The 57671-nt window shown below is 59.5% G+C and carries 41 protein-coding genes (1 of these 41 running past the window's edge); 14 read left to right on the top strand and 27 right to left on the bottom strand.

The features are described from left to right. The 6 genes from GC148_RS04905 to GC148_RS04880 form a co-directional block, all read right to left on the bottom strand. A protein-coding gene (locus tag GC148_RS04905; protein WP_291069209.1) for an arylsulfatase crosses the window boundary here: on the bottom strand, positions 1 to 1140 show its 5' portion. It extends 630 nt beyond the left edge of the window; the window shows 1140 of its 1770 coding nt (coding positions 1–1140); its start codon is at positions 1138 to 1140; the stop codon falls past the left edge of the window. A gap of 157 nt (positions 1141 to 1297) precedes the next feature. Further along, positions 1298 to 2662 (bottom strand): HAMP domain-containing sensor histidine kinase, encoded by a 1365-nt coding sequence (locus tag GC148_RS04900; RefSeq protein ID WP_291069207.1) that lies wholly within the window; start codon positions 2660 to 2662, stop codon positions 1298 to 1300. Positions 2663 to 2666: 4 nt separating this feature from the next. Beyond that, positions 2667 to 3308 (bottom strand): response regulator transcription factor, encoded by a 642-nt coding sequence (locus GC148_RS04895; protein ID WP_291069355.1) that lies wholly within the window; start codon positions 3306 to 3308, stop codon positions 2667 to 2669. 456 nt (positions 3309 to 3764) lie between these two features. Continuing rightward, positions 3765 to 6305, bottom strand: a complete 2541-nt coding sequence (locus GC148_RS04890) for an SPOR domain-containing protein (RefSeq protein WP_291069206.1) — start codon at positions 6303 to 6305, stop codon at positions 3765 to 3767. Between the two features lie 2147 nt (positions 6306 to 8452). Next, the gene (locus GC148_RS04885) at positions 8453 to 10237 is read right to left on the bottom strand and encodes a cytochrome c3 family protein (protein ID WP_291069204.1); all 1785 of its coding nucleotides are present in this window, start codon (positions 10235 to 10237) and stop codon (positions 8453 to 8455) included. Then, positions 10212 to 11075: a hypothetical protein gene (locus GC148_RS04880; protein ID WP_291069202.1), complete on the bottom strand. Its 864-nt coding sequence runs from the start codon at positions 11073 to 11075 to the stop codon at positions 10212 to 10214. The genes GC148_RS04885 and GC148_RS04880 overlap by 26 nt, the downstream gene beginning before the upstream one ends. A 218-nt stretch (positions 11076 to 11293) precedes the next feature. On the opposite strand from GC148_RS04880, the gene GC148_RS04875 reads away from it, so the two are divergent. The 5 genes from GC148_RS04875 to GC148_RS04855 are packed head-to-tail and all read left to right on the top strand — an operon-like array spanning position 11294 to position 16843. Further along, positions 11294 to 13282 (top strand): heme lyase CcmF/NrfE family subunit, encoded by a 1989-nt coding sequence (locus GC148_RS04875; protein WP_291069200.1) that lies wholly within the window; start codon positions 11294 to 11296, stop codon positions 13280 to 13282. After that, positions 13279 to 13851 carry a DsbE family thiol:disulfide interchange protein gene (locus GC148_RS04870; protein ID WP_291069199.1) on the top strand — a complete coding sequence of 191 codons (573 nt, stop codon included), beginning with the start codon at positions 13279 to 13281 and terminating at the stop codon, positions 13849 to 13851. The genes GC148_RS04875 and GC148_RS04870 overlap by 4 nt, the downstream gene beginning before the upstream one ends. An 11-nt stretch (positions 13852 to 13862) precedes the next feature. Further along, on the top strand, positions 13863 to 14321 hold the full coding sequence (locus tag GC148_RS04865; RefSeq protein WP_291069197.1) for a cytochrome c-type biogenesis protein: 459 nt from the start codon (positions 13863 to 13865) through the stop codon (positions 14319 to 14321). Next, a complete protein-coding gene (ccmI, locus tag GC148_RS04860) occupies positions 14318 to 15511 on the top strand; it encodes a c-type cytochrome biogenesis protein CcmI (protein WP_291069195.1) in 1194 nt (397 codons plus the stop codon). The genes GC148_RS04865 and ccmI overlap by 4 nt, the downstream gene beginning before the upstream one ends. Before the next feature lie 27 nt (positions 15512 to 15538). Beyond that, entirely contained in the window at positions 15539 to 16843 is a 1305-nt protein-coding gene (locus GC148_RS04855) for an NAD(P)-binding domain-containing protein (protein WP_291069193.1), read from the top strand. Between the two features lie 165 nt (positions 16844 to 17008). On the opposite strand, the gene bamA is transcribed toward GC148_RS04855, so the two are convergent. From bamA to GC148_RS15905, 4 genes are all read right to left on the bottom strand, one after another. After that, entirely contained in the window at positions 17009 to 19555 is a 2547-nt protein-coding gene (bamA, locus tag GC148_RS04850) for an outer membrane protein assembly factor BamA (RefSeq protein ID WP_291069191.1), read from the bottom strand. A gap of 138 nt (positions 19556 to 19693) precedes the next feature. Beyond that, positions 19694 to 21196, bottom strand: a complete 1503-nt coding sequence (locus GC148_RS04845) for a HAMP domain-containing sensor histidine kinase (protein WP_291069190.1) — start codon at positions 21194 to 21196, stop codon at positions 19694 to 19696. After that, entirely contained in the window at positions 21193 to 21936 is a 744-nt protein-coding gene (locus tag GC148_RS04840; RefSeq protein ID WP_366063150.1) for a response regulator, read from the bottom strand. Before GC148_RS04840 ends, GC148_RS04845 begins: the two co-directional genes overlap by 4 nt. Further along, positions 21881 to 22324: a DUF2141 domain-containing protein gene (locus GC148_RS15905; protein WP_366063148.1), complete on the bottom strand. Its 444-nt coding sequence runs from the start codon at positions 22322 to 22324 to the stop codon at positions 21881 to 21883. Before GC148_RS15905 ends, GC148_RS04840 begins: the two co-directional genes overlap by 56 nt. Positions 22325 to 22766: 442 nt before the next feature. Here GC148_RS15905 and GC148_RS04835 point away from each other — a divergent pair, with 442 nt between their 5' ends. Then, a complete protein-coding gene (locus GC148_RS04835) occupies positions 22767 to 26330 on the top strand; it encodes an autotransporter outer membrane beta-barrel domain-containing protein (RefSeq protein WP_291069187.1) in 3564 nt (1187 codons plus the stop codon). A 426-nt stretch (positions 26331 to 26756) separates the two neighbouring features. Beyond that, positions 26757 to 27899 carry an integrase arm-type DNA-binding domain-containing protein gene (locus GC148_RS04830; protein WP_366063145.1) on the top strand — a complete coding sequence of 381 codons (1143 nt, stop codon included), beginning with the start codon at positions 26757 to 26759 and terminating at the stop codon, positions 27897 to 27899. Between the two features lie 69 nt (positions 27900 to 27968). Here the strand turns inward: GC148_RS04830 and GC148_RS04825 are convergent, their stop codons facing one another. Continuing rightward, entirely contained in the window at positions 27969 to 29750 is a 1782-nt protein-coding gene (locus GC148_RS04825; RefSeq protein ID WP_291069184.1) for an alpha/beta fold hydrolase, read from the bottom strand. Between the two features lie 286 nt (positions 29751 to 30036). On the opposite strand from GC148_RS04825, the gene GC148_RS04820 reads away from it, so the two are divergent. Both GC148_RS04820 and GC148_RS04815 read left to right on the top strand, forming a co-directional pair. Further along, a complete protein-coding gene (locus GC148_RS04820) occupies positions 30037 to 30639 on the top strand; it encodes a GNAT family N-acetyltransferase (protein WP_291069182.1) in 603 nt (200 codons plus the stop codon). A gap of 108 nt (positions 30640 to 30747) precedes the next feature. Next, positions 30748 to 32388 carry a hypothetical protein gene (locus GC148_RS04815; protein WP_291069180.1) on the top strand — a complete coding sequence of 547 codons (1641 nt, stop codon included), beginning with the start codon at positions 30748 to 30750 and terminating at the stop codon, positions 32386 to 32388. 296 nt (positions 32389 to 32684) lie between these two features. Here GC148_RS04815 and GC148_RS04810 read toward each other — a convergent pair whose 3' ends face one another. Together GC148_RS04810 and GC148_RS04805 are read right to left on the bottom strand one after the other, a co-directional pair. After that, positions 32685 to 33131 carry a hypothetical protein gene (locus GC148_RS04810; RefSeq protein ID WP_291069179.1) on the bottom strand — a complete coding sequence of 149 codons (447 nt, stop codon included), beginning with the start codon at positions 33129 to 33131 and terminating at the stop codon, positions 32685 to 32687. 206 nt (positions 33132 to 33337) lie between these two features. Next, positions 33338 to 34108 carry a metallophosphoesterase family protein gene (locus GC148_RS04805; RefSeq protein ID WP_291069177.1) on the bottom strand — a complete coding sequence of 257 codons (771 nt, stop codon included), beginning with the start codon at positions 34106 to 34108 and terminating at the stop codon, positions 33338 to 33340. 184 nt (positions 34109 to 34292) lie between these two features. On the opposite strand from GC148_RS04805, the gene GC148_RS04800 reads away from it, so the two are divergent. Further along, a complete protein-coding gene (locus GC148_RS04800) occupies positions 34293 to 34820 on the top strand; it encodes a transcriptional activator RfaH (RefSeq protein WP_291069176.1) in 528 nt (175 codons plus the stop codon). Further along, positions 34817 to 36139, top strand: a complete 1323-nt coding sequence (locus tag GC148_RS04795; protein WP_291069174.1) for an exopolysaccharide biosynthesis polyprenyl glycosylphosphotransferase — start codon at positions 34817 to 34819, stop codon at positions 36137 to 36139. Before GC148_RS04800 ends, GC148_RS04795 begins: the two co-directional genes overlap by 4 nt. 6 nt (positions 36140 to 36145) lie before the next feature. On the opposite strand, the gene GC148_RS04790 is transcribed toward GC148_RS04795, so the two are convergent. Then, positions 36146 to 37087 (bottom strand): GDP-L-fucose synthase, encoded by a 942-nt coding sequence (locus GC148_RS04790; RefSeq protein ID WP_366063188.1) that lies wholly within the window; start codon positions 37085 to 37087, stop codon positions 36146 to 36148. 16 nt (positions 37088 to 37103) lie between these two features. Next, positions 37104 to 38177 carry a GDP-mannose 4,6-dehydratase gene (gene gmd / locus GC148_RS04785; protein WP_291069172.1) on the bottom strand — a complete coding sequence of 358 codons (1074 nt, stop codon included), beginning with the start codon at positions 38175 to 38177 and terminating at the stop codon, positions 37104 to 37106. A 170-nt stretch (positions 38178 to 38347) separates the two neighbouring features. Between gmd and GC148_RS04780 the strand changes: the two genes are divergently transcribed. Both GC148_RS04780 and GC148_RS04775 read left to right on the top strand, forming a co-directional pair. Continuing rightward, positions 38348 to 38725, top strand: a complete 378-nt coding sequence (locus GC148_RS04780) for a hypothetical protein (protein WP_291069171.1) — start codon at positions 38348 to 38350, stop codon at positions 38723 to 38725. 1 nt (position 38726) lies between these two features. Beyond that, positions 38727 to 39971 carry a glycosyltransferase family 4 protein gene (locus GC148_RS04775; protein WP_291069169.1) on the top strand — a complete coding sequence of 415 codons (1245 nt, stop codon included), beginning with the start codon at positions 38727 to 38729 and terminating at the stop codon, positions 39969 to 39971. Positions 39972 to 39985: 14 nt separating this feature from the next. On the opposite strand, the gene GC148_RS04770 is transcribed toward GC148_RS04775, so the two are convergent. The 11 genes from GC148_RS04770 to GC148_RS04725 form a co-directional block, all read right to left on the bottom strand. Beyond that, on the bottom strand, positions 39986 to 41401 hold the full coding sequence (locus GC148_RS04770; protein WP_291069168.1) for an O-antigen ligase family protein: 1416 nt from the start codon (positions 41399 to 41401) through the stop codon (positions 39986 to 39988). Next, complete coding sequence (locus GC148_RS04765; protein ID WP_291069166.1) at positions 41398 to 42552, bottom strand: hypothetical protein; 1155 nt, start codon at positions 42550 to 42552, stop codon at positions 41398 to 41400. The genes GC148_RS04770 and GC148_RS04765 overlap by 4 nt, the downstream gene beginning before the upstream one ends. Beyond that, a complete protein-coding gene (locus tag GC148_RS04760) occupies positions 42549 to 44825 on the bottom strand; it encodes a polysaccharide biosynthesis tyrosine autokinase (protein WP_291069165.1) in 2277 nt (758 codons plus the stop codon). The genes GC148_RS04765 and GC148_RS04760 overlap by 4 nt, the downstream gene beginning before the upstream one ends. Before the next feature lie 36 nt (positions 44826 to 44861). Next, a complete protein-coding gene (locus tag GC148_RS04755; protein ID WP_291069163.1) occupies positions 44862 to 45542 on the bottom strand; it encodes a polysaccharide biosynthesis/export family protein in 681 nt (226 codons plus the stop codon). Between the two features lie 645 nt (positions 45543 to 46187). Then, complete coding sequence (locus GC148_RS15900; protein WP_366063138.1) at positions 46188 to 46751, bottom strand: WcaF family extracellular polysaccharide biosynthesis acetyltransferase; 564 nt, start codon at positions 46749 to 46751, stop codon at positions 46188 to 46190. 259 nt (positions 46752 to 47010) lie between these two features. Next, entirely contained in the window at positions 47011 to 48045 is a 1035-nt protein-coding gene (locus GC148_RS04750) for a glycosyltransferase (protein ID WP_291069162.1), read from the bottom strand. A gap of 159 nt (positions 48046 to 48204) precedes the next feature. Next, positions 48205 to 49299 (bottom strand): glycosyltransferase, encoded by a 1095-nt coding sequence (locus GC148_RS04745; RefSeq protein ID WP_291069160.1) that lies wholly within the window; start codon positions 49297 to 49299, stop codon positions 48205 to 48207. Between the two features lie 151 nt (positions 49300 to 49450). After that, entirely contained in the window at positions 49451 to 50842 is a 1392-nt protein-coding gene (locus GC148_RS04740; RefSeq protein ID WP_291069158.1) for an oligosaccharide repeat unit polymerase, read from the bottom strand. Positions 50843 to 51185: 343 nt separating this feature from the next. Beyond that, a complete protein-coding gene (locus GC148_RS04735) occupies positions 51186 to 52502 on the bottom strand; it encodes a hypothetical protein (RefSeq protein WP_291069156.1) in 1317 nt (438 codons plus the stop codon). A 166-nt stretch (positions 52503 to 52668) separates the two neighbouring features. Continuing rightward, a complete protein-coding gene (locus GC148_RS04730; protein WP_291069154.1) occupies positions 52669 to 53508 on the bottom strand; it encodes an FkbM family methyltransferase in 840 nt (279 codons plus the stop codon). Between the two features lie 661 nt (positions 53509 to 54169). Continuing rightward, the gene (locus GC148_RS04725; protein WP_291069152.1) at positions 54170 to 55747 is read right to left on the bottom strand and encodes a hypothetical protein; all 1578 of its coding nucleotides are present in this window, start codon (positions 55745 to 55747) and stop codon (positions 54170 to 54172) included. 274 nt (positions 55748 to 56021) lie between these two features. Here GC148_RS04725 and GC148_RS04720 point away from each other — a divergent pair, with 274 nt between their 5' ends. Further along, positions 56022 to 56741 (top strand): DUF4393 domain-containing protein, encoded by a 720-nt coding sequence (locus GC148_RS04720; RefSeq protein ID WP_291069150.1) that lies wholly within the window; start codon positions 56022 to 56024, stop codon positions 56739 to 56741. Positions 56742 to 56759: 18 nt separating this feature from the next. Here GC148_RS04720 and GC148_RS04715 read toward each other — a convergent pair whose 3' ends face one another. Beyond that, positions 56760 to 57527 (bottom strand): hypothetical protein, encoded by a 768-nt coding sequence (locus tag GC148_RS04715; RefSeq protein WP_291069149.1) that lies wholly within the window; start codon positions 57525 to 57527, stop codon positions 56760 to 56762. Between the last annotated feature and the right edge of the window lie 144 nt (positions 57528 to 57671).

The raw sequence follows: 57671 nt of genomic DNA, 5'->3' as shown, positions 1-57671 counted from the left end.
GGCCATCGCCCATTCCGGGCCGATGAAGCCCCAGCTGCCCTTCTCGCCGATCCCTTCGGGGCCGAGATGGTAGCCGTTCATGTCCATCCAGAATTTGAGCCGCGGATCATTGTCACCGCGCGACGGCTCCGGGCCGTTGTCGGACGTTATGACGAAGACCGTGTTGTCGAACTGTCCGGTGGATTTCAGGTGTTCGACCAGACGGCCAATGTGGAAATCCATCGCTTCGATCATGCCGGAATAGACTTCCATCCGGGCGGCGTAGAGATCCTGCTCTTCCTGGCTCAACGAGGTCCAGGGGCGCAGTGGCGGGGCGATGGGCGCCAGCGCGGCATCCTGCGGAATGAAGCCGCGCGCTTTGGCGCGCTCCCAGCGCGCGCGGCGCACCTCGTCCCAGCCGGCATCGTAGATGCCGTCATAGTGCGCGGTGAATTCGGCCGGTGCCTGAACCGGAATGTGGACGGCTTGGAAGGCGACATAGGCGAAGAAAGGCGCATCGGCGGGCGCGTCGTCGAGATAGGTCATCATCTGGTCGATGATGAATTTTGACGAGTAGAATTCGTCCGGCAAGCTGGCCGGTTTGCCATCCTCATACCACGGCGCGTTGGCGTAGTAGGGCATGTAGGATTTGTCTTCCCAGTTGTCTGCGCCGGACGCGTCGAGCGCGAAGGACCGGTCGAAGCCATGGGTGTTGGGCAAATCGCCGTGGCCGCTGCCGAGGTGCCATTTGCCGGACATGAGGGTGGCGTAGCCCAGCGGCTTCAGGCGTTCGGCAAGCGTTGCGACACCGGGTTCCAGCCGCATCGTGTAGCCGGGTTTGCCCTCATGTTCCTTCGGAAGGACTTCCGGAATGGTCGCAACGCCGGTGAGATGATTGTCCATGCCGGTGAGCAGCATCGCGCGCGAGGGCGAGCAGAGCGGCGAGGTGTAGTAGTGCGTGAACAGCGCGCCACCGGCAGCGAGCGCGTCGATGTTCGGCGTGCGCGCCTCGCCGCCATAGACACCGAGATCCATGAACGCCGCATCGTCGATGAGCAGGACGACGAAGTTCGGACGCGGCGCGACAGGATCGCCTTGCGCCACCGCCGGTGCACCCAACAGAGCAAACCCACACAGCAGCGTTGCTGCAAACCGAACCATGGCGCCCTCCCCGACAAGCCTGCCGCTGCGTCTTTTCCTGACCATGGGTCAAGTTCCGCAATTCAGCTTCGTTTCATATCGAATGGGCCGGATCGCCGTCCGTATCAAGAGGCGAGCCCTACTGGCGCAGGTCGCGTGCGGCGAGGTCAGGACGAGGCTAATGCCCCTTTGGAAGTTTCACAGCGACCCGCAATCCGCCCAGGCTCGACCGGCCGAGCGTGACCGTGCCCCCATAAAGCACGGCCAGTTCATCGACGATCGCGAGCCCGAGTCCACTTCCCGGCGTTCGCTCGTCCCATCGGACCCCGATCGCCAATACTTCCGTCCACGCTTCGGCGGGCAAGCCGGGTCCGTCATCGTCGATCGCGATCTCAATATATGCGTCGTTAACCTCGCGCGCGGTAACGGTCACGCGCCCACCACCGAACTTGCAGGCATTCTCCATGACGTTTCCGATGATCTCGTACATATCCATCCGATCAGCCGCGACCGTCAGATCGACATTGCTTGCTTCCGAAGTGTCGATCAAAGCCTCAGGGTACAGCCGCGAAACCGCGTCGGCGATCTCGTCCACGATGATCGGCACGCTGGATTTCAACCCCGGCTTCTTCACGCCCGCAACGGCGCGAGCACGCGCGACGTGATGGTCGATGTGGCGCTGCATCAACCGGGTTTGTTCTAGGATGGCAGAACTGGACTCCGCCGACAGCCGCCCCTCAGTCAGTTCATGGGCTTCGTCAGCGATGATTGTCAGCGGTCCTTTCAGACCGTGCGCCAGGTTTCCGGCCTGCGTCCTCGCCCGCAACAGAAGATTGGCCATCGAATCGATCAAATCGTTGAGCTCGGTGACAACTGGCTGAACCTCGGACGGAAACCTATCCTCGAGAAACGGCTTGTTGCCCGTCTTGACGTCGCTCAGTGACGTTCGAAGCCGCTTGAGCGGCGACAAAGCGTACCAGACCAGAATGGCAGCCGACACGATCAGGCTGACCGCAAACAGGGCGAGAGCGCCCGCGGCCCGCCGGTCGAAGCCTGCAACGGCCGCATCGATGTGGCGCATATCGGTGGCGACCAGAAACTGCACCACCGGATCGTCCGGCGTGCCCGTGCCAATCGCTTTCTCCGCAAACATGATCGGCCCTGTCGGGCCCATCGCGACATGAAGCTCGACCGGCTGTTCCGGCGGATGCGGGTGAACCGGCCAATCAATCTGCTTGTCCCCCAGGGACGCGCTGCGCAACGGTTTATTCTGCCCGACCGTGGCCTGCCAGTAGAATCCGGATTTTGGCTGATCGTACCTTGGATCGCTGAAGCGGCTCGCCAGCGACAATTCGCCCGTCTCACTGATCTGCGTCAGGCGAAACAACTCTTCCACATGAACGAGAACCTCGTCCTTGTACTCAAGCCTGGTCTGCTGACGAAAGATCAGAGACATCACCAGAAAAGACGTGATACAGCCGAGCGTCACCCAGATTGCGGCCGCTACTATCAGCCGGGTCCGAAGCGAATAGGCCTTTCTCATTCGATCATCCAAACCTGTATCCCAGACCGCGGATGGTCTTTATACGGTCCTTTCCGATCTTGCGTCTCAATCTGCTGATATAAACTTCGACGGTATTCGACTCGCGCATGGCCGATGTTGCGTACAAGGCTTCGACCAGTTCCGTTTGGGAAACAATTCGGCCAGCCCGCTGCATGAGATAGCGAAGCAACCTGTATTCAAGCGAGGTGGCCTCAATTGCCACGCCGTTGAGCCGCAGCTCGGAGTTGACGACATCGAGTTCCAGGTTGCCATGCACAAGGACCGGCGCGGCGTGTCTCGTTGAGCGGCGGACGAGCGCTTCAACACGCGCGACCAGTTCCGGGGTGTGAAAGGGCTTCGAAAGATAGTCGTCTGCACCCAGTCGCAGGCCCTCCACCTTTTCCGTCCATGTGCTGCGCGCGGTGAGAATGATAATCGGCGTCACAATATTGCGACTGCGAAGCTGTTTCAAAACCTCGACGCCGGACAAACCCGGCAGCCCGAGATCGAGCACAATGGCTTCAAAATTGGAGCTGCTCGCAATCGCGAGCGCGTCGGTGCCGGTCTGAGCCGTCTCCGTGGCAAAGCCGGCCTGCATCAGGCTGCGCGAGAGCCGGCGCGTCAGCTCGACATCATCTTCAACGATCAGGACACTAATGGATCATCCCTCCCTGGTTCTTGCCGGCTTCAGCGGTTCTCCGGGATTTTTCGTGCAACAACCTGAACCGTTTGTCAGCCACAATTCTACCCGCAATCTGTATTGTCCGTATTCGATGCAAATTGAACAAAGACAAAGCTTATATGCTCCGGCACCTCAAACCGGATCATCCTCGGACGCGCGGCGCGGGCGCACCCATGCTGCCAGACAAGAGGCTCCGCACTTCCGAAGCTGGGAATCTGCGATGAGATTGATTGGCAATTGCGAATGAAGCGGGTGAGACGCACTAGGTGGGGGGAACCCACCCGCCTCATTCTCTGTTGTGGCAGGACGACGCCTGCTTGGGGCAAGTTGAAATACGAACCTGAAACCAATCTGAAATCTGACTGAATAAAATCTGGAACTCAGACACCTCTGGATATGCGAAATATTTTAAACAAGAGATCAAAAGTCCTTCCGAATGCCCAATGACAGGAAATATCCACGCTCCTGATTGGTTCCGAATGTATTCTGACCATCCGAGAAAACGCCGCCCAACTCCGCTTCGAATTGCAGCATCCGGATGGGCGTCCAGGTCGCAGCCAATGACCCGCGCCCGGACGTTCTGGACGACGTTCCGTCGGCCGACTGGCGGTCGTCGATTCGAAGACGCGGGCTGAGACGTAAGTTTTTGGTCAAAGGATACCGGCCATTGAACTGGTAGGACATCTGCGTCGCTGTATCGAGCTCCGCGTAGCGAAGTCCGAAGATGGCAATCGCGCCCGGCTTGAAAAGATCCGAACCGACGAGTTGGGCCGAGTAATAGACTTCGGTGCCGGTCGCCTGTTGGGCCTCCACGCCGCCGGAGGCCTTGGTTCCGGAGACATTGGATGCAACAACGTCAAGGTTCAGCTGCACATGCTTGGACAGCGGCCGCGCGTAGCTCACAAAGGCAGATCGTGAATAGGCGGTGCGATCTTCTGCCAACTGATAGATTTCATCTTCGGTGTAAGTTCCAAGCAGATCGTTTGGATCGCTGACAAGCTGGCCAAAGATGGCGTTCTGGGTCGTCAGGAATGGTGAGCGCCGATAGTCGAGCGCGACCGTTACGCTGGATTCATCCTTGAACTTCTGAGTCGCGTTTAGAAGGACAAGATTCATCTGGGCATAGCTGACGTCGTAATCGACGATACCATACGCGGTGCGGTCGCCCTTGAAGTAGCGGAACTCAAGGCCCGCCGCCTCGCGGTCCTGCAAATCGCCATAGGTCTGGTTCAGGTAGTAGGCGGTGGCGTCGAGGGCATCCGGTACAACGGCATAGTCGATGCTCGCGCCGGCAAAAACCCGGTCGGAATTGACCTTGATGTCACGCGAGGACTGAACCGGAAAGCCCGCAACACCGTTGATCTTCAAGCGGTCGGTCACCTGCGCGCCGGCATAGGCACCATCAAATCGACCGAACACGCCGCCCGTGTTCCGGGTCTGCCGGCCGAGGCGAAGCGACGAGTTCCATTGCCGGTCTGAAATATCCAGATACAGCGAACTGATCGAGGTTTCGTCACGCGGATCGACGGTATTCAAGTCGTCGCGGTATAGGCCCGAAAAGCGGAAGAGCGCCTCGTTTCGGTCCGTCCCCAGAGAAAGGTTCAGGTCCACGCCGTAGAGCATTTCGTTGAGGTTGACCTGGTTCGTTTCAACCGGATCCGGGTTGACCTCCGAGCCCCCAACCGTGGGCGTATCCTGATAGCGATAGCCCGACTCGTCGCGCTGATAGAGCACCGAGAGGCTGCCCGTGGCACCGGCTCGAATGTTGGACTTGCGGCCTTCGCCGTCTTCGCCCGTGTCCGCAAAACCCGATGGCGCCTCTTCTCCCGTCACAAGTACTGACAATCTCTGCCGCACGCGCTCGGCGGCTGGGTCGTTGGGATAGCGCTGCAGGAAAGTTTCATACTCGGCCTTTGCGTGGGCAAGCTGGCCAGCCTTTTCGCGGGCAAGTCCCAGCAATTCCTGAGCAGCTGGCGATGCGGCGCTCTCGGGCATGCCGAGAACGATACCTGCCAGCCTGACCGTTTCAGGAAAATCCCCCGCCGCAAATTTCGCTCGGGCTTCCTCAAGCGCCGTCTCCGCAACAGGATCTATGGGGGCGGTCGGCACGGCACCCGCTCCTCCGTCTACGGAAATACCTTTTGCGGCCGCCCATGCGCGATAGACGAAGTCGCGCTCCTTGCGGTCTATGCGGACAATCCAGGCGTCCGGGTAAGAAGGCAGAACTTGAGCCAGTACGGCTTCCGCATCGGTACGCGTTGCGAAAGTGCCCAGCCTCAGCCTCGACCAGGTCGCGCCGTTCTCCTCGGCCACATAGGCGTATCCCACATGGTTCCTGAAGTCATCGACAGGCTTGACGGCGGACGGGTCAAGTTTGTCGCCGCGCGTCGAGGCCAGGTTGATGGAATAGTTGCCATTCGGATCAACGGCATCAGGCAAGGTCTGGGTGACAGACAAGACCGCATCAGCAAGCGCCGCCGAGCCCGTGCCCGTCGCGGCGCTGCCATCCTCAAGGCAGCCCGCCGAACCAGCATTGGCCACGTGGATGATGATCCTGGAAACGTCGTTGTCTGCCTCGACGGTCCAGTTGACGTCGTGGTCGAACTGCAACGTCAGGGTCGGACCCGCTGTGTCGCCGACATCGTACGTAACCTGCTGGATTCCGGCGATCTTGCTGCCCGGAGGACGCACACTTTCAGAGGCCGTCTCCCGGCTGCCGCGCAGTCGAAGGTAGTTCAAAGGTTGCACCGCAATGCGCAGATCGCGGCCGCCGGTCTCCGGGAAATGCGACTGGTACTGAACCGGAACGTTGAACTCGACCGTGACAACCGAACAACTTCCCTGATCGCTGGCCTGAACCCGCGACAGAAATCGATCCTGCACGATCTGCGCGTCTGCGGTCTGGAGAATTCCAGCGCTTCCAAGCGCCAATGTAGACGCAACCGCCAGCCGGCTCGCCAACACGCGTGATTTCGATTCAGACATGAATGTTTCCCTCGGGGTCGGTAGGCTCAATCCCAGCTACTGCTGTTCACGCGGTGCTCGGACGACTTGTGGCAGGCACCTGAGCAGTCCCGCAGTTCGGACACGGTGTAGAAGCCCCCCCCAGCCTTTTCGTGTTTGTTCGGACGGAAGTCGTTTGCGTGGCAAGCCGCACAATCGGGCGCGTAGGCGGGACTTGGCCACGGCACCTGCTGCGCATTTGTCTTGTGGCAAGCGGCGCAATCCAGTTTCGCGCGGTGATCCCCCGGATACCCCGCACTGTTGTGTACGAACCGGATCGTCGTCCAGTTGGTCGTATTGTGGCACTCGTCACACTGGACCGTCGTCTGGAAGTGTGCGGCGGGCTTCCCGGTCGCCTGTGTACCGTTGTGGCAGGTCGAACAGGAGCCGGTAACGCTCTGATGGTCGAAGGTTGCCGGTATCCAGGCGAGCGTGGAGTGGCAATCGCTGCACTGAGAACTTGTCGTGATGTGGAATGCCGGTTTGCCAGCGGCGAGGCTCCCGTTGTGGCAGGAGCTGCAGGTGCCTGTGACCGCATTGTGATCCACCCGCACATTGGTCCAGGAGGTGATCAGGTGGCAGTCATCGCAGGTTGTCGTCGACGGGATATGGGTGGGCGGTTTACCCGTCGCGGTGGTGCCATTGTGGCAGGAGGCGCAAGAACCGGTTACGGCCGAGTGATCGAACCTGACATTCGTCCAGGAGGTCGTAACGTGGCAGCTGTCGCAGCCGGACGATGTTGCAATGTGACCCGCGGGCTTGCCCGTCGCGGCCGTTCCGTTGTGGCATGATGCGCACGAACCAGTGACCGCAGCATGATCGAACCGCACATTCGTCCAGGACGTCGTGACGTGGCAGCTGTCGCAACCCGCTGAGGTGGTAATGTGGCCGGGCGGCTTGCCGGTGGCTTTGGTTCCGTTGTGGCACGTCGCACACGAACCGGTGACGGCCGCATGGTCAAACCGAACGTTCGTCCAGGACGTCGTAACGTGGCAGCTATCGCAACCCGCCGTGGTCGCGATGTGACTGGCAGGCTTGCCTGTCGCCGACGACCCGTTGTGACACGAGGCGCACGAACCCGTGACGGACCCGTGGTCGAAGCGCGCGTTCGCCCAGCTTGTCGTGGTGTGGCAGTCCTCGCAGGTCGAGGCACTCGGAATGTGAGTCGCAGGTTTGCCGGTCGCTGCTGTTCCGTTGTGGCAAGATGCGCAAGAGCCTGACACGCTGGCATGATCGAAACGGACACTGGTCCAGGATGTGGTGACATGGCAGCTGTCGCACGCAGCCGACGTCGCGATATGCGTCGCCGGCTTGCCCGTCGCCGTGGATCCATTGTGGCAAGACGCGCAGCTTCCAGTCACGGTGGAGTGGTCAAACCGGGCAGACGACCATGTCGAAGTGACATGGCAATCTTCGCAAGCTGCCTGCGTTAGAATGTGACCGGCCGGCTTCCCGGTCGCTGATGTTCCATTGTGGCATGAGGCGCACGTGCCGCTGACAACCGAGTGGTCAAACCGGACATTCGTCCAGGAAGCCGTGTTGTGGCACTGCTCGCATTCGCCAGACGTCTGGACGTGCGTCATCGACTTTCCGGGTGCGCGCACGCCATCGTGACAGGCCGCGCACTGGTTCGGCAGCGACGCGAACTCACCGCGTGTGTGACAGGATTCGCACGTGAGGGTGCGGTGGCGCCCTTCCAACGCAAAGCCGGTCGACAAGTGATCAAATGTGGGCGCCGGATCGGCAGGGGCAGCCGCAGCGATGGGCGCGACCACAAACAGAAACGTCAAGATCGCCAAACAAGCTGATCGGAATGCGGAAACGACCCTTGTCATGCTGCGGGTTTCCGCAAAGCCTGAAGCCGGAAGCTGTCGATCATCGGACCACCGCCTCCCAGCGATGTATAAATCGGAATCTTTCCAGCACCCTTGTCAGATCACGTTTGCGTCAATTCGCAGCGAAGCCAATAACAATTCCTTGTGCTGAACAATTTTTCACATTGGCGTCAGACCGACTTCATCACCTCTCAAAAAACTAATGAATTTCAAGCAAGGCGTTGGCGCCATTGCGGGCAGTCTTTCAGATTGGAATGGTTGCCGCGGAATTTACCGGCCTATGTCGACCGCCCAGAACGCTTCCGTATTGTGGCAGCGCTCACAACTTGTTCCGAACGCGCCCCGGTGCTTGTCGTCCGAAGCATGGCAGCTGACACAACGGTCGGAAATCTTGAGGCTTTTGGCATTCTGTGAGGTGTGACACGCCGCGCAGGCGAGATCGGTATGCTTGCCGGTCAGAGCGAACGACGTTTGCCGTCCGTGGTCGAACGACCAGCGCTTCCAATCGGACGGATTGTGACATTGCGCACAGTCGGCGCCGAGCCGGCCCTTGTGGACATCCTTGTCCTCATGACAGCTAACGCAAGCGGTCGATGCGTCCAGATAAGCCTTGGTCTTGTGGCAATCCGCACACTCGGCGCCCGCATGCGCGCCCAGCAGAGGAAACGCCGTGAATTCGTGATTGAACCGAACGCCTTTGGCCCAGCTTTGGTCATTGTGGCACTGGCCGCAGCCGTCCCCGAGCTGGCCTTTGTGCGGATCTTCCTCACGATGACAGCCCGCACAGGATACGGGTGGAGACGCTTCAGCTGTCGGCTTCTTGTGGCAGGCCGCGCATTGGGTGGCCGAGTGCGCCCCGCTCAAGGCGAATCCCGCATCCATGTCGTGATCGAACGTGACACGCGTCCAGGACGTCTCCAGGTGACATGTTTCGCATTGCGGACCCAGCAGACCTTTGTGGGTGTCGTCAGACTTGTGGCAACCGATACAGGCACGCGGCGGCTTCCATTCAGCGGCCGGCTTGAGATGGCAGCTGGAACAGGCGGTCGTCTTGTGGGCGCCGGCCAAGGCGAACCCGGTCCGCGCATGGTCAAACGTCACGGCCTTCCAGCTCTTGGGTGTGTGACAGTCCGCACAGGCTGCGCCATTCTTGCCCTTGTGCACATCGTCAATCCGGTGACAGGAAATACAATCCTTCGGGGCCGGATCCGGCTTTCCCGCACCGTGGCATGCTGCACATTCGGCGCTTGCATGTTTGCCGACGAGCCTGAACCCGGTCGTGTCGTGATTGAACCGGGTCTGGGTCCAGCTGAACGCGTCGTGGCAAGACGCGCAGTCCGCACCGAACGCGCCTTTGTGGACATCATCGGACTTGTGGCAATCGATGCATTCCGTCTTCAACCCCGCCCAAACCTCGTTCTTGTGGCAGGCCGTGCAGGTCGCGGTCTTATGCTTTCCGAGCAGCGCAAAATCGGTTGTTTCGTGATCAAACCGGATCGATTTCCAGTCCGAGACGGCGTGGCAGTCGGCGCATGCCGTGCCCAGCCGTCCCAGATGCGGTTCGTCTTTCTTGTGGCAGGAAGCGCAGGTTGTCGGAGCCTTCGCAAAGGCCACGCCCGTCTTGTGGCAACCTGTACAGTCCGCCTTCTTGTGTCCGCCGACCAGCGGATAGTCCGTAAAATTGTGATCGAACGTGGCGGCCTGCAGCCCCATGATGTCGGCGCCGCGCCCGATATGCTCGGTGTGGCAGGACTTGCATTCAGCGCCTTTCACCTCCGGCCATTTTCCATGAAACCCCGCGCTTGTCTTGATGTCGGCACCGATCTCGGTGTGGCAATCCATGCAAAGGTTGGACTGGGCCTTCTTGTTGAACGACTCGTGACACAGCGAGCATTCCTTCTCCTGCTCAAGGTGAGCCGTGGACAGCTTGCCCGGGGACACCAGTCGTTCGATCGCGGATTGTGACGTCGCGGACTGAAGTCCAAACAACGCAAACACAACAGCCAGCGCCCAGAAAGCTGAACGCCGTTTAATATAGATGAACGGCGAGAACATGAACCGCGGCCGCGAACAGCATCAGATAAAACAGCGGCAGGTGCACCACATGCCACAACGAAAACAGTCGCTCGAAAACTTCCAGCTGCGCCGCCGAACGCAAGGATTCGCAATACTGCCGAACGAGTTGGATCGAACGTTTGCGCACCCGCCGCTTTTCGGCGCCATTGGACGCGACACGGCGCGAGCCCTTCTTGACGCCGGAAATCATTTGATTTTGCGCTTTTGCCACCCGTCCGGAATCACGAACAGCAAGCCAGATCGCTACAAATAGCCCACTACGCTTATGTTTCAGGGACGCCTCAAGATCTTCTGCGATTTCCGCAGCATCGGTGAAATTCGCATCAAGCATTTCGCGAAACGAAGATGCCTCGGAAAGCAGGCGGCGCGCCTCCTCTTTCTTTCCTGCAACCCCCCGATAGATGCGGATATAGAGAAACCGACCGATGACACCGCTGGCCGCCACGATCAGCATACACACCAGCGCAACCATCGCATTGATCGACCCGACCTCGAATCTCGAGTGATACAGGATGAGCACGGGCGCGATGGCGCCCATCACCATATGCAGCCGGAACCAGGCCGGAACTGATCCGAACACACGAAGAATGCCGATCCGTTTCCTCAATGGATACAGGAGCAAAACGCCAACGCAGGATAGCCCTGCGATGCCGAGCCAATATCCGGTGCCTCTCTCTGCCGTGTACGGAAGCACGTCACGAAGCTTCCAGCCAACCAGCAAAGCAGCCGTTATCATCACTCCAATGGCAAGCGAAACCCACTCGACCTTGCGCTTGCGAAGCATTTGCATCGCCGAACGGCGCGCGCTTTCATCCATGGAAAATTCGCGAGTAACCATCGAAGCTGAATTCTCTTTCAGGCTAGCTGTTGTTGCGCAAACGACTGCGCTATTGCGACTCCAGAATCTGTCTTGGCAAGCACTTGAATGCACCGCAATTACCCTGTGCTTAATGAAGCTTATTTCACTATGGCGAACTCCGAACGAGCCCCTATCGGTATCAGTCGACACACAATGACTGAAACTGGAGCGGCAGCATGATTGCTGAAATCGGACTGTACTGCCTGATACTCGCGCTGATTACATCGGTCGCTCAATCCGTTCTCCCCATGTGGGGCGCGTATGTCAGAAACGCGCGACTGATGTCGGTCGCAAGCAGCGCCGCCATTACCCAACTCGCACTGCTTCTGATTTCCTTCGGCTGTCTGATCCTTGCTTTCGTGCGGTCTGATTTCTCTGTCGAAGTCGTCGCCGCCAACTCCTACACCCTTCAACCCCTGTTCTACAAAATTTCGTCCGCATGGGGACAACACGAGGGATCGATGCTGCTGTGGGTTCTCGTTCTCGCGTTGTTCGGCGCGGCCGTCGCTGCCTTTGGCAACAACCTTCCGGATACATTCAAAGCGCGGACATTGGCGGTCCAGGGAATGATCGGTGTGGCGTTTCTGGCCTTCATCATCTTCACGTCGAACCCGTTTGCGCGACTTCCCTTTGCGCCCGAAGAAGGCAACGGATTCAACCCCTTACTACAAGACCCCGGTCTCGCCTTCCACCCGCCGATGCTGTATCTCGGTTATGTCGGCTTCTCGATCGCGTACTCGTTCTCGGTCGCAGCGCTCATCGAAGGCCGTGTTGACGCGGCGTGGGCGCGATGGGTCCGGCCTTGGGTTCTGGCGTCCTGGTGTTTTCTTACCATCGGCATTACCGCCGGCAGCCTGTGGGCCTATTACGAACTCGGCTGGGGCGGCTGGTGGTTCTGGGACCCGGTCGAAAATGCGTCCTTCATGCCCTGGCTGATCGGCACAGCCTTGCTGCACTCGGCGCTGGTTGTCGAGCGGCGGCATGCGCTGGTGAACTGGACACTTCTGCTGTCCATTCTCACATTCACGCTGAGCCTCATCGGAACTTTCCTGGTCCGCTCGGGTGTCCTGACGAGCGTGCACGCATTTGCGGTCGACCCTTCGCGCGGCGTTTTCATCCTGTTCATGATTCTCGGCGCATCAGGCGGCGCATTGGCACTCTATGCCATCCGGGCACGAACGGTCCAGAACGGCCCACCGTTTGCCGGCGTCAGCCGTGAAGGCGGCATTCTCGCCAACAATCTCTTGCTCCTGTGTGCAACCGCAATTGTCTTTCTGGGCACGTTCTATCCGCTGCTCATCGATGCATTGACGCATGACAAGATTTCAGTCGGTCCGCCGTATTTCAACATGGCGTTTGGACCTATCATGCTGTGCGTCGGAGGACTGATGGCGCTTGGACCGTTCCTGCGATGGCGCTCCGATGTTGCGAAGGTCGCCGCAAAGCCTCTGCAGATGCCAGCCATCACCGCCGCCGCCTTCGGGTTGCTGGTAACGATTGTTGGCAAGAGCGTTCCTGCCGGTTTGGGCTTCGGCTTCGCGGCTCTGATCGCCATCGGGCTCGTCGTCTGGTTCGTGAAGCGCACGCGGCTGGGCAAGGTTCCATTCAAGCAATCGGCGACAATGGCGAGGGCTTTTCCGCGCGCAACCTGGGGATTCCTCGGCGCTCATCTGGGTTTTGCAATTGCGATGGTCGGCATCACCGCCATGTCGGCCTGGGAGACCGAGAACGTCGCTGTCCTGCGGGTCGGCGAAAGCACAACCCTCGGCCGCTACGAATTCAGACTTGCTTCAACGGACATCACCCGTGGCGCCAACTATGAGGCGGAGCGTCTGACTTTCGATGTATTCGAATCCGGCAAGGCCGAGGGCCAGATCGAATCCGAGCGACGTTTCTATCCCGAGCGTCAGAGCTTCACGACGGAAGCGGGCATCCGTCCCGGCGTTCTGGCGAACCTGTATGTTGTCTACAGTGACGCCGGGCCAGCCGGCGGTTACACCGTGCGCGTCAACCGGCATCCCTTCGCCATGTGGATCTGGATCGGCGGCTTTACGATCGCCGGCGGCGGCATGATTTCCCTGACAGACCGGCGCTTCCGCGTTGCCGGCTTGCACAAGCCATCAAAGGCTGCGCCGGCCATTCCTGGAGGCACCGCAGCCGCATGAGTGATGCCCCAATCTCCACGCAAAGACAGTTGCCGCGCTGGTTTGCGTTGATCCCCGTCGGCGCGCTCGCCGTCATTATAGGCTTTTTTGCTGTCGGCCTGACCCGCGACCCTCATACGCTTCCTACAATGATGGTCGACCGGCCCATGCCGGAATTCCAACTCCAGCAGCTTACGGACGATATCCCGAATCTTACATCGGACCAGTTGAGAGGTCATGTCACGCTGGTGAACGTGTTCGGTTCCTGGTGTGTCAGCTGCGTGGCTGAGCACCCGATGCTGATGGAACTCAGTCGCCAGAACCTGGTGACTATTCACGGCGTTGACTGGCGCGACACGCCGCGCGAAGGCGCAGCCTGGCTTAACCGTTACGGGAACCCCTACGCCAGCGTTGGACTCGACGCCGATAGCCGTCTTGCAATCGATCTGGGCGTGACGGGCGCACCGGAGACCTTTCTCGTCGATAAGGCGGGACGGGTTCGCTACAAGCAGATTGGTCCGATCACCGAGGAAATCTGGGAGGAAACGCTCGCACCGCTGGCCCGGTCGCTCGAGGAGGAACCGCAATGAGGCCCGTCTTCATGCTGTTCGCGCTCCTGTTGGCTGCTCAAACCTTGACGGCATCTGCTCAGGAGCGCGCTGTGCCAGAGTACAGCGCGGAACTTGAAGCGGAAGCGCGCGAAGTTGGAAAGTCGCTTCGCTGTGTGGTTTGCCAGAACCAATCCATCGAAGACTCGGCCGCGCCGCTCGCCGCCGACATGCGACAGCTTGTTCGCGAGCGCCTCGCTGCCGGCGACACGCCCGAGCAGGTTCGTGCGTTCATGACAACGCGTTACGGCAACTTCGTGCTGATGAAGCCGCCATTTCAGCTCGATACACTGCTGCTCTGGCTCGGCCCCGGCTTGTTTCTGCTTTTGGCAGGCGCGGGCTGGTTCGTCTATCTCAGACCACGCGCCCAGACGCCGGGCCTTCCCGAAGATCTGACCGCTGACGAAAGGCTTCGTCTAAGCCGCCACCTCCCAGATGAGGCCGGATCGTGAACCCGCTCTGGATCATCCTGACTTTACTCATTCTGGTCACGGCAGGCGCCGCCGCGTGGCCATTCGTGATGCCGCCGCGGCGCCGGTCCGGTTCGGAATCAACCGTGTACCTCGCTCAACTGAAAGAGATCGACCGGGAAGAGTCTCTGGGCCTGTTGCCACCGGACGATGCCAAGCTGGCGCGGTTGGAAATCAAGCGGCGGCTTGCGGCAACCGAACAAGTTCAAGACATCAAGGAAACAAGCACTTTGCGCCGTTCAGATCAGATCACACTTGTCGCGTTTGCCGCGTCCATCGCCATCGGATCAGCGCTCATCTATTCAATCGTTGGCGACCCTGGCATTCCTTCAGCCACGCGTCGCACGATCATCTCGGCAGAGATTCCACCAGAAGGCGGTTCAGGACCGGGCGGCACGCAGAACGGAGTTGGATCGGTCGATGAAATGATCTTGCGGCTCGAGGCGCGCCTCGAAACATCACCCGACGATGTTGAAGGCTGGCGCATGCTCGGTTGGTCGCGGTTCAGAACCGGTGATGTGGAAGGCGCGCGGCAGGCCTACCAGAAAGCAATCGATCTTGCGCCCGACGATGCGCAAACGTTATCGGCACTTGGCGAGGCACAGATTCGTGTTGCAGGTGGATTCGTAAATGACACCGCCCTCGCCAACCTGAAGCGGGCGGTGGAGCTGGACCCGAATGATCCGCGCGCACGCTTCCTTCTCGGGCTGCGCAAGGAGCAGGATGGCGATGCGAAAGGCGCGCTGGACGACTGGATTGCCCTTGTGAACAGTGCGGAAGACGGCGCGGACTGGCAGAATGACGTCCGCACCCGGATTCTGGAACTATCCGCAGATTCCGGAATTGACGTAGCGGGCCGGCTGCCTGAAATCTCTACGGCCTCCACTGCCGGGCCAACACCCCAAGACGTGTCGGCCGCCAGCCAGATGTCGCCGGAAGAACGCGAGGCGATGATCGAGGCCATGGTCTCGCGCCTTGACCAAAGACTTCGAGAGGCCCCCTCGGATCGTGACGGCTGGGTGCGCCTGATCCGTGCACGGCGGGTGCTCGGTCAGGAGGCCGAGGCGAAAGATGCGCTGGCGCGCGCCAAGGCGTTCTTTTCGAATGATAGTGTCGCCATGTCGATCCTGGACGAGGCAGCAAATTCCCCTCTGGACAACACCGCCAACTGAAACGGTGCGGCATGGAAAGCTAGCCGGATGGACCTCTACTTGATGCTTCTGGTGTACCTGGCGCCGTTCGCTGTCGGCGCCGGTCTGTATGCTTATTTTCGCACAAAGGCTTCGCGGCGCGCGGCGGCAGTCTTCGCTGAAGCCAAGGAGGCCGGATTGATCGAACCGCCTTCCTTGCATCCGCACATCGAACTTGCCCTGTGTTGCGGTTCAGCGGCCTGCGTTGCAGCCTGCCCCGAAGGCGATGTGATCGGCGTGATAAATGGCAAGGCGCAGCTCATCGACCCATCCGCCTGTATCGGCCACGGCGCATGCGCGGCGGCATGCCCGACCAACGCCATCACGCTCGTGTTCGGAACCCGGACGCGCGGCATCGAGCTGCCCGTCGTATCGCCGGATTTCCAGACGAGCGTGCCAGGCTTGTTCATTGCAGGTGAACTTGGCGGCATGGGCCTCATCCGCAACGCGATATCGCAGGGCCAACAGGCTGTAGACTCTATTCACAAATTGCGCGGCAAGGCACAGGGAGACCTGCTGGATCTCATTATCGTCGGTGCCGGCCCCGCCGGACTTGCAGCAAGCCTTGCTGCAAAGTCTCTCGGCCTCAGATTCGAAACGATCGAACAGGAAAGCACCGGCGGCATGATCGCCCACTTTCCACGCGGCAAGGTTGTGATGACCAAGCCAGCCGTGCTGCCCCTCATCGGACCGATGAAATTCACCGAGATCTCGAAAGAGAGACTTCTGGAGTTCTGGCAGGGCGCCATCCAGCAGACTGGCTTGAACATCGAAAACGGCGTTCGGCTTGAAGGTGTCATACCGTTCGACGGCGGTCTGGAAGTCATCACGACGGCCGGCCGGCGCAAGGCACGCTCGGTGCTTCTTGCCATCGGACGGCGCGGAACGCCCCGCAAGCTGGACATTCCCGGCGAAGACATGCCGAAAGTCGTCTACCGCCTGGATGACCCCGCACAGTTCGACGGCAAACGGGTGCTTGTCGTTGGCGGCGGCGACAGCGCGCTCGAAGCTGCTGCAACCATCGCCGAAGAAACTTCGGCGCTTATTCATCTGTCCTATCGCGGCGAGGCTTTCCAACGCGCGAGGCGAAAAAACCGTGATCGCGTGGCAACGCTCGCGGCCAGTGGGCGGCTATCGACGCATCTGGGTTCCGAGATTACGGCGATCCTGCCCGATCGGGCCAAGCTCAAGACTACAAGCGGTCAGATCGACATCCTGAACGATGCCGTGATCATCTGCGCCGGTGGGGTCCTGCCTTCGGAACTGTTGAGGACCATGGGGGTCAACGTGGTGACAAAGTACGGCGAACCTTGATGCCTGCCTTCGACCGGTCTCACGCCCTCCCTTTCATCTTCACAACCCGTCGAACCTGAAACATCAGCAGCGTACGGACGTACACAGCGCGCCATGCAGCCTGGATAATCTAGCCGGCAGGCCTGCTTCCAGTCGCGCGCCCGAGGCCGCCCAAGCGGGGAGGAATCAGAACCTCGTCGAAGTCGAGAACCGGAAGGATTGCGTGCGGTCGTAATCTTCGCTTTTCAGGATGTGGGCAAAGTCGAACCGCAATGGGCCGAATGGCGAATCCCACATGAAGCTGATACCGGCGGACGCACGCAGTGAAGGATCCGTCTCCGTGTATTGAATGGCGTCATATCCCGTCGACGAGTCCGTGTACTCGACCGGATCCGTCACATCCTGATCGTACAGGCTGCCAAGACCGCCCGCGTCGATGAACAGCGCACTTTTGATCCCATATTCCTCGGGCAGGAAATTCGGGACCGTCAGTTCTGCGGTGGCTTGGTAATACGCGTTGCCGCCCAGCGCGCTCCCGCGCGTTAGAGAGACCTCTTCGCCCGTGTCCGGGTCGTACATCCGGACGACCTGACGGGGGCCAAGACCGGCCACATCGAAACCGCGGAAGCTGGAACCGCCTCGGAAGAACCGGTTGTTGATCCGCACGGTGTTGTCATCGCCCCACGGTTCGATGAAGCCTGCCGAAAGACGCAGCGACGCGCGTAAGGATTTGGTCAGCCCGTAATAGGTCGCGGCGCTGGCTTCGGACTTGAACGTCTGGACATCGCCGCCCAGTCCCGCCACTTCCTGGGAGAACTGGAATTCCATGCCGCGCGTCGGCTCGATCGGATCATTGCGTCCGTCCCAATTCAAGTAATATCCAACAACGGAGGAGAGCGCGTCGGCTTCGCTGCTACAGGTGGAATCGCGGAACAGGTAGCGCACATCGCAAACGTCCACGAGCAGCTGGTCGTTGCTGGTGATGTCGGAGGCCTGCGGCGCGCGGGCAACGCCGTCAGCGTCGCGTACACTCGATGCGACAAGGTTACCGTCGCGATCGATGATTATGTTGCGGTCGGCGTAGTCCACATTGTCGTATTGCAGCCGGTAACGAAGGCCCAGTTGTGTGCGGTCGGTAAGCGGAAACCCCATGCTCGCGCCTATGCCGTACGAAACCGCTTCATAGCTGGAATAGTCCGTATAGTCAGAACGGGTAAGCCAGGACTGGATGCCGGCCGACAGGGACCGGTCGAGGAATCGTGGCTCGGTGAAGTTCAGGGTCGCGGTTTGCTGCAGTGAGCTGGTCGCAAGCCTCAAGGACGCGGATCGCCCGGTGCCCAGCAGATTGGCTTGTGTCATCGACACATCGAACTGAAGGTTCTCGGACGACGAGTATCCAGCCGAAAAGGCCAGTTCGCCGGTTGATTGTTCCTCGACCTTGACATTGATGTCGGTCCGCTCGCCGTCCGCTGTCGGTGTTTCCTCGATCGTGACGTCCTTGAAGAAGCCGAGCGCCCTGATCCGGTTGCGTGACCGGTCGATCAGCACGCGGTTGAAGGCGTTGCCTTCCGAAACCCGCATCTCGCGGCGGATGACACGGTCTAGCGTCGCGGTGTTTCCGATGATGTTGATCCGGTTGATATAAACGCGCGGCCCTTCGTCGACGACGAACGTGATGTCGATCTTGCGTGTCTCGGGATCCGCAACAACAATCGGACGAATGTCGACAAAGGCATATCCGGCAACGCCTGCTGCGTAAGTCAACGCGTCGATTGTCTGCTCAATGGCCTGCCCTCGGTAGAGCTGTCCGGAATGGACGGGGGTCAGGTTGGTCAGCATCCCGGCATCGAGCTTAGAAAGCGACGTTTCGACCTTGATGTCGCCGAACGAGTACTGTTCCCCCTCCTCGATCGAAAAGGTGATGAAGAAGTCCTTCTCGTCGGGCGTCATTTCCGCAACCGCCGAGATGACCCGGAAATCATAATAGCCGTTGTCCTGGTACAGTTTGCGCAGGACTTCGCGATCATATTCAAGGCGTGAAGAATCGTAATTGTCATTTGAGCTGAAAAAGTTCCACAGCCGCGACTGCTTGGTGACGATCTCGCTGCGAAGGCGGGCGTCCGAGAAGACATTGTTTCCAAGAAAGGAGACCGAACGCACGCCGGTCGTGGGGCCCTCCTCGATCACGAAAATCACGTCCACGCGGTTTTGCGGCAGAGGCTTGTACTGAGGCGTGATCTTGGCGGAGAAGCGCCCCGCTCGCCGGTACATTTCCATCATCCGGTTCACGTCCTGCATCACGCGGGCGGACGTGAGCGAACTGCGCGGCGCGAGCTGGATTTCTTCCTTGAGCTTGTCCTCCTTGAGCGCCTTGTTGCCTTCGAAGATCACCCGGTTGACCATGGGGTTCTCGACCACGCGGACCACGACATCGTCGCCGCTGCGGTCGATGGCAATGTCCGAGAAGAGCCCGGTCGCAAACAGGGTTTTCAGCGAAAGGTCGATCTTGCCCGAGTCAAACGGATCGCCCGGGCTGAACAGCAAATAGGACTGGATCGTGCGCGCTTCGATCCTCTGGTTTCCTTCCACCAGAATGGAACGGATCGCGCCGGCCTGTTCGGCGGTTTGGGCGAAAGCTGCCGCCGGCGCCATCGTCGCACAGCCTCCCAGGACAATGGAAAGCCAGAAGCGAAACCGGCCATAGGCCGAGAACGCGGAAAAATGAGGTTTCACGGGCACCTGTTCCGGATCATCGCAGGCGAAGCCGATCCAGCGACACCTGAGGGTTATTGGTACCCCTGACTAACGCGCCGGATTTGGCCGATGTTTGCCGCAGCTGCGCTGGCCTGTGTCGCCGCGCCACAATTTGATTCAGCGCCCGTTTTCGGAGCTGAATCGCGGTAGCGTGACGGTCGCACGAAGGCCGCCGCCTTCACGGTTTTCCAGCACGATGTTGCCGCCGTGAGCCACGATGATACTGCGGGCTATGTGCAGACCGAGACCGTTGCCGCCCGTTTCATTGCTACGGGAGGATTCAAGCCGCACAAGCGGATCGAACACGCGCATAAGCTGTTCGTCCGGGATCCCCGGCCCATCATCATCAATCACGATCTGGCATACGGCCTCACCCGGAACGATCCCGATCCGTGCGCGCGCGCCGTAGCGGACCGCGTTCTCGATGATATTGCGCAGTGCCCGCATGAGGTCGTCCGGCGCGCCCTGTACGAGCCATTGGCCGCTGAACTCCTCACAGACCACAGGCAGGCTGACATCCGTCAGGTCATCACACAGACTTTCGATCAGCGCGCCCAGTTCAATCACCTCCCGGGCCTCAGCGCGAACGCCCAGCGTTCCTGCCATTAAGGCGGCAGAGGTCAGACTTTCCAGCTGGTCGAGGGCGCGGTCCATCTTTTCGCGCTCGGATTCGTCAGTGATCATCGCTGTCCGGATGCGCAACGCCGTGATCGGCGTGCGCAGGTCATGGCCGATCGCGACGAGCACATCCTTTTGGGACTGGAAGACTGCCTCCAGCCGGGTGGCCATGCTGTTGAACGCCTCCATGACGTGGCGGATATCCCGCGGGCCGGACTCCGGCAACGGCATATGGCGTTCACCCCGCCCCAGTGCGGATGCGGCAGATGCCAGCTTGTTCAAAGGCTTGTAGATCCAGCGCGCTGCGAAAGCCGCCGCGATCGCCACGGCAAACAGGGAAAGCGACAGAATGAGAATGAACGGTTGAATGGGCGGACCTCGTCCCACGTCGCCGGAAAACAACACGTTCGCCCACTGGGCATCGCCGAACTGGATCGCGAGAATGGCGCTGCTCTGCGAGAAGGGCCCGTTTCGCCGGTCGCCATTCATTTCCATCGGAAGCCGGCGCGGTCCGGGTCTTTCAGCGCCGGCCGCTGGCGGCATCGGGCGCGCTCGCCTCGGTTCGACATCCGGAAACTCTCCAGGCGGTCTGCCGCCGAATCCTTCCATGTCCGGTCTTTCGCGGCGTTCGATGAATTCCGGCGCCCCGAGACGGAAATCCGAAAATCCACCATCAGGACGGCCGCTCGCTTCCCACCGGTGACGAACGACGGCGCCCAGTTCATTGTCAGCAGTGACGTCCGAGATCTTCGCCAACCGCACGAACATTACGCCGTCCATATCGACCACAGCGTCTGAAAACTGCTCCAGGCTCTCCGACTTTCCGGCAAGCGTCAGAACGCGCATCGCGACATCGACCTGCGCCGAGCGCTGCATCGCGGCAAACATGTTTTCGGCGATGAGCTTGAAGCTGATAATGGCCAGGACGTGCGCAAGGATCAGCGCAGTAACCAACAACAGGATTGACCGCGTCAGAAGCGTGTCCGGAAAGAAGCGCTTCATATCCGGCGGACGCTCGTGTCGAACATGTAACCGCCGCCCCAGACCGTCTTGATGATCTCAGGTTCCCGAGGATCGCGCTCGAGCTTCCTGCGAAACCGGCTGATCTGGCTGTCGACACTGCGGTCGAAGACTTCGGAATCAGTCGCGCGCGAAAGATCCAGTATCCGCTCCCGCGACAGGACGATCCGGGGATTCTTCATGAACACCATGAGCAAGGAGAACTCTGATGCGCTGAGCTGGACAACCACACCATCGTCGCGGCGCAAACGCCGCTTCGGCACCTCGAGCACCCACCGGTCGAACTCGAAGAATTGCTGCACTTCATCGCCGGCCGAAACGGTCGAGCTATGGCCCAAGCGTCTCAGGATGGCCCGGATGCGCGCAAGCAGCTCCCGCGGATGGAACGGCTTGGCCAGATAGTCATCAGCGCCGATCTCCAGCCCGATGATCCGGTCTATATCGTCAGACCGTGCACTGACCAGAATCAGCGGAATGGTCTTCAGTTCGGCAATGCTGCGGCAAAGACTCAATCCGTCCTCGCCCGGCATCATGACGTCGAGGATCACCAGGTCGGGTGCGCACTCATGTAATTTGCGCCGGGCAACCGCAGCGTTCTCCGCGACATCGACTTCGAATTCCTGAGACGCGAGAAACCGCTTGAGACTGTCGCGGATGTTCCAGTCGTCATCCACCACGAGCAGTTTGGGCCGGTCGGACGGGTCTTGGGGCGTCTGGGACATCTTTTCGGGACTCAGCGTATCCGAATTCATGGCGATTTTTTCTCCTATAGCGGTGGGCACCCGGTTCTGCACCAAACATCTTCAGATCGACGATCGTGCTCTGTCTGAGAACGAAAACATGATCACGGAAGACTGGTTTCGGGCCGCTCGGTACCGAATTCACAAAAAATACGGGCTGCTTCGGCCGGCCGAGCAAATTGCGCTTCAGCCTGCCGGACCCGGCCTGATCTGCAAACGCTGTCACGGCGTAGCGACCCGGCCGAAGTCCCATGAAGACGACTGACTTCTGGCCTTCATCGGGGTCGATGTATGCCGTTCTGCGTGCACGCCGGCTACTCCATGGAAAGCCGTCCTCGTCGTCCCAGATCATCACCGTGACCGGTCCCATATAGCCGCTCCTTTCGGCGCACCTCACCATCAGATTCAATGGAGCCGGCCCGAAACACTCAGGCGACATGATGTGCTGCGAGCAGATCGCAATGGTACCGGAAGGACGCTTGGACAAGGAAGAAGCCTCTGTATTTGAGGCCGTCCTCCCACCAAGAGATGTCCAAACTTTGCCGCAACCAGCCTGCTTCGTGTCACACGGCAACGCCCGCAACCGGCTGCGAGTGCTTTTCTGAATTAAAAATCGTCCAGAATGTCCGAGGTCTGGCCGGGAACTTCCGGGCGAACGTCAAATTGTGTCGCGGCGCCACAATTCGACTGAACGATACGCCTGTCACGGCACACTTTTTCACGGAACTGCTCTGTAAGCACGTCCTGTCGACGTCGCTCCCCCTAACGCGGCGGAGATCCCCCTCGGAGTCCCCGACATCCGCCCTCAGGTGGTGTCCACGTTCCGCCACGCTCCGAGGGGGCACCCAACATTGAAATGGACCATGACCAGCCTCTTCCGAAATTTCCTGATACTGAGCGTCTCTTCCCTGGCTCTGATCCAGCACGCGCGCGCTGCCGAAATCAGCACGACGACGTCGACGAGCGTCCGCACATCGACCGCGGACGACGGCCAACCCGGTGATATCGAAATCACCGATGATGGATCCATTGAAGTGTCCGACACGTCCGGATTCACGGCCATAACCATCGACAGCTCAAACGATGTCACCATTGATGGATCGGTCGAGATCGAGGATTCTGACGACACCATCGGTGTGCTGATCGAACCCGGCCTGGCCAGCAATCTGACGATCAGCGGATCTGTGTCGCTTACCGAGGACTATAGCCGGGAAGACAGCGACGACGATGACGATGACGACGGGCCTCTCGCGATCGGTACAGGCCGGACCGCAATAAAGCTGAACAGTGGTGGCCCACTTACCGGATCCATCCGGTTGGAAACGGGTTCCAGCCTTCGCGTTGCGGGAAACGACTCGGCCGGCATGCTGCTGCTTGACGATCTTCTCGGAGATCTGGTGGTCAACGGAACAATCTCGGTCGTCGGCGACAATGCGCAGGGCATTACCGCGACCGGCAAAGTCGATGGATCGATCGCCATCAGGGGCGCCGTCTCTGTGCAGGGCGAAAACGCAACCGGATTGCGCCTGGATTCTGGAGCGACAGGTGCCGTTTCGATCGGCGGCTCCGTTACATCGACCGGCTTTGCATACACAGCCTCAACAAACTATGTTGCGCCCGCATCTGTGACCAGCAGCACCGAACCGCTCGAAGAGCGCTTTGATTCAGACGAGCTGCTGGTCGGCGGATCCGCCGTAATCATCGGCGGCAGCCTTGGTCAGGGATTGCTTGTCAATGGAGCCGCAGCTGATCCAGACCCAAGCGACGACGAATCCGAGGACGAAACCAAGGACACTATTGAAGACTTCAACGAGAATCGATCGTCCGGTCGGATCACAAGCTATGGTTCAGCACCCGCACTCCTGATCAGTTCAGACTGGAACGGTTCTGCGAATGGCGATCTCGTGCTGGGCGGCGTGGTGGAAACCGTCCGCGACACGTTGGACGATGACGACGACGATGACACTGACGAAGTGTTGGCGCAATTCACCTACGAATATGGATTGATGAACCGAGGAACCATTTCGGGTGTTGGAACGAACGTCGGATTTGACGGAACGGCAATCCTGATTGAAGGGTCCGCATCGTCCGGAAACTCGGTGATTGTCGAAGGCGGTTTTTACAATAGCGGCACAATTTACTCTTCAGCATACGAAGCGAATGCAACGGCGCTGCATCTGGGCACGAACAGCTCCATTCCTGCGCTGGTCAACACCGGATCCATCCAGTCCACGATTGCGACCGAGGTATCGACCGTCGCCAAGGCGATCCTTATCGACGAGGGCGCGACACTTTCCTCAATCGAAAACTCTGGCACCATACAGGCCCGCTCAACCGGAAATGCCGGCGAAGTCGTCGCCGTGCTCGATCAATCCGGCTCGTTGTCGTCGATTGTCAACACCGGCACGATTTCTGCGAGCTATATCAGCGACGGATTGGAACTCACGCTTCGCGAAGATGCCGTGGCATTCGATCTTTCTGCCAACACAAGCGGCGTCACCCTGCACCAGTATGAACGCGAAGCGACATACGACGCCAACGGAGACGATGAAATCGACTCACTTGATACGCTTGATCCAAGCATAACGGGACTGATCATCTTCGGCTCCGGCGACGACCTCCTGCAGCTGGACGGCGGGACGCTGGACGGCAACGTGACGTTTGGCGGCGGCGCAAACCAGCTTTACGCCAGCGACACCGATATCGAGGGCGATGTCTCGTTCGCGGGCACGTCGAGCATCATCCGCCTGCTGAATGGCTCGTCATTGACGGGCGACATCGACTTCGGCAGCTCCAGCTCGTCTTCCCTGTTCGAAATTTCGGGCGGCTCGACATTTGCCGGCGCCCTTTCGAACGCGGGAAGCGCACTCGATATTTCAATCGACGATTCTCGCGCACGCATATCGAGCGGAACATCGGTGGCGGTCGATAGCTTGTCGATTGGAAATGGATCGAATCTCATCATCGAGATCGATCCGGGTGCCTCATTCTCTGACACAGTATTTGATGTCGCCGGCACCGCCACACTATCGAACGGGGTCGATATCACACCCGAATTCACGCGCGTCCTGAATACCTCCGGGGCCTACACGGTGATCCGGGCGTCAGATATCCTGGCCGATCTGGAATCCGGCGACGTATCGTTGAGCGGCGACCTTCCCTATATCTACCAGACAGATCTGGTCCTCACTGACGACGTCACGGATAGCCTGGACATCGTCTACCGGCTGAAATCGTCCGACGAGATGGGAATGGACACAAACCAGGCCGCTGCGTTTGGCTCCGTTCTCGATCTCTTCGAGCGCTCCGACACGCTCAATGCGGCGTTCGCCGGCATTGCGGACGAGTCCGCATTCTTCCAGGCCTACAACCAGCTGCTGCCCCAACGCACCGACTCATCCACGCGATTTCTGCGCGCACAATCCACAGCGACGTATGGTGCACTCTCCGACCAGATGCGGCTGCTGGCAGAGTCGCCCGGCGAAGGCACCAAAGCGTGGTTGCAGGAAACCCATACGTTCACGGACATTGACGCCGGCGAAGGCGTTCCCGGATACAACGGCAGCGGCGTCTCGTTCGCCGGCGGTCTCGACTTCCCCGTTGCATCGCTTGATGCGTTCGGCGTGATGTTGAACTTCGCGTCAGGGTCCTACGAAGAGAAGACGGGCGGCAACAAGCCGGTTTCCACCGATTCAACGGGAATCGGGCTCTACGCGCTCAAGCGCTGGAACGATCTCTATCTGAGCGGCGCGGGCCAGGTTTCGAAAGTCAACTTCAACAGCCTTCGCGAACTCGACATCATCTCCGGCGAACGCGACAGCAGCCGTGCGGATGCCGATGTGCTGGATACCCAGGACATCAACGACCAGGTCACCGCCTATTGGGGCGGAACCAGCTTTTCCGCTACCGCTGCGGTGGGCACGACCTTCAAGGCCGGCAGCTTCTTCGCCCGCCCCGAACTTTCGGCCGACTTCTTCCACCTGAACCAGGACGCCTACAGCGAGAAGGCGCTTCGCAATACGGGCCTGGCCCTCAAGATCGGCGAGGCCGAAACAGAGCGCGCCTCTGCCACGGCCATGTTGGCGATGGGACGGGATTGGAACATCCAGAACGGCATGTACCGGATTTTTCCGGAGGCGCGGGTCGGGTTTCGCCATGAGCTTTTGGGAAAAGCGTACAAGACGACAGCCAGCTTCATCGACAGCGATCAAACCTTCGAAATCGCGTCGCAAGAGGAATTTGGCGACAGCGTTCTGGCCGGCTTTTCCTTCAACAGCAGCTCCAGCATCTTCACGGCGCGGTTGTCCTACGACATCGAAATGTCTGAAGCTGGCACGAGCCATTATGTCGGCGCGTCCGGCGTTCTGAGATTCTGACAAGCCGAAAGCTCGCCAATCCAGCCTGAGATCCGGCGGGTGCCCAGGCGGGCGCTGGGCCCGTCCCGGCTATCGGTGCAATGTGACAGGCGCTGTCCAACAAGAACCAGCGAACCGGCACGCTGGCTCAGCGCTGACGCGCCTCGGCGATCGGGCGACAGGGCCCAGCACCGCGGAATTCAAGCCGGAATACTTTAGGGAAAATGGTGTGCCCAACAGGGTTCGAACCTGTGACCTACTGATTAAAAGTCAGTTTTTTTGTTGTTCACCCTTGTTCTCAGAAGTTCGCTGACATCCGATAAACTGTTGTTTTTTATATCTTTATATGTTCACCCGCATCCGCTATCATACGCTGGAAATCGCCTCAATCGGCACGTTTTGGCACACTTTTGGCACACTTTTTTTGATCCGTGATCGGAGCTTTGAATGACAGGCCGGCTACGCCCGATGTCCGCTCTCGCCGTGTCTCGCCTTTCGGCCTCCGCCTTCGTTGGCGGAGCGCCCGGTTTGCAGCTTTCCATCTCGCCGCAGGGAACACGGACTTGGCGGCTGTATTACCGGTTACCGGGAGACTCGCGGCGGCGGGCCATGAGTCTCGGCCGGTTCCCAGCTGTGTCCCTGTCGGACGCACGCCAGCGCGCCGGGCAGCATCTCAGCGCGGCGTCGCAAGGGGCCGACCCGAAGGCCGCGCGCAACGCCGAGGCCGCGCGTACGAGCCTGACCTTGCGGGAAGCGGTTGAGGCCTATCTCGCTGCGTGCACCGCGGAGAATGCGCCGCGGACGGTCGACGCCAAGGCGAGCGCGCTGCGCGGCAACCTCCTGCCCGCTCATGGTCGCCGCCTGGTCGCCCAGGTTTCAAAGGGCGACATTGCGCGCCTTCTCGACACTCTTGCAGACCGGCCTGCCCTGCGCCGGAACCTGCATGCCTATCTGCGCCACTTCTTCAGCTGGTGCGCCGAGCGTGACCTGGTCGCCGACCATCCTCTACTCTTGCTGAGAGCTCCCCGCCCGGTCACTGCGCGCGAGCGGGTCTTGTCAGATGACGAGATCCGGGCGGTCTGGTTGCTCGATGGTTCGATGGCAACGATTGCCAAGATGGCGCTACTCACGGCCCAGCGCAAAGGATCGATCGAGCGGATGCGTTGGAGCGATCTCGACCTCGGCGAGGCCATCTGGACGATTCCGGCCGAAAACATGAAGTCCGGCCGCGGACATTCCGTGCCTCTGTCACCACTGGCGCTGCACGTACTGGACACGTGGCCACGTTTCGGCGGACCTTACGTATTTGGCATCGGGAGCCGCGGAACCCTGCCGTTCAATGGAGCATCCAACGGAATCGAATCCCTCCGGCGTGCAACCGGAACGGCGGATTGGCGACTGCACGATCTTCGCCGAACAGCGGTTACGCTCGCCCAGCGCGGAGGCAGCGGCATCGACGAAATCCGTGCCCTGACGCAGCATAAGATTCCCGGAATCATCGGCGTCTATGCCCGGCACACGTTTGATGCGGAAAAGCGCCAGGTCGTCACGGCGATCGCTGCAGAACTAAACGCGCTGGTTTCAAGTTGACCTGACCTTCGAAGAGGACGCCCCGGCTGCCCCACGTGGACGCCTGGGTTGATCCAGCGCCCTTGCCAATCAACCTGCCCGTCCCTGAAGCGCGGCAACGACGAGTTCTGGATGGCTCATTACGATGAACCTGCCAGCATCCGGCAATACAGTGAACCGGGCATCTGGCAGCAATATTCGCCAATAGGATTCCATCTCGGCGGGTTCGTGGAGCGGATCGTGCAATCCAATCAACACATGCCAGTCAATTGTATTCGCCGGAATCGCTGGGTCTGGTTCGGTCACCAGCGCTGCCTGTTCCCGGACATATCCCTTGAGACGTCCAGACAGGAACATCTGGAATCCGCGCCGGTAATCTGCGAAGTTTCTGGCGTCTTCCATTGTTTGCAGGTCAGGTACGCTTGTGGCGACCGCCTTGCGCATCAACTCTTTTGCATCGATCCGCCGCAGGCTGCTGACCAGCACAAGCGAGAGCACCTCCATCACGTGGGGGTTTGTCTGCAGGGCGCGCTTTATGGCGCCCAGCACACCGCTCGTCGGCCTGCTGATACGCGTAGGCGGGTCTGGCGCGACCAGAACCACACGCGCCACCCGTTCCGGAGACTGCACCGCAAAATGAACTGCAACCTGAGCCCCGCCGCGAGCGACCACGTCGATTTTATCAAATCCGAGCGCATCACAAACAGTTCGGATGTCGTCACCGGCCAACGCGAACGGATCGCCCTCCAGCGGCATCGGATCGGTCAAGCCGAAACCTGGGCGATCAATCGAAATCGGACGAAAGCCGCGCGCATGAAGCGCACTTAGCAGAACAGACGGCACAGGCCGCGAAGCGCTGCTGCTGTGAAGTACCAGGACCGGGCGTCCGGAGCGCGGACCATAGTCGCTTACTGCGATCATGCGGCCATCCTGCCTTGCTGGAACGAGTCGCAGCGGCTCTGATCGATCAAACGCAAAGTGAATGTCATCTGCTACGAGACGCGACAATGCGGCGATCGACGTTGCTTCCGAAAGATAGGCGGTCAGGCCGGCTCCGCTCGTCACGCCCAACGTCTCAAATACAAAAGTGAGCTCTTTTTTGGCAACTGCTTCGGATACGCCGGCGCCACGGGCGGCGGCGTCTCTCGATGCGCCCTGGGCCAACGCCATCGACAATCGGGCCTGCCGGGGTGTGAGGCCCCAAATGTCTTCCAGCAAGTTCGCGCCGGTGCCGCCTTCAGGAAGCACACCGAATGCGAGACAGGACACACGATCAATGAGTACGGAACGCTTGCGGGTATCGGTCCGCGCCATTGCGCCCCCAAGCGCCTCTCTCGCCGTTGCGTACGTAACCCCTGCCCTTGCGGCCGCCGCGCGCAGATTTCCATGACATGCCAACGCTGTAACCACCTTGGCCTGAAGCGAGGTAAGCCCCAGCCGCTCGCAGGCCCAGGACAACCCGGACGGAGTCCTACTCGCAGCCATCCAGACGCCGACGATGTATGCATCGGGGAGGCGCACGATCGCTTGAGCCCCCGGATCCAAACCCCAACGGCGCGCGACTTCCGGACTGACAAGTGCAACGATTGACGGAGCGCCGTCGTCGAGGCGCGCCGGCATCGGCGCAACCTCTTGTGTCCTGTGTCTCCAGGCCGCTTCCACCTCTCCAGCGTCGGTCGCCGGAAAATCCCGGCTTGCCGCCAACAGCGATCCTGACGAAGCAAATGCGGCAACAGAGAGACATGACCAATTGATCTGAGGAACAAAGAGCCTCTGACCCAACTCGTTGCGCGTGTCGACAACCCCGCTTTCCAGAACTGGTGCAAGAATCGCGGCCTCTGCGGTGGAGCCTTCCTGAAACTCGTCCGGCAAACGAAGCCTCCCTCAAGACCGGGCCCGACCGCATTCAGCGTGCGGATTATAGTTGGCAACACCCTACAAATGGGGATGGGAAACGCAATCGGCGATTGATACTTTTGGTGACGCAGGGTGGTTTCGGGACAACCGGACAGCGCGGTCGCGCAGATCATCCGCAGCGGAGCGGATCCTGTTCGATGGCGCAGCGGGAAGGCATCGACGGCGGCCCGTGGGAGGATATCGAATGGCTCTTGATGCAAGATCGGCCTCCGTTCCATCTGCCTCGCATGGGAGGCGCCTGATGTTGGCTGGCCCCGTCGAAATTTCACCTGATGACGAACGCCTGCTTTCCGCTATCGGCCAACTGAGGGTGCGGGCCTGGAGAGCGCGTCAACCGGCATTCCCGGACATGAGGGAATGGCTGGACGACTTTGATCTGTTTGCACGGCATTGGACCCTTTCCGACAACGGCATACTTGTCGCGGCCGCGCGCATGACGGTTCATGCTGAGCTGTCTTCCGTACCGAACGCCGAGATTTTCGCCAGCGTGTTCCCGAATGGCCTGCCCGGCCCAATAGCCTCTCTCAACCGACTGGTCGTTGATCCGGCCTTTGCCGGACGGGGCCTCAGCCGGGCGCTTGATGAAGCCCGGATCGAAGCCGCTGGAAAGATGCAATGCGCCAACATCATCGTCGAGACATTTGCGCGCACTTCGCGTGCTGCTGCGCTCGAACTACTGGGGTTTGAAATAGCAGGCTTATCCCTGCCTTACGTGAGCGGTCCGCTCTTCGGGATCAAGAACGGAAGCGGCGGCGGGGTCGTCCACCGGCGCCGACTCAGAACTGAAAGTGTTTGGGACTTTGAACCAAATCTTCTTCAGGGCGAGGCGTCAGTCTGCACGTGATCGTCGCTGGCTGACATTGCGCAGCTTGCAGATTGATCATCTCGTTCTGGAACACCGGACTTCAAAGCATCGAAAGCTTCGCAAAAAAATTTCATGAAGGAATTTCAAATGAGCCGATCCACCGCACTAACTGTATGCTTCGCAGCTTTCTTGTTGGCTGGCTGCGCGACGCAAGCTGTGATCCAGCCCGGTACCGGGGTGCCGATGTTGCCGATCGCGTCGAACGACTACTACCAATTGGTCGTCGATCCGGAAGTTGTAAAGCCGGGCGGATCCCAGTTCGACTGCAGGCGCCCCAACAACGCGTCGGCGACGGGCGTGCAGGGCGCGCTCCAGAATTTCTGGAACAACACGCCGAACCGCGATATTCTGACGGCGATCAGCGTCGAATACAGTACCGACCGCGCAATCTCTGATACATTTCCGGTCCTTACTCTAAAATCGCGCAACCGCGGGAAAAAATGCTCTCCGGGTACGAATGATATCAGTTACCTGTCCCCGCTCTTGAAGACGGCATCAGATGACAATCTCATCTTCCGCATCACCGCCCAGCTCGAAGATCGAACCACACTGGACGACAGTTTGTTGAAGGGCGCGAAGGACGCTATCGGCGAACTCGTCAGGTATGCTGGAGCGCCGGATCCGATCGCAAGTGCACTGGGGGAAGTTTCGCGAGAGCAGTTGGGCAATTTTACCAGCAGGACCATGACGGCAGAAGAAACGGTCGCTGTGGGCCTCGCTCCTGGACAGGCACGCGAGAAAGCCCTTCGGCTAGTCGAGGTCGACACACGGTCGGGCAAACTGACGGCCGGCGCCGTTGCAAAATTCCAGTTCATTGGAAGCGCCATCAAACCGATGGTCGACTTGGTCCCCGCTCTCGGCGCGATCAATCCGTACACGCCGTTGCAGTGGAAAATCGGTAGCCTTCCGCTCCCCAAAGCCGTGGACAAAGCTACGGAAAATGGATGGACGAAGTATCAGGCCACGACCGATCCCGTCAGCTTGAATGCAATTTGCCTCGACGTACAAAGCCGCCTGGAAGACAACGGCTTTTCCAGTGCGGACGCTTCGGCCCTTTCCTGGCTCATGATCGCGACGCACAAAGAAGCCACGGCAGTAGAAGCGATGCGGCGTCCCGCGTGCCTGACCGGGCCGGGTCAAAAGGAAGAACTGGAACGATTTGGGATCAACCTTCCCGCGCCCGAGCAGCCTACGCCAGCGCAAGCGGAATCCGCATTGAAATCCGATGGCGGATTGTTTCGCAAATTCTTCGCGGCTACGTCCAGCATCGAACTCCAGGTGCTTGGCGAACGCCTGTTCGCGTTCGACGCCGCGTCGCCGATTACAGAAGACGCCGACGGATCGCTTTTTCTGGCAGGCACCCGGCGCGTGCCCTCGGCGGAAAGCTGGGAGGCTTATTTCCCCGCCCGCCCGGTCAAGATACAATGTCTGACCGTAGTCGACGATGCCGATTTTGGAGGGATCACCGCGCTCGCAGTTGGACTGACGCCTGCCGGCACCGAAGTGCCTGTCGCCGCCAGTTTTGCCAGCCGGTTGCCGGGAAGCGGCGTACGCGTGTCCAAGATCACTGCGCTGGACGAAGCGCAGCGCAACCCGGCAACGGCGCTCATTGGCGCGCGCTGGGCCAGCGCCGGGCAGTGCGAGACCGCCGACGCCAAGCCGGTATTGGTCTTTGGCACCCTGGTGCCAGAAGCCGATCCGTTAACCGTGTCTGCCGTTCAGCCTTGAGAAAGTCGCGCGCAGCTGTGCGTTCGAATGCAAATCGCAAAGCGTAGGCTGAACGCTGGTGAGGTCGACGCTTGAGTTGATTGGCGGACGCCGGCAACCTGAGCCTTCTGCAGCGCTCTTTCAGCTTCTCACGAGTGGCGCGCCCTTCCGGTATGCAGGTCGGCTTTGCTTCGGAAGTAAGCTCGCCAGCGAAATGATTTTCAAGGCCGACCATGGGGCGCTGCGAAGCCATCCCACAAAAACAAAGCCCGCCGTTTTACCGGCGGGCCAAGGAGCAGGGTGTAAAGTCGTAAGGATCAGGGGCTGGTGGCGCTGCCACCGCTATCGCCGCCGCCGCCACCCGCCGCCGCTGCTGCGCCGCCGGCGCCCGCGACTCCCAGGAGCGGAAGCAGAGCACCTGTGCCAGTGCCTTCGCTGATCGCGCCGGCATCAGCCAGAATGGTCGTATCGGCCGATGCGATCACGGCCGTGCAGAAATCGTCCGCGATAACCAGCGAGGAGAGTTCCGGGATCGTGCGGGTACAGGCTTCACCGGAGATCTCGGCGGATGCCCCGCTGCGGGTCACGATCCGGTCGCCATCAAAAAGCGGGTCACCTGCCTGCAGCGAGAAGGTCTCACCGCCGCGCGCCACAACCACACCGCCGGCTTCACCCGTCGTCGACGCGACACTGGTCTCGGCAGCCGCAATCATCATTCCGGAAAGGGCGAACGTTGCAACGCCCGCAGTGAACAGCCTGATCATGGAAAACCCCTCATTTACCTTGGCAAGTTCATTAACCCATTGAGCCTATCGCGTCGACCCATAATTTTCGCCGTAGAGGCGCAAAGTTGAGCGGTTTCCCATTTGCCTTTGAATTGTGCACGTCGCCTGAAGATTGTTCAGCTCAAACCGCATTTTCAACGCGCCCGTCCCGGGTTCGTCGCCTAACCTGCACATTTGTAACGGGCTCAGGCCTGCAACTTTGGAGTTCCGGCACTCAAGATGCTGCGGTCGGCGCCTTCAAGGCGCACCGCGCTCAAGACGCCCGTCTTGTAAACGCCGGTATCGACCCCGATCCGGTTTGGCTTCTGCACCACCTGGTCGGTGACGGTGTGTCCATGAACGACGACCGCACCGAAGGATCGATCGGTTTCCAGGAACTCGCCCCGGATCCAGCGCAGGTCGTGGCCAGACTGAGCCTCCAGAGCAACGCCCGGCCGGACGCCCGCATGCACAAGAAGGTAGTCACCGAACCGCACTTGATCGACGCAGCCATCGAGGAAATCGAGATGCTCTTCCGGAATGAACCGGGTGAGCAGGTGTTCGAGCGTGTCCACGTTTTCGGTCAGCAAGCGCGCCGGATCGAGCCCGTAACTACGGGCACATGTGTCGCCTCCATGCTTTAGCCAGTCCTTGATCAGTTCGGGCTCGCCGCGTAGTGACCGCAACATCATTTCTTCATGGTTGCCCTTGAGGACAAGCATCTTTGCGAAGGCAGGCGGACGGTCGATCAAGTGACGGATCACGTCGCGGCTGTGCGGTCCCCGGTCGATGAGATCGCCAAGGAAGACAACAAAGCATTCCGCGTCCGGTCGGGCGCGGTGATCCTGCTCTATCCGCACCATTAGGGCGCACATTTCGGCATAGCAGCCGTGGACGTCGCCGATGGCGTAAAGCCGGCGCCCCGGGGTCCCTTGCGGCCCGGCAGATCCCTGCGAGTTCAAGCGCTTACCGAACATCAGGCGTTCTACTTCCGATTCAAAAATTCATCTGTCCAGCAATTTGGCGCCGCTGGTTGTTTGTGTGGCATTTCTGCACCCAAAAGGAGAGTCATGGAAAATTTTTAATTGCCACACTTGATTCGGTTTCAATCCTCCCGTTCATTACCTTCAATACGAAAAGTAGAATGTGCCGGGGCGTGAGATGGGTGGGTTCGAGAAGTGGTTCGCCGCGAAAATTCACGCCAATGGCGAAGCGCTCGCGCTCAGGAACCTTGAGCGCCAAGGCTACCAGACCTTCTGTCCGCGTATCACCAAACACGTGACGCATGCCCGCCGGACGCTTCGCAAGCAGGTGCCCCTCTTTCCCGGCTACCTCTTCATCAACATCGATGTGACGACCGTGCGCTGGAAGCCGGTAGATTCGACGCCGGGGATTTCCTCGCTCGTGAAGTTTGGGGGACGTCCGGCACCGCTGCCAGAGGGGCTGGTTGAAGCCCTGATCGCCAGCGTGTCGCCGGACGGCGATATCCAGCCGCACTGGCCCGCCCCCGCCCTCGGCGACGAGGTGCGGGTTGTCGGCGGTATATTTGACGACTGGATCGGCAAGGTCGTCGCCCTCCCCGATGCCGAGCGCATCACCCTCCTGATTTCTGTCGCAGAACGCGCAACGAGACTGACCCTTCCCAGTGGTCGCACTGTCCCAGCGTCCCGCACGGAGACTGCCGCATGAACGCCCCCGTCAATGTCGTTGATTTCGACGTCGCCCAGCACGTTACGTCGTCCTGGCGCCACCGGCTGGCTGCGATCCTCGGCAGCGTGCGCTTCCAGTTGCTCGCAGCCCTGATCATCGGCATCGGCACACCGCTCTGGATCCGGCAGCAATTCGAGTACGTGTCCGACGACAATTTCAGTTACGAGACGACGCTGATCGGTTGCGCCGTTGCCGTCCTGTTCGGCTATCTGATCTACCGCAAAGTCACGAGCCTGCCAGGCACGAGCGCGCTCCTGAACCAGCTTCCCGGCTTCGTGGTCTCCTATCTCGCAGTCCTGTCGCTGTTCGTGGCGCTGCGGCTTGACTTCAGCCGCAAGCAACTCGTCCTCAGCTTCCTTCTGGTGACCGCGTTCTTCTTCGTGTTGACCTACGTCCTCTCGCGGGTGCGCCGCCCCGTCTACGGGCTCGTCTCCGGCGGCCGCACGTCGGTGTTGACCCGGATTGGATACGTGGACTGGGTCCGTTTTTCAACGCCGGCGGAAGCCGAGCGCGCACCGCACATCCCGCTTGTGGCCGATTTCCATTACGCGGGGCTGACCGCCGAATGGGAACGCTATCTCGCCGAAGCCGCCATCAGCGGCCGGCGCGTGTTCAACGCCAAGCAACTGAAAGAGTCGATCGAAGGCCAGGTCGCCATCGACCACCTCTCCGAAAACTCGTTCGGCCACCTTGCGCCGGACAGCATCTACGCGCCGGCCAAGTTCTATGTGGACTTTGCGCTCGCGTTCGTTGCAGCAGTCTTGCTGTCACCGCTCCTGCTGCTGGTCGCTCTGCTGATCCGCATCGAGTCTCGCGGACCCGCGCTGTTCCGCCAACCCCGGATGGGACATCGCGGCAAGCCGTTCACGGTCTACAAGTTCCGGTCGATGCGGGTGCAGGCCGAAGCCGAGCGCGATGTGACACAGGACATGACGCAGTCTGATGACGCGCGCATCACGCGGATCGGCAAGATCATCCGCAAGACGCGGATCGACGAACTGCCTCAGATCTTCAACATCCTGCGCGGCGAAATGAGCTGGATCGGCCCCCGCCCGGAAACAATTGCGCTGTCGTCCTGGTACGAACGCCAGCTGCCGTTTTACCGCTACCGGCACATCGTGCGGCCAGGCATCACCGGCTGGGCCCAGATCAAGCAAGGTCACGTCACGAGTGTCGACGATGTCCGCGAGAAGCTGGAATATGACTTCTACTACGTGCGCAACTTCTCGGTCTGGCTCGACGTGCTGATCGTCATGCAGACGATCCGTGTGATGATCACCGGACACGGCGCGAAGTAAGGGCGATCAGACCGGCGCGGCAACGTGCTTCAGGAACCAGTCATAGGTTTCGCGAATACCCTGTTCCAAGCCGATCGACGGGGCCCAGCCCAGTGCACGCAGCTTGTCGGCTGACATCAGCTTCCGGGGTGTTCCGTCGGGCTTGTCGGGGCTCGTTATAATGCTGCCTTCGAACCCCACCACCTTGCAGACGAGCTCTGTCAGACTACGGATCGAAAGGTCAGTTCCGGAACCGACATTGATGTGCTGCCGTTCAGAATAATTCTGAAGCAGGAACACGACCGCGTCCGCGCAATCATCCGCATGAAGAAACTCGCGCAGCGGCGTCCCCGTGCCCCAGATGACGATGTCCTTGGCGCCTGACTGCTTTGCCTCGTGCGCCTTCCGGATCAAGGCCGGCAGGACATGGCTGGAGGCAAGGTCGAAATTGTCACCCGGGCCGTAGAGATTCGTGGGCATCGCAGAAATGTAGTCGCGCCCATGCTGGCGACGATAGGCTTCGGCGAGCTTGATGCCCGCGATCTTGGCAATTGCGTAGGCTTCGTTCGTCGGCTCCAGCGTTCCGGTCAGGAGTGAATCTTCCTCGATCGGCTGCTGAGCAAACTTCGGATAGATACAGCTCGACCCCAGGAAGACCAGACGGCCTACATCCTGCCCGTGCGCTGCTTCGATCAGATTCGCCGCGATCATCAGGTTGTCGTAGAGAAAATCGGCCGGATAGGTGTCGTTTGCGAGAATGCCGCCGACCTTGGCCGCCGCGATGATGATCGCGTCCGGACGCAGGTTGTCGACCAAGCGCTCGACTTCGGCCTGGCGCCGAAGGTCCGCCTCCTGGCGGCCTGCGACCAGAACTTCGCAGGGCTCGCGCTCAAGGCGCCGGACAATGGCAGAGCCCACCATGCCGCGGTGACCGGTCACCAGGATGCGTTTGCCTCTCAGATCAAATATCGGCGCCGAAGCCATTTCAGACTTCCTTCGCAAGCTGCAGTTCGGGGGTCATCAGGGAACGGAGGTCTGCCTCGACCATTTCGCGCGCAAGTTCGCGCACGCTGGTTTCGTGCTTCCAGCCGAGCGCATCGTGGGCCTTGCGCGGATCACCGAGCAGGAGATCCACTTCCGTCGGCCGAAAATAGCGTGGATCAATCTCGACAAGACAACGGCCCGTCGCACGGTCATGCCCTTTTTCCTGGATGCCTTTGCCCGTCCACCCGATCTCGATGCCCACGTCTTCAAACGCCCATTCCACGAACTGGCGGACTGTCGTGGTCTCACCCGTCGCCAGCACATAGTCGTCCGGCTTTTCCTGCTGCAACATCATCCACATGCCGCGGACGTATTCCTTTGCGTGCCCCCAGTCGCGCTTGGCGTCGAGGTTTCCGAGATAGAGGCGTTCCTGCAGGCCCTGGCTGATCGCCGCGGCGGCCCTGGTGATCTTGCGCGTAACGAAGGTTTCGCCGCGCAGCGGGCTTTCATGGTTGAACAGGATGCCGTTCGAGGCATGCATGCCGTAGGCTTCGCGGTAGTTCACCACAATCCAGTAGGCGTAGAGCTTCGCCACGCCGTACGGCGAGCGCGGATAGAACGGCGTCTTCTCGCTTTGCGGCACCTCCTGCACGAGCCCGTACATTTCGGAAGTGGAGGCCTGGTAGAACCGCGTCCTGCTTTCCAGCTTCAGGATACGGATGGCTTCGAGCAGGCGCAGCGTGCCTACAGCGTCGGCGTTCGCCGTGTACTCCGGGCTGTCGAAACTCACCTGCACATGGCTTTGGGCGGCCAGGTTATAGAGTTCGTCGGGCTGGGTTTCCTGAACCAGACGGATCAGGTTGGTCGAATCCGTCAGATCCCCGTAATGCAGCACAAACCGCCGGTTATCGACATGCGGGTCCTGATAGAGGTGCTCGATCCGTCCCGTGTTGAAAGAGGAGGACCGACGCTTCACGCCGTGCACGATGTAGCCCTTCGAAAGTAGGAACTCCGCAAGGTAAGCGCCGTCCTGCCCTGTGGCGCCCGTGATCAGGGCCGTCTTCTGTCCGCTCATTGCACGTCCTTTTGTCTGCACGGTCGCCGCTGGCACGGTTGCACTAGTGCCAAAAACGCAACCACAAGCAACCAAATTATCCCCGTTCGGATTGCCCGCTCTTGAGACCTATCCGGTTATCGCGGATAGAAGGCAATGCAACCGAAAATCAATGCGAACCGGGGCCTGCTTTGAAGTTCATCTTTCAGGCGTTGGCCTTGCTTTTTGCCGGATTTCTTGTCGCCGGATTCACGGCGGCGGCGCTCGCGCCGCCAGACACGATGTTCGGAAGATTCGCCCTCACCCCCTGGGACAAGCTCAGCCATTTCCTGGCTTTCCTGTGCCTGGCGGTGGTGATCGGCCTGACAGCGCCCCGCAACTGGCTCTACCGTGTCTGCCTGGCGCTCGCCGTCTACGGCCTCGCCCTTGAATACCTGCAGACAGGAAGCGGCCGGACCGCTTCCCTGGTCGACGCCGGCGCGAACCTGCTCGGCATTCTCGCCGGCGCGGTGCCGCTTCGCCTGCTCAGGCCGGAACGCCGCCGCTCCAAGCGCTACAAGACGTCGTGACATGACCGGCCCCGACGACACCGCACCGCGGATCATCTTTGTGAACCGGTATTTCCATCCGGATATCAGCGCGACCTCCCAGATGCTGACGGATGTCGCGATCGGTCTGGCGGCATTGGGACGACCCGTCCGTGTACTGACCTCTGCCATGATGTATGATGATGCCTCCATTCGGCTGCCTGCCCGCGAGCTCGTTGAGGGTGTCAGCGTCCGGCGTGTGCCCACCACGCGGTTCGGGCGGGCTGGCCTGATCGGCCGGTCGCTGGATTATTTGTCGTTTTATCTTTCAAGCTTCATGCGCGTGCTACAGGATGCGCAAAAGGGCGATGTCATTGTCATCAAGACGGACCCGCCCCTCTTGTCTGTTCCCCTCGGCCTCGCTGCGCGGGTCCGCGGCGCCAAGACCGTGAACTGGCTGCAGGATGTGTTTCCCGAGACCGCCCAGGCGCTGGGCGTCGGTCTCGCGAGTGGCCCAATTGGATGGATCGCCAGACAGGCACGCAACCGGTCGCTGCGGCGCGCCAGTCGCAACGTCGTGATTGGCGAGTGCATGGCGCAAAAGGTGCGCCTGTTTGGCGCCCCTCAAAGCTCTATCCGTCTTGTTCCGAACTTCTGCGATGACACGGCGATCCAGCCAGCCCCCGCGGCAGACAATGTCCTCAGAGCTTCCTGGGGCTTCAGTCCATCCGACTTCGTGATCGGGTATTCCGGCAACCTTGGCCGCGCGCATGACCTCAATACAATCCTCGGCGCCGCCGAAGCGCTGCGTGACCTCGACCAAGTAAAGTTCCTGTTTATCGGCGGCGGACACCTTCGTGCGCAGCTCAAGGAGGAAGCCGAGAAGCGCAGCCTTTCGAACATTGTCACGAGGCCCTACCAGCCACGGGACCAGCTCGGTCTGTCGCTCTGCATCCCTGACGTGCACTGGGTTTCCCTGCTGCCGGCGCTGGAGGGACTGATCCTGCCGAGCAAGCTCTACGGCATCGCTGCGGCCGGCAGGCCGCTGTTGATGGTCGGCGACCCGGACGGCGACATTGGGCGGATCGTCCGTGAACACCGCTTCGGCTCGGTGGTTCCCGTCGGCGCAATTGAAACGCTCAGCGGGCGAATCCGCTCCTGGCATGCCTCACCGGACCTCTTGCTCCAGATGGGCCGCAATGCCCGCGCATATATTGAGACTCACGCGTCGCGCGACCGCGTCATCGCGCAATGGTCTGCCTTGCTGGACGAGGTTCTGGACGAATAGCCGGATTTTCCGGCTTAGAGTGTGACCGTCTTGAGGGGCGCTGCTGCCGCGGCCGGCGTGGTCCCGGCCGGGCCATCCTTCCGCTCGCGCGCCACCACCATCAACGCGAGGCACATCGCCCCCAGCGTCGCGATTGCCGGCGTGCGCAACGGGTAGTCGACAAAGCTATGCAGGACGATCACAAGGCATGCGATGCTGGCCGCGCGGCGAAGGCCCGCCCCTCCTCTCTTGTTATTTATCCAGACCCGGACGAACTGGACGAGCCACCACACAATAAACACGGCGAGCAGGATCGTCCCGGCGATGCCCGTCTCGATCAGCCATTCGAGATAGTCATTGTGGGCATGCGCCACATAGGTCGAGGTCACAGTCTTGGGGTTTTCGTAGAGATGATAGACCTGCTCGAATGTTCCAAGGCCGGTCCCGAATTTCCAATGGTTCCTGAGGATCTCCGCCGATGTCCGCGCGATGCCAACGCGTGACAGCTCGCTTTCTTCCAGCGAGGTGACGCCGAGGCCCTCCAGGACAGGACTTGAAAAAACAAACGCGCCCGCAAAGACAATAATCGCGGCGGCAAGGCCGGCGCCCATCCACCGGCTGCCAGCGCCGCGCCGTCCGCTGCCCAATAGAAAAGCAGAAAGGACGCTCACCGGCGCCAGAAGGATATATCCGGCCACTGACCCTGCCCCAAGTATGCCAGTGACGAGCAAGAGAAAGCAGGCGAGCCATACAATGGCGAGCGCGACCTGATTGTCTCCGCCTTCCCAGCTCCGTCGCAGGTCTCCCGCCTGCGCCGCGACGAAAGGCAGGCACATCAAAAGAAAACTCGCCTGATGATTGACGTTGGAGAAAAAGCCGGCCGGCAGGCCTTCACTGGTGAACTTGTACAGATACAAGCGGGGCTCGTTTCCGAGGAACACCTGGGCGAGCCCGAGCAAGGCGCTGGCAGCTCCAATCAGCGGGATGGCCCAGCCAAGGAGCGCTGCCCCGCGCGACCATTTAATCAGTGCAATGAGGAAGAAGCCCGCCACAGGCATAAGGAAGGCAAGGAACGCGCCAACCGTCGCCTCCGGCGCAAAGCTTAGCGCCAATGCGGCCGGCGCCGGCCGGCCGAGCACGGCGAGGCCTGCCAGCGCCACGTCCCGGTCTGGCCATGCCTGAACGATACCGACCGGAAGACGCGCGATCTGCGCCGCGCAGAGCGCGGCGAGCGCGGCGCAAAAAGCCAGCACCGCCCAATTGCTCAAGCTGCGAGGCGCGGCACCACTGAAGAGGAACAAACCCGCCAACAGAAATGCGGAAACCGCAAATCCAATCGCCTGAACCTGTTCGCCTTCCAGACTTGCGCCGCCAATCAACACTGCCCCGGCCAGGAATACAGGCGCGAGGCTTCGAACGGCAAACCGGCGCGCCCGGGAAACCCCGCTCATGGCGCGTTCTCCTCTTGAGGCGCCGAAGAAATCCTGACCGACGAGATCTCGATGCGTGCCGGGCGCGGAAACGCGCCGGGGACGCCGCGCAGCGAAAGCGTGACGAAATCGCAGGCACCTTGCGGAATTTCAAATGAAAACGACGCGCGATCCCGCGCCGCTTTCAATGACTTTACGTCGAACGCGGCAAACGGTGCGCCGCCCGCCGCGCACGCCGCCTGCCAGCGAAAATACCCACCCGTCTCACCTGCTTCGCCGCTCTGCTCAGCAATCAGCTCGTAGCGGCCAGGCCCGAGCGGAAACGTCTGGGATAGCAAGGCTTCTGGCTTGCGGCCTTCATAGAAGACATAAACACCGCCCTCAGGCACAAACTGGGCGCTGCGCGAGCCGAGTTGCCAGTTGAACGGCGCGGGCGCAGCCTGCTCACGCAGGCCGGGATTGAACGGCGTTGTCAGGACTATTGGTTCGGCGCCTGCCGTGGCTGTCACAAATTCGGCAAACGCTGCATAGGCAACGTCCCAGCTGCCCTGCCGGGTAAGGCGCGCGAGGAATTGCCCTTGCGCGGCCGGAACGTGGCGCAGGAGCGGAATCAGCTCGCCGGCCGGCATGCCGCCGCGGCGCGTGAGCGCGCTCAGGTAGGCCTGGCTCCAGGACGGCGAGGCCTCCAGGCGAGCGGCGATGCCGCTGCGGATTTCCGGATCAGCCGACAGTGTTGCGAGCACGTCGGCATAGGCCGCCGCCTGGGCACGATCGAGATCGAACACAGGCAAAAAGACTGACAGAAAGCGGTCGTGGTCACCCGCGGCCAACGCCGCCTCGCCGAGAACCAAGCGCGCCGTCACGGAGCGCGCGTTTCGCTTCAGAACATTCGCCGCCAGCGCCTGCTTTTCCGCGGAGGCCGAGCTTTCCAAGGCGTCTGCGAGGCGCACTGCGAAGGGGCGGAAGGACAGGGGCGCCGATGCGGCGTTCGCGATGAGTTCTGTTGATGAGCAATCCCCGTCAGCGGCGAGGCATCCTGCCTCCGCGTATGTCCACGGGAACAGGAGCTTGCCGGGCATATCCTTCGAGGCGGTTGCGGCTGCGTAGACACCCGCGACGCCCGCGAGCGCGACGAACACCAACGCCAGGACAGACCGCGCGAGCACGCTCACATCGGACCGGGCGGATCCTGATGCGGGCCAGGTTCTGCGAAAAGGCGGATCTTGCGCCGATTGCGCGCTGCGCTGGAAACCTGCTTGGCGCCGTACGAGTACGATCCTTTGCCATACGAGTAGTAGTAATCTCCACTCTCGTAACCGGCCTTCTTAGCATCGAACTTCATCAGCATCACACCGACGACGTTTGAATTGCTGTCGAAAAGACGCTCGATTGTTCGCAACGCGGCGGGCCGGCGGATTGTGCCGGATTCAACGACAATCACCGTTGCGTCACATACCGAACCCAGAATTGGCGCATCCGCAAAACCCAGAAGGGGCGGCGAATCGACTATCACAATATCGAAATATTCTCCCGCTTCCGCGATCAGATCAGCCAGACGAGGTGTAGAAAGCAGCTGAGCGGGGTTTGGCGGAATGACGCCGCTGGGAATCAGGTACAGACCCTCAGTGGACGAATTAACGACCTGATCGGTCAAGGCGACGTCCTGCGTCAACAGTCCGGACAGGCCGATCGAGTCCTTCGCGTTGGCCACAAAGGACGGCTTGCGCATGTCGGCGTCGATGATCAGCACCTTGCGGCCGGTCTTTGCGAAGGACATTCCAAGCGAGATCGTCGTGCTGGTCTTGCCCTCGCTCGGACGCGAACTTGTGACGACCAGGCTCTTGGGTGGCCCATCTCCGGTCGTGAACTCCAGCGCCGTTCGTGCCGAGAAAAAAGCTTCCGTAATCGGTGAGCGCGGATCCTTGAGGGCTTCCGTGATATTGGCCGCCCGACCGCGCACCTTCGGGATGACTCCCAGCGCCGGCAGACCAAGCTTCTGCTTCACGTCTTCGGGCGTCTTGATGGTGTCGTCGACATAGTTGAGCGCGAAGGCGAGTCCAATGCCGAGGAACAGGCTCAAAATGAAGGCCTGCACGAGCGTGCGCGGAATGTTGGGCTCGAAAGGCAGAAGCGGCGCAACTGCGCGGTCAACGACAGACGCCTGGCTGGAGCCGACGCCGCCCGCGATGCTGACTTCCTTCAATCGCTGGAGCAGCGCTTCATATTGCGTGCGCGCGGTATCCACCTCGCGCTGCAGGATGGTGTAATCGATCTTTCGTCCGCGTTGATCCTGGACGTCCGTCTTCAGCTCGTCGATCCGCTGGGATAACGATTCCTCACGCGCCACTGCCGCCTTGAAAGCCGCCTCCGCCGACACGAGAATCGCGCCGCGCTCCGCTTCGATTTCATCGTCGATTGCGTCGATCCGGGCCTGAAGTTTCAGCATGTCCGGGTAGTCCGGCTTGAAGGTGCCGAGCTTTTCCTGGTACTCCGCCGCGAGCAGTGATCGCGCGGCCCGAAGCCGCTTCAGGTCATCACTTTCAAGAACTTCGCGGGTCGTGGTGTTAGAAAGATTTTCGCGGAAACGCTGCTCGGCGCTTATCCGCTCGCTCTGTGCCTTCGCCAGTTCCTGGTTCAGCGCCACGAGCGCGTCGACGCTGAGCGACGTATTGCCAGCGTTTGTGCTGACTTCGAGAATGTCCTGCTGCTGCGCATAGTCGACCAATTTTCGCTCAGCTTCTTCAAGCGCTGATTTGGCCGTCGCAAGCCGCTCTTCCAGAAACTTGCGGGCATAGGCAGTGGTGTTGAATTTCCGCTCCAGACTGCCTTCAATGAAGCTGTCGACCAAAGTGTTCGCCACGCGGGCGGCGTCAGCCGGATCCGAGCTGACCAAAGACACCTTGATGACGCGGCTGCGTCCTTCCGGAGATACCTTCAGATTTTCGGCTATCGTATCCGCCGCTTCGCGCACGCGCAGCTCGCGGCCGAGGTCCTGGTCCGCATAGTTTTCGTCAGCCGCCAGATCGAGCGTTTCGACGACCCGCTCCGCCAACGCGCGACTTTTCAGGAGCGCGTACTGGGTCGCCATGTATTCGGAGTCGGCCACCATGGTCGGCTCTACCGAGCCGGTTTCGATGATGCGCGTCTCTTCGCGTTGTATCTCGATTGTCGCCGTCGCCTGATAGAGCGGCGTCACGCGCAATGCGAGCAACATGGCAACGGAAAGACCCAGCACCAAGATCGCGAAGATCATGAACTTCCGGCGCATGACGGTGCGCACGGCGCCCCAGAAGTCGAATCCGCCGCCTTCTTCCTCGTAGGGATCTTTCGTGTAGCGCGGATCCGCCATCTGGATGGGCGTGATGCCGCCTTCCCGACGTTCGGCAAGTTCGCGCCCCCGCAGGGACGGGCGAACGCTCAGCGGGGCGTTCCGATCATCCGGCATCGAATGCCTCCACAAGGGACGTAGTGCAGATCCACATCAGTAGATAAAGAACAGAGCAAGAAGCGGCACCGACCTCAGGAAATCTCCATAAGTGCGGCGCGCTTCTGACCCGTCAACGACGATTATATCATTGCCGTAAATGAGAGGGTCGTCCGCCTTCCCTGCTCGTATCGCTTTCAAATCAAACCCGGCAGCGTTGCGCTTGCCCTCGATTTGACGGAACACAACGACCCGGCGCGGATTAGCGCTTTCGGTCGGGCCACCGGAAAGCGCGATCGCCTGTAGAAGAGTCATCTGGCCGCTAATCGGGTAGACCCCGGGCTTGGATACCGATCCGTCGACTGTAACCACCCGGTCCTGAGATTCCGATATCCGGACCGTCACGTCGGGGTCCTGCAAAAAGCGCTCAGCAAGCCGGCCTTCAAGATACAAGGCGAGTTCCGAGGCCGTGTAGCCGGTGGCGCGGAAGCTGCCGATCAGCGGCATTTTCAGATTGCCCTCGAAATCGACCTGATAGGAATTGTCCAGATCGGGCGCGCCAAATACGGATATTTCGAGCAGGTCCATCGGGCCGATCCGGAGGTCGCCGCTCTGGACCAAGGAGGTTGTGTCCGGCACAGCGAGGCTGACGTTCTGAGGAACGTCGCTGCTCGGCCCCGAACTGCAGGCCGCGAGCAGGAGAAGCCCTGCCAGGAAGGCAACAAAATTGACGCGCATCTGGCCTTGCCTTCTCCCGACTGGGCGGAATTTGTGACCGACCATCCACTATTTCAGCCCCCCCCTCAACCCTGCGTAGGCAGGATTTAGGAGCGGAAATTTCGGGGTCTTGTCAGCAAATTGCGTGCCGGGTTGTCTCGGCGAAGGCAGAATGTGCGCCGCACCCGCAGGATCCGGAGTTTTAATCTCGAATCTGCAGGCGTGCATACGACATCAGGGCGGGCCCGTAGACAGCGTTTGCCTTCTTGCGGGTGCGCGTGCGCTGACACAGGTGACCGCTCCGCGAAGAGCGATTACCGATCGCAGACCGGAAATGCATCAGTATTGCCCGATGCTTGGGCATTTGACCCCAACAAATACATTCATGCTTGATGCGGCGCCCCTGCCGGTCAGGCAAGCGGGAGCTACTGGTGAACCGGGCCCTTCGGGTCCGGCTTTCATTTCGAGAGGACGCCCCCTTTCATGGTGCATGGTTTGAGGTGTGGCGAACGCATCGGGAGCCAGGCTCCCGACCTACACGACGACCGGCGCGAGACCCGATGACCGGGGGATGGCGTTACCGCGCGATTGTGAAGCCTGGTCGCTGGAAGAATGTCGAAGTCGTTGCGTGTCATGTTGCAGAGGCGACGCTGAATCGTCCAAAATCTAATCCCCTACAGATGGCCTGAGCGTCCTCCTCTTTACAAATTTAGCCGGCGAGCCGGAGTAAATGCACCAAGGATCCAAGTTTTTACTCGCTGTGCTTCCGAGACCGAGAACTGCTCCCTCCCCGACCGTGACACCTGGTCCAACAGTCGATTTGGCAGCTACCCAAGCACCGTCAGCTATTGTGATCGGCTTGGTGATCAGGTCGAAAGTTTCAGAACTCCAGTCATGGCTACCGGTGCATATATAAGCGCCCTGAGACACGCACGCATTCGATCCAATTTTGACCGGCGCGAGATTGTCGATCCAAGCGTCTTCTCCGATCCAGCTGTTGTCACCGACGCTGAGCCGCCAAGGAAACTTTACCCTCACTCCCGGCTTAATCACCACACCACGACCGATGGACGCGCCGAAAAGGCGCAAGAGAAATCGTCGATGGAGAAGACCCGGGAGCCAGCTTCGCACGAGCAACGATGAAGTTAGGATCCAAAGGAGTTCAACTGCGATTGGACGCCCACGCGTCCAATGCCCGTTTTCAAAACGGTCTAGACGAATGCCGTTCACGTTGTCCCAACTGCATGTTTCGTTGTCACTTCTAGAATTTGCCCGAATGAATCAAACACCAAGCTGTCGCATTTTGCCGAAGACTCGCCAATCGCCTCCTGTTCAGTCCACGCGATTAAAAGAGCAAGAATCGTTCGATAGCGACAATGTTTAAACTAGGAGATCATGCGCTATTGGGCACAACTCACCATCGATTAGAGAAGAATGCCACGAAAAGAATCCTACTGGGTTGGAAATCCCTTAGACACACGGCACGACTTCACAGTTCGGTGAAAATCTGTTGGTAGCTGTCGGCATAAGACTGCGCCAATTTTTCCCATGAAAATTGGTCACGAGCCCAACTGGAAAGCTCCTGGCGCTCTTGGTGAGTCCAATCTCGACTCGTTGTACCGATCATTCGGCTCAGATCCGATTTCAAAGTTTCAAGATTGGGAGACGTAATTTCCAAGCCGTGGCGGATACAATCTTTCCAAGGAGTTTTATCTGTCGTCAGCACCGGCGTACCCGCGAGCAAAGCTTCCAAAACTACTATACCGAAATTCTCCGAATGTGTGGGCAAACAAAATAGATCCGCCCCCTGCAAATAGGACCAACGGTCTTCCCCCCAGACCGGCCCCACCCACGAAACGCGTCGAAGTCGATCGCGGAGAACCTGAGATTGCCGCTCCAGTTGAGCCATATAGTTAGGTTCACCTCCCCCGACCACGACAAGCGAAACATCTTCATAACGAGCGCCATCAACGTTCAGCGCGTCTATCAGTAGATCGAGTCCTTTCTTCGGATCGACACGCGACAGAAAAAGTATGACTTGTTCGTGGGATTGCCAGCCGAGTCTTTGTCGTGCTTTCAGGTAGTCAACGCCGCCTGTGTAGTCACTACCTAATGGATGAACCTCTATTTCTACGCCGTTCAAAAGTGACCCCGCATGTTTCCGTTCCATGTCACTCGTGACGAAGACTTTTCTAGCTCCCTCAAGAACGCGCCTTTCGAGGAGTGAAAGATAGATGCGCTTTTTTACACCTTTGTTTGCGAGCGCCCAAGGTTCCAACATGCCGTGCGGTGACACAATATATGGCAATCCTCTTTTTTGAAGCTGCAAGCAGGTCAAGCTATTGGACAAGTTCCAAAGGCCGTGCACGTGATGGATACAACTCGAGTCTTCAATATCTGCGCCGCGGGCAACACTAAAGCCGGCCGAAACAAGCATCTGCTCCAAGCCAACGAGAGCTGCTGCAATTCCACCGATTTGTTTGTCAGACGGCGGAGCAATAAAGCGAACCTTCTTTTTGCTCATGCGAACGAACCTTTGCCAAAAAATTTCCACTGGGCCGCTCCAAACGATAATCTATTCGGTTCGTTAGTTTGCGGTTGCATTGCGTAATCTGCTCAAATCTCTCAGCTGCCACTCCTGTTCCAGCTAGCTTTTGAGCATTGCAGATCGAACGTCCTTTCATTAAGGCACTTCAATTTCTTCAATTGCGCGAACAAACCGCTGGGCCATATCGTCAAGATTGAAGGTAGAATCGATCAACGAAACGCAGGCATTCGACATTCCTTCGAGCCGCGCATGGTTCGCGATCAATCCACTCATTGTGGCGGCCAAAGAGTTCAGACTATTCTTGGAGTAAGAGACGCCGGTATAACCTTCGCTATGCGCGGCGATTTCGGGCATATGCGTCCACCTGTCGTCATGGACGATTGCGGGAAGTCCATATGCCATAGCGTGGATCAGCGACAACCCTACGCTGCCTGGGTACACAAAAGCCTTGCAGCAATTTGCGACCCCGGAAATCTTCGATTCGTCAGTCGTTGCACCGTGCCAAACCACGCGATCAGATATTCTGAGCTCTTCCGCCAATGCAACAAGCGCGCGCCTTTCCGGGCCATCGCCGATCACATCCAACGTCAGATTTCTACATTCTGGAGACGCCATCGCGCGCAGGAGTAGCGGCAGCTGTGCCTTTTCAGTCAGTCGGCCCAGAAACAGAAAATCTCGGGGCCTAAGCCGCGCAACGAAGGATTCCCGCATCTTCTGAATTTCATTGGTTTCGATGCCATTGTTGAGGCCCGCTACCCGACGCACAGGTTTCTTCAATGCGGACTTTTTGTACTCTGCGACTTCCTGGTCGGTGTAAAAGACGACCGCATCGGCTGCCTGCATAAGAGCGAGGCGCAAATACGCTCTCCAAGGCTTGCTAGAGGCCGACCAGTAATGTCCCCACCAAATCGTCCTGGTTCCCCTCAACCGCGCTTTCACCATGAGCAACAGTGTGGATAGCGTACGCGGCGCTCCACAAACTACTAGAACATCATGCTTGGAAATTGGAATACTTGCGGCGCCTTCTTGCCACTCCAGACCCAGCACAATCTGCTTAATTGGGCCGAGCTCACTGCTCCACGAATAGGAGGCGCCTGTACTATCGAGCTCGCCAAGATCTTCAGATCGAGAGGCATAGACTACCAAATCTTGAGCGAACCGATCTGCGAGTCGTTTAAACAACCCTACCCGGTAGGCCGGCAGCGCCGGCTGAACTATTCTGATGGTCATATCTTTCTGCGAATTGCCGCTTCAATGCTCGCTACGTCGGTTGCTGCAAGCAAAGTCATTGTGGAGAGAATAGAACACCGGCAGGAAACCAAATTCGACACGCCCGTCTGCTCCAAACAGACAAATCGCCCACCTCATCAGAAGGCCACTTCTAGCGGCCAATAGACGCTCGCCTAGGGCGTGCATTGGCAACTAGACGACATGAATAGAATACAAGAAATGTCGCGGAGAGTGTTCCGAAGCAGAATGCCAAGCCGTTTAGCAAATCACCGCGCAGCACAAAGAAGACAAGGCCGAACGAAAACAAATAAAAGCACGACATTGCGCCTCTTGCCCGTTGTTCAACGACACGAAATTCGCGATCGAGATAGGCGCAAACCAGGCCAAGTATTGCTAAAAAGCCAATCACCCCCCCGATTCCAAAATTCAAATATCCTTCAGCAAATAGATTCATTGCAATGTTGGAATTGGGAAAACCCAGTTCAGTTGCGAGCATCGCTCCGCTTCCTACGGGCTTATCCTCCCAAATCTCTCGCGGCACAAAAAATAACAAGGCGCCAAGTAACTGTCTTCCGCCAGATTGCATCTGATAAGCTAAGACGGTGGCAAAATTTTGAAAGCCGTCAAAATGACCTTGCGTCAAAAAATCTGAGTTCCAGCCCGCATCCATTGCCCCCCCGGAGTATCGCCGAAATCGATCGAGTAGCGGGAAAACGAACAGCAACCCGAACGTAATTGTGCCGGACAACACGTGTCGTTGTGTACGGATTAACGGAAACGCGGCGGCAAAGAGTGCAATATAAAGTGCAGCGGCTTGAAACCTCGCCATTCCCGTGGGTGGGTTAAACAGGAGCACATTCAACACTAAAATTAGCGTGACGAACGACTTACGCGATCGCGATAGGAAATGGATAACTGCACAAATTGCAGGTGTCGGGTAGACAAAATACTGGAAAATTAGCCACCCGGGTCCACTAAGTTCCTGCCGCGTTGTGAGTTCACCGCCTCGGAACAAGACGCTCATATAGTTGAAATTGTTGTATGCCAAAATCGCAACGGCGGCAGTGGAACTTAAAATGAGCAATACGAGTTTGCTGCCGGAGCTCTGATGCCTTTCCTTAGAAACTCTCAGGACGCGCTTACGGCTTACAACAAAGCTATATGCCAAAGCGAAGGCCACCATCCCAGAAAGGCTCAACCAAGTCGCGGCAGGGTAATAAGCGGCGAAATCGAGATATCTAGCATGGTAGAGCGTATTCTTTTGGACCTCAATTAGAGGAACAATTGCTATCAATATCAGCGTGAAGAGGCAGAATACATGCCGCAAACCAAAAGGAGCTCTGGCTCCAATAAGCAATCCGAATAAGCTCAAACCTGCAACGAGAATGTTTGGAACAGCAAACTCGCTGCCAAGTCCCGCTCTGCCGGAAATCGCGAACGCTAGGTGGCTGTAGAATAGCACGCAAGCCAACCCAATTGGTAGTTCAAAGAGAAAAGCGGAATGCCCAGACGACGATCGACGCAAATCTGACTTGGTGGCCATGTTCAGAAACTTCTTCCGTTGTGTGGCTGAGAGTAAACTGACTGGTTCGATTGCAAGCCCAACTTTTCCAATATCAAAATCGAATATCCCGATTCATAATGTCGCTTAACGCAGTTCACTATCTCAACACTCCAGCCCCGCGATGAGATCTTGAATAGCAGAAACAAAGAGCGCCACGTCCGTTTCGAAGAGCCGGCCAAAAGTGGCCAAAATAAACCTCCAAAATCTGCAGGAGCATTCCTATTGGGCGCGGCTGTTGAGGTTTCAATGGTAGGAGCCGTCTCCAAAAGTGGACGAAGCTCAATAGTGGGCTCACCGCGCTCACCACTGTTGGTTCGTATCGCTAACGCATCATCCATCTTCGCAATGCAAACCAAAGCATTGCCGTTCGTGCCAAACCGCCAATCAACAATCCGCAAGCAATCGACAGCGCACCAAATTCAAACATCGACACGGTAAGAAGCAGCAAAATCGCCCACGGGACGACGGATGTTGCGACTACCACCTGTCTATTGATTACGAGCAAGCCGTTACTGAATACCGTCTGTGCAGAAACTACTATTGCGGTGGCCATCAATACCACTAAGACGGGCCATTGCTCAGCGTATGAAGGCGGCATAACGATCGGTGCCAGAAGTGCTATCGGGAGAGCCATGACAACCGCAGCCAACACTTGAATTGTTGCGACCTTCTGCACCACGCCGGTCAGTCGATCCGTTGTGCTTTCTGCTGCGAGGCTGGACATTATTGGCATTGCGGCCTGGTTCATCTTGCCGGCGACCAACAAAGCGGCGGAAAAAAAGATCATAGAGTAGTTGAAAGCACCTATTTCTTCCAAGCTGTTGGGGTGCCGTCGAAGCACGATAAACTGGGCTAGCGCCAGAACTGGTGCGTACAATAAGCTTTGCAAAAATACCGGCAATCCGAACCGGAAAAATCGTCGCCAAGCATCACGCGTTATGGAGCCGATGAGTTTTTGTCCCAGTTCGGCAAATCGCGAGTCAATCCGCTTCAAGTATAGTACGGAACGCACACTCTCGGTGGCAAGCACGCCGCCCATCATACCGAGATATCCGAAATAAATCGCACCGACTGGAATCAAAATCATTGAGAGCAACCCGGCAACCAATCCAGTGACAGCTAGGGACCTTCCATCCTCAAGCGCAAAAAGAGTTGCTTGAAATAATGTCGACAAGCCGGAGGCACCCAACCAGCCTGAGAGAAGTAAAATCAGGAGGCCGGAAGATGCTTCGTGAAACAATCCATCAGCTACCGGCGTCGCCCAAACAAAAAGGAGGGCAACGATAGAAATCCAACCGACGGTCAATAGAAGTAGGTTTAGCCGGAGCACAGATACGGCGATGTATGGTGCTTTGCCTATAAACTCCGGAATAAACCGATAAACGAGAACCGCACCGCCCAATACAATGAACACCTGCATAGCTGTAACAGCGCTTTGGGCCACACCCCATCGTCCAAATTCTTCTCCATCGACCAGACGAGCACAAATAAAGATTGAACCGAGCACCGCTGCGCGATCCACAAAAGTAGCAACGGTCGACCACCCCAATAGCTTCAAGAACCGCCTGGTGAGTGCCGAACTCCTCAATGCCGAGAGTTGCTCTTGAAGGATCAGTTGTGGCGATCTTCGCGCCTTCATATCTTTTCGACGCCCTCATTCAATCTCAACACCGACCCAAAGGGCGACGCATCAGATACTCTGGCGAATTTTGCTATTGAGACATTCATCGCGACAAGCTCAGGGCCCACCTTCGATTCGGCAAACGATCGGCCGCCTCAAGGATCAGAAAAATGCGGCTCTGTTTCTAAATCAAATGGCCCAGGATAATTCGCTTCTGCGCAGACAAGAGGCGTTGGGACACTTGATCTCTATTTCGTAAGAACAAAGCGTTGCTCGACTGCCCCTCAGATCGCGAGAGCGTGCGAGACCATGGCTCGTACGAATACTCCTCGAATCCAGCACGTTTCAAACTTTCAACAACTTCTGTCTGACGCCCTTCGGTTTCAATCGCGAGCAAAGACGGCGCCATAAGTGTTCGGCTTGCCCCTGCAATGACATCCGCTTCGAATCCCTCGACATCGAGCTTGATGAATGCTGGCGCCCGATCTTGCAACAGATCGTCTAGACATTCGACTTTCACAACTTGAACATTTAGATCCGAGTCATTCGCCACACGGTTCACCGTGTCTCGCCCGACGGTAAAGCGAACATGCCCTGCTTTCCTGCCCATCGCAGCTTCGATTGGGACAACCTTTGGTCCAAGATCATTGATGGCAATGTTTTCTTTCAGAGCTTTCATAGTGTTGGGGTCTGGCTCGATCGCGATAGATCCCGCTCCACAAACGGCGGAGGCCAAGATCGTGTAGCTCCCAATATTGGCCCCAACATCCACGAAGAGATCACCCGGTCGAAGGAAGTGCAACAGGAACCCCATGTCGGCGAACTCGTGCAGGCCACAATAAATGTTTCCCGTTGCGCCTGTCATGCCGTTCCGGACAACGAGCTTCGCACCTTCAACCCAATCGAATATCACGTCACGCTTGAAGCGACTCTCGATCTGCCAACGAACAAACCGCGCAATCGCGGCGAGAGGCCGGTCACGCGTGAGCGGGTGGGACGTGATGAAGGAAATCGTCCGGATCAACTGCAGCCCCCTTTAGAAAGGGCAAACCGCCAATTCAATTGCTGAGAAGGTAACTCGATCAAAGGCGTCGATGCATCAAGGTCCAAAATCGTCGGGCGCTGCATATACAATTCGACCGTCATAGTCGTCGTTTCCCCATTTTTTTGATCCGCTGGTTCAATTTGATTGCCGCCCTTCTGTTGCCGCCCGACTTCTCATTCGTATACTGAAGAATCCCTTCAGCGCATCGACTCCAACGCCCACCAATCGCATCCGCACGCACTCGCCGCCGGACGATGCCCCTAAGTGCAAAGCTCGTCTCAATAGTAGAACGATGCTCAGAGTGCTTCGCCCGAAAACGTCGAATGTCTTGTTTTCCAAGGCAAGTGCATCATTCGGTGCGCAACTCGATCAACTTCAGGTCGGCACTCTTCAGCGCGCATGTTCAGGAGCTTCAACGGCTACCGCACTCCCGGGTGAATCGCGCTTTCGCGATCCTCCACAGAAGTTTCAGGAATTGCACACAAAGGTGCGCGGCCAACAAGTCCTGTCGCTACCCTCACCGAAGTTCCCACCTTGCTACCTAGGGAGGACAATCTTGCGGCGTCAAGCCATCTTTGAGAGCCGCCTGGCTTCTTCAAAATTCTGTCGTGTTTTCAGGCGCAGCGCCGCTCTTCGCTCCTCAGGGAGCCGGCGCGCAGGTCGGCGCACTCCCAAGCTCTGCAACCCCACCTGAAGCCTGGCAAATCACCGCCTGAATGGCCCGAAGATCCGTCTCCGCGCCTGTATCCGCTTCGAAGACCTCTTGAGAAATCGTCGCCAACCCTTCCGCGGAACGACATACAAACTCGCAGTCCACACTAGCGGGCGCGTCACTGCTCGCCGCAGGCTCAACAGACTGGCTCTCAGGCGCGACCGGGGCGGGCGATTTATCGCTTTGCACGGGTGCCGGCTGGCTCGCCGCGGGCGCAGCATCGACTGCCAGCAAGACCGCATCCGCACGGCCACCCGCTTCTTCCGGCAGTGTGACAGCAGCCAACATCCGCCCTTCGCCGAAAGACGCCACGCCGCCGAGTGCGGTCCCGGCGGGAAGACGCGCCACCGCCAAAGGCTTGACTTCTCCCGCTGCCGAAAGACTGGTCACGGCAAGATCGGTCTGCACATCTGACAGGCGATAGGATGAGACAACCCGCGCCTCATCGCCGTCGCCGCGCACAAGCGACATCCGGTCGTTCAGCAATGCGCTGCGGACTTCCGCGCGCCAGAGCTGCTCACCCGACGACGCATAGGCTGCCACTTCCGGAACAGCGTTGCTGACCAGAACGCGCACCGACCCATCGGATGCCGCCACGAGGCCCGCCATGTGCTGCGGCGCAGCGCCGAGTCCGATTTCAAGTTCCGTGTCCCCCGCCCGGCTTAACCTCGCCAGTGTGGTCCCCGAGCCAGACGGCGCGGGCCAGGCCAGCCAAACCGCCTCGCCGTCGACGGCAGCCCAAGCACCGGCCGCCTCGCCGGATGGGAATGTCCGTTGCCAGACGAGCCCGCCATTGCCATCAAGCATCGCCGCGACCCGTGTGCCGGGCGCACTCCCTTTAGCGAGGACCAACACCGACTGCGTGTCCGACGCTATCACGGCGTCCCCCTCGGCAAGGTCCAGCCCCTGCCAGGACCTTCCCCAGAGGCGCTCTCCGCCCGCGCCGAGCCCCAGCACCTGCAGGCCGCTGTCACCCGCGATCATTGCAGCGGCCAGATCATCAGGCCCCGCGATCAATGCAGCGGACCGCAGCTTGCCGGAGACCTCCAGCCGGCGCGTCTTCAGCTGGTCTGTGCCATCGACGCTGACGAACCAAAGCGCCGGATCGCCCTCCTTCGTGAGGACCAGCACGCCGAGCCTTGCATCGGCAAACAGGGCGAGTCCGAGCGCCTCGTCGTCGCCCGGTGTTCCGAAACTCGCGATCAGGTTTTCCCGAAGCGGCGCGGCGAACCTGGTGGTCACCCCGGTGCGGATCTCCGGCGTGGCCGGCAGCACCGCCTGCGGGCCAGACGCTGGGCTCAGCCTGCCAAGGACATCAAACCGGACGGCGGCATAGCCTGCGCCGCCGAGACCTGCGATCGCCAGCACCGCCAGCAATACAGAGCCCCACCCGAAGCCGCGCGATGGCCGCGGGCGCATGAATGTCGCTTTCGACCCGTCCTCGTTCAGGAACTCGGCCCGCTCTCCGCAGGCGGGACAAACATACCCGCCCTCGCGCGCGGTCATTTGCGAGAGGCATTTCGAGCAACGCATCGATCCGGTCGTCCCCCTAACGCGCAACCTGCCTAGTTCCCCGTATAGGGTCGCGGGCCCTTGCGCAAATCCCTGCTATCTTTACGAGCGGCACGGACTTGGTCAAAGTGACGCTCACACTCCGGAGCCGGTCGCCACGATGCGAGACCATACCAAGCGCCCTTCGCGAACGCGGCCTGCCGGCGGCACCGTGCGCCCGATCCCGCCCAAATCGCCGCCCCGGCCGGCGGCTCAGCCCCCCGCCGTTTTGACAGACAAGGCAAAGACCCTCCGCGTTCCTGCCGTGACCGAGGCGCTGGTTGCCCAGAAATTCAGCGGATTCGGCGAGATCAACTGGGACTGGGCGAAGATCCAGGCCTTCACCCTGGAGCGGATCAATGACGTGATCGCGTCGCGCAGCGTGCCGCCGGAAAGTCTGGTTGCGCCGCGCCTCGACATTGCAATTCCGGCGATCGAGGCGATGCGGTATTCGCCGCTGAAGGACGAAATGGCCGTGCTGATCGCCTCAACCATGGACGCACGCCTCGCCCATGAAGCGCATCCGGCTTTCATCGAAGTCATCAAGCAATTGACTGCGGACGAAGTCCGTATCCTCGCGGCCCTCCCCAATGAAGACCAGGTGCTGCCCATGGCCAGCGTCACCTACATTGACCGCACTGACCGGGTGTTCGCGTCGATCCGGCACGTGATCCCGGAACGTATCGCGAAAACCTGCAGCGTTCGCCGCGCCATTCCCACGTATGTCGGAAACCTGCTCAGACAGAACCTCGTCGCGACGCCGGCCAACCTCTCCATCCAGGACGAACGCCACTACCGCGACCTGCTCAATCAGCCGTTCGTGTCGGAGGTCGCCGAACGGATGCCGAAGCACCTGAAAGCAGAGGTCGAGCGCCGCGTGCTGGCGCTGACCGATTTCGGGGCGGCCTTCCGGCGGTGCTGCCTCGATCCGTCCCTGCTGCCTGGCTGAGGCGCTGCGTGCAGCCGGTCAGACGCCGGCCGCGGCCTCATCATTGCGCGGACGATCGAGCGCCGGTTTCAGTTTGGGTGCGCGCGGGGATTCCGGCCCGGGAGCCTGCTCCGGCCCGGACACGGCTTCAGGTTCAACCGCCTCCTGCACTCCGGCAGCTTCGACTTCAACCAGAGCCACTTCGTCTGCCGCGGCGGACTTCGAAAGCCAGGCGGCCTCGACCATGTCGCGCACAGAAACGTAAGCGTCGCGGCCAGAGCGGACAGCCGCAAACCAGACGTTTGGCGGCTTCGGCAGCTTCGGCGCGGCCGGCGCGGGAACCCGGACTGCCTGAGCCGCGTGCAGCTGGACAGCTGCGGTGACCAGGCGGGTCTCAGCCGTATTGACGGACGCTGATGCAAATTGAAGATCGCGGCGCAGGGCGAGGTGCCGGCGCGGTTTGGCAGGCACACCCGCGAGCCCCAGCCAGAGATCCGGCGCAGACGATGTCAGCAGCGTGACTTTCGGCGCAGGCGCCGCTTCGGCAAGCAGAACGGCCGGGGCCGATGCTTGCGGCGCCCTGGCGGCCGCCCATGCCAGATAGGCAGGCGACTCGCTCGCGGGGCGGAAAACTTCCGAGGATACCAGCGCTTTGAGGACTTCGCGCGGCGGCGGAACATCCTGAGGATTGATGCCGGCCATCTTGTCGGACGTGAAGCTGCCGCCTGGATGATCCATGGCCCAGCCGTTCGCATGCGCCATCTCGTGGCAGAGCGTGCGGGCATACCAGCCTTCCGTGAGCATCATGCATGTTGATTGCCGTTGAGAATTGACCCTGGGAGGGCAGAAATTTCCACTGAGAACTGACCCATGTTTGAACCGGTCCCGGGCTTTGGCGAGCGGGGGACCATGGAGTGTTGGACATGGCATTATTGAGCGTTATCCGGCGGT

The sequence above is a fragment of the Hyphomonas sp. genome (assembly GCF_016125515.1).
Taxonomy (GTDB): domain Bacteria; phylum Pseudomonadota; class Alphaproteobacteria; order Caulobacterales; family Hyphomonadaceae; genus Hyphomonas.
Note: the sequence above shows the minus strand (reverse complement) of the source record. Positions and strands in the feature narration are given on the sequence as shown.

What these genes read in the sequence shown, in the direction of transcription:
- GC148_RS04885 (WP_291069204.1), bottom strand. Translation starts at nt 10,237, where the DNA reads ATGTTCTCGCCGTTCATCTATATTAAACGGCGTTCAGCTTTCTGGGCG.
- GC148_RS04735 (WP_291069156.1), bottom strand. Translation starts at nt 52,502, where the DNA reads ATGAAGGCGCGAAGATCGCCACAACTGATCCTTCAAGAGCAACTCTCG.
- GC148_RS04875 (WP_291069200.1), top strand. Translation starts at nt 11,294, where the DNA reads ATGATTGCTGAAATCGGACTGTACTGCCTGATACTCGCGCTGATTACA.
- GC148_RS04855 (WP_291069193.1), top strand. Translation starts at nt 15,539, where the DNA reads ATGGACCTCTACTTGATGCTTCTGGTGTACCTGGCGCCGTTCGCTGTC.
- GC148_RS04770 (WP_291069168.1), bottom strand. Translation starts at nt 41,401, where the DNA reads ATGAGCGGGGTTTCCCGGGCGCGCCGGTTTGCCGTTCGAAGCCTCGCG.
- GC148_RS04820 (WP_291069182.1), top strand. Translation starts at nt 30,037, where the DNA reads ATGTTGGCTGGCCCCGTCGAAATTTCACCTGATGACGAACGCCTGCTT.
- GC148_RS04830 (WP_366063145.1), top strand. Translation starts at nt 26,757, where the DNA reads ATGACAGGCCGGCTACGCCCGATGTCCGCTCTCGCCGTGTCTCGCCTT.
- GC148_RS04900 (WP_291069207.1), bottom strand. Translation starts at nt 2,662, where the DNA reads ATGAGAAAGGCCTATTCGCTTCGGACCCGGCTGATAGTAGCGGCCGCA.
- GC148_RS04865 (WP_291069197.1), top strand. Translation starts at nt 13,863, where the DNA reads ATGCTGTTCGCGCTCCTGTTGGCTGCTCAAACCTTGACGGCATCTGCT.
- GC148_RS04815 (WP_291069180.1), top strand. Translation starts at nt 30,748, where the DNA reads ATGAGCCGATCCACCGCACTAACTGTATGCTTCGCAGCTTTCTTGTTG.
- GC148_RS04750 (WP_291069162.1), bottom strand. Translation starts at nt 48,045, where the DNA reads ATGAGCAAAAAGAAGGTTCGCTTTATTGCTCCGCCGTCTGACAAACAA.
- GC148_RS04805 (WP_291069177.1), bottom strand. Translation starts at nt 34,108, where the DNA reads ATGTTCGGTAAGCGCTTGAACTCGCAGGGATCTGCCGGGCCGCAAGGG.
- GC148_RS04715 (WP_291069149.1), bottom strand. Translation starts at nt 57,527, where the DNA reads ATGATGCTCACGGAAGGCTGGTATGCCCGCACGCTCTGCCACGAGATG.
- GC148_RS15905 (WP_366063148.1), bottom strand. Translation starts at nt 22,324, where the DNA reads ATGGGACCGGTCACGGTGATGATCTGGGACGACGAGGACGGCTTTCCA.
- GC148_RS04845 (WP_291069190.1), bottom strand. Translation starts at nt 21,196, where the DNA reads ATGAAGCGCTTCTTTCCGGACACGCTTCTGACGCGGTCAATCCTGTTG.
- GC148_RS04725 (WP_291069152.1), bottom strand. Translation starts at nt 55,747, where the DNA reads ATGACCGCGCGCGAGGGCGGGTATGTTTGTCCCGCCTGCGGAGAGCGG.
- GC148_RS04840 (WP_366063150.1), bottom strand. Translation starts at nt 21,936, where the DNA reads ATGTCCCAGACGCCCCAAGACCCGTCCGACCGGCCCAAACTGCTCGTG.
- GC148_RS04740 (WP_291069158.1), bottom strand. Translation starts at nt 50,842, where the DNA reads ATGGCCACCAAGTCAGATTTGCGTCGATCGTCGTCTGGGCATTCCGCT.
- GC148_RS04880 (WP_291069202.1), bottom strand. Translation starts at nt 11,075, where the DNA reads ATGGATGAAAGCGCGCGCCGTTCGGCGATGCAAATGCTTCGCAAGCGC.
- GC148_RS04745 (WP_291069160.1), bottom strand. Translation starts at nt 49,299, where the DNA reads ATGACCATCAGAATAGTTCAGCCGGCGCTGCCGGCCTACCGGGTAGGG.
- GC148_RS04810 (WP_291069179.1), bottom strand. Translation starts at nt 33,131, where the DNA reads ATGATCAGGCTGTTCACTGCGGGCGTTGCAACGTTCGCCCTTTCCGGA.
- GC148_RS04755 (WP_291069163.1), bottom strand. Translation starts at nt 45,542, where the DNA reads ATGCGCGTCAATTTTGTTGCCTTCCTGGCAGGGCTTCTCCTGCTCGCG.
- gmd (WP_291069172.1), bottom strand. Translation starts at nt 38,177, where the DNA reads ATGAGCGGACAGAAGACGGCCCTGATCACGGGCGCCACAGGGCAGGAC.
- GC148_RS04775 (WP_291069169.1), top strand. Translation starts at nt 38,727, where the DNA reads ATGACCGGCCCCGACGACACCGCACCGCGGATCATCTTTGTGAACCGG.
- GC148_RS04795 (WP_291069174.1), top strand. Translation starts at nt 34,817, where the DNA reads ATGAACGCCCCCGTCAATGTCGTTGATTTCGACGTCGCCCAGCACGTT.
- GC148_RS04870 (WP_291069199.1), top strand. Translation starts at nt 13,279, where the DNA reads ATGAGTGATGCCCCAATCTCCACGCAAAGACAGTTGCCGCGCTGGTTT.
- GC148_RS04800 (WP_291069176.1), top strand. Translation starts at nt 34,293, where the DNA reads ATGGGTGGGTTCGAGAAGTGGTTCGCCGCGAAAATTCACGCCAATGGC.
- GC148_RS04760 (WP_291069165.1), bottom strand. Translation starts at nt 44,825, where the DNA reads ATGCCGGATGATCGGAACGCCCCGCTGAGCGTTCGCCCGTCCCTGCGG.